49 protein-coding genes (2 of these 49 running past the window's edge) are annotated in these 57,671 nt (G+C 42.2%); 22 read left to right on the forward strand and 27 right to left on the reverse strand.

Features of this window, described 5'->3' with window-relative positions; genetic code table 11:
• The 3 genes from pepT to HMPREF9449_RS02130 all read left to right on the forward strand — a co-directional run.
• Positions 1-29: the 3' portion of a peptidase T gene (gene pepT / locus HMPREF9449_RS02120; RefSeq protein WP_040611167.1), read on the forward strand. Its footprint begins 1,192 nt before the window's first position; the window shows 29 of its 1,221 coding nt (coding positions 1,193-1,221); its start codon lies beyond the left edge, outside the window; it ends in the stop codon at positions 27-29.
• A 26-nt stretch (positions 30-55) separates the two neighbouring features.
• Positions 56-1,138, forward strand: coding sequence for an A/G-specific adenine glycosylase (gene mutY / locus HMPREF9449_RS02125; RefSeq protein ID WP_009135581.1), 1,083 nt, complete (start codon positions 56-58; stop codon positions 1,136-1,138).
• A gap of 186 nt (positions 1,139-1,324) precedes the next feature.
• Positions 1,325-3,487 (forward strand): bifunctional alpha,alpha-trehalose-phosphate synthase (UDP-forming)/trehalose-phosphatase, encoded by a 2,163-nt coding sequence (locus HMPREF9449_RS02130; RefSeq protein WP_009135582.1) that lies wholly within the window; start codon positions 1,325-1,327, stop codon positions 3,485-3,487.
• Positions 3,488-3,509: 22 nt separating this feature from the next.
• Here the strand turns inward: HMPREF9449_RS02130 and HMPREF9449_RS02135 are convergent, their stop codons facing one another.
• The gene (locus tag HMPREF9449_RS02135; protein ID WP_009135583.1) at positions 3,510-5,303 is read right to left on the reverse strand and encodes a glycoside hydrolase family 15 protein; all 1,794 of its coding nucleotides are present in this window, start codon (positions 5,301-5,303) and stop codon (positions 3,510-3,512) included.
• Positions 5,304-5,478: 175 nt separating this feature from the next.
• On the opposite strand from HMPREF9449_RS02135, the gene HMPREF9449_RS02140 reads away from it, so the two are divergent.
• Positions 5,479-7,062, forward strand: a complete 1,584-nt coding sequence (locus HMPREF9449_RS02140) for a sulfatase family protein (protein WP_009135584.1) — start codon at positions 5,479-5,481, stop codon at positions 7,060-7,062.
• A gap of 112 nt (positions 7,063-7,174) precedes the next feature.
• The gene (locus HMPREF9449_RS02145) at positions 7,175-8,716 is read left to right on the forward strand and encodes a sulfatase (RefSeq protein WP_009135585.1); all 1,542 of its coding nucleotides are present in this window, start codon (positions 7,175-7,177) and stop codon (positions 8,714-8,716) included.
• 110 nt (positions 8,717-8,826) lie between these two features.
• On the opposite strand, the gene HMPREF9449_RS02150 is transcribed toward HMPREF9449_RS02145, so the two are convergent.
• The 15 genes from HMPREF9449_RS02150 to HMPREF9449_RS02220 form a co-directional block, all read right to left on the reverse strand.
• Positions 8,827-9,765, reverse strand: coding sequence for an alpha/beta hydrolase (locus tag HMPREF9449_RS02150; protein WP_009135586.1), 939 nt, complete (start codon positions 9,763-9,765; stop codon positions 8,827-8,829).
• A 45-nt stretch (positions 9,766-9,810) separates the two neighbouring features.
• Positions 9,811-10,407, reverse strand: coding sequence for a YIP1 family protein (locus HMPREF9449_RS02155; protein ID WP_009135587.1), 597 nt, complete (start codon positions 10,405-10,407; stop codon positions 9,811-9,813).
• A gap of 10 nt (positions 10,408-10,417) precedes the next feature.
• Positions 10,418-10,681, reverse strand: coding sequence for a DUF2089 family protein (locus HMPREF9449_RS02160; RefSeq protein WP_009135588.1), 264 nt, complete (start codon positions 10,679-10,681; stop codon positions 10,418-10,420).
• 329 nt (positions 10,682-11,010) lie between these two features.
• Complete coding sequence (locus tag HMPREF9449_RS02165) at positions 11,011-11,721, reverse strand: SOS response-associated peptidase (protein ID WP_009135589.1); 711 nt, start codon at positions 11,719-11,721, stop codon at positions 11,011-11,013.
• A gap of 171 nt (positions 11,722-11,892) precedes the next feature.
• Positions 11,893-12,369 (reverse strand): NADH-quinone oxidoreductase subunit NuoE, encoded by a 477-nt coding sequence (gene nuoE / locus HMPREF9449_RS02170; protein WP_009135590.1) that lies wholly within the window; start codon positions 12,367-12,369, stop codon positions 11,893-11,895.
• Positions 12,370-12,431: 62 nt separating this feature from the next.
• The gene (locus tag HMPREF9449_RS02175; RefSeq protein WP_009135591.1) at positions 12,432-14,189 is read right to left on the reverse strand and encodes an NADH-dependent [FeFe] hydrogenase, group A6; all 1,758 of its coding nucleotides are present in this window, start codon (positions 14,187-14,189) and stop codon (positions 12,432-12,434) included.
• A gap of 60 nt (positions 14,190-14,249) precedes the next feature.
• Complete coding sequence (locus HMPREF9449_RS02180; RefSeq protein WP_009135592.1) at positions 14,250-16,040, reverse strand: NADH-quinone oxidoreductase subunit NuoF; 1,791 nt, start codon at positions 16,038-16,040, stop codon at positions 14,250-14,252.
• Between the two features lie 46 nt (positions 16,041-16,086).
• Positions 16,087-16,482, reverse strand: a complete 396-nt coding sequence (locus tag HMPREF9449_RS02185) for a (2Fe-2S) ferredoxin domain-containing protein (protein WP_009135593.1) — start codon at positions 16,480-16,482, stop codon at positions 16,087-16,089.
• 154 nt (positions 16,483-16,636) lie between these two features.
• Entirely contained in the window at positions 16,637-17,182 is a 546-nt protein-coding gene (locus tag HMPREF9449_RS02190) for an ATP-binding protein (protein WP_009135594.1), read from the reverse strand.
• Positions 17,183-17,321: 139 nt separating this feature from the next.
• On the reverse strand, positions 17,322-18,047 hold the full coding sequence (locus HMPREF9449_RS02195; protein ID WP_009135595.1) for a PHP domain-containing protein: 726 nt from the start codon (positions 18,045-18,047) through the stop codon (positions 17,322-17,324).
• A gap of 5 nt (positions 18,048-18,052) precedes the next feature.
• Complete coding sequence (locus tag HMPREF9449_RS02200; protein WP_009135596.1) at positions 18,053-18,394, reverse strand: DRTGG domain-containing protein; 342 nt, start codon at positions 18,392-18,394, stop codon at positions 18,053-18,055.
• A 49-nt stretch (positions 18,395-18,443) separates the two neighbouring features.
• Positions 18,444-19,793 carry a [Fe-Fe] hydrogenase large subunit C-terminal domain-containing protein gene (locus HMPREF9449_RS02205; RefSeq protein ID WP_009135597.1) on the reverse strand — a complete coding sequence of 450 codons (1,350 nt, stop codon included), beginning with the start codon at positions 19,791-19,793 and terminating at the stop codon, positions 18,444-18,446.
• Positions 19,794-19,834: 41 nt separating this feature from the next.
• Complete coding sequence (locus HMPREF9449_RS02210; RefSeq protein WP_009135598.1) at positions 19,835-20,254, reverse strand: ATP-binding protein; 420 nt, start codon at positions 20,252-20,254, stop codon at positions 19,835-19,837.
• 4 nt (positions 20,255-20,258) lie between these two features.
• Entirely contained in the window at positions 20,259-20,603 is a 345-nt protein-coding gene (locus HMPREF9449_RS02215) for a DRTGG domain-containing protein (protein WP_009135599.1), read from the reverse strand.
• 86 nt (positions 20,604-20,689) lie between these two features.
• Positions 20,690-23,650: a hypothetical protein gene (locus tag HMPREF9449_RS02220; protein ID WP_009135600.1), complete on the reverse strand. Its 2,961-nt coding sequence runs from the start codon at positions 23,648-23,650 to the stop codon at positions 20,690-20,692.
• A gap of 241 nt (positions 23,651-23,891) precedes the next feature.
• Between HMPREF9449_RS02220 and ligA the strand changes: the two genes are divergently transcribed.
• Together ligA and HMPREF9449_RS02230 are read left to right on the forward strand one after the other, a co-directional pair.
• The gene (gene ligA, locus HMPREF9449_RS02225; protein ID WP_040611537.1) at positions 23,892-26,399 is read left to right on the forward strand and encodes an NAD-dependent DNA ligase LigA; all 2,508 of its coding nucleotides are present in this window, start codon (positions 23,892-23,894) and stop codon (positions 26,397-26,399) included.
• 105 nt (positions 26,400-26,504) lie between these two features.
• Positions 26,505-28,988: an ATP-dependent Clp protease ATP-binding subunit gene (locus tag HMPREF9449_RS02230; RefSeq protein WP_040611169.1), complete on the forward strand. Its 2,484-nt coding sequence runs from the start codon at positions 26,505-26,507 to the stop codon at positions 28,986-28,988.
• A gap of 58 nt (positions 28,989-29,046) precedes the next feature.
• Here the strand turns inward: HMPREF9449_RS02230 and HMPREF9449_RS02235 are convergent, their stop codons facing one another.
• Together HMPREF9449_RS02235 and HMPREF9449_RS02240 are read right to left on the reverse strand one after the other, a co-directional pair.
• On the reverse strand, positions 29,047-29,520 hold the full coding sequence (locus HMPREF9449_RS02235) for an Lrp/AsnC family transcriptional regulator (RefSeq protein ID WP_009135603.1): 474 nt from the start codon (positions 29,518-29,520) through the stop codon (positions 29,047-29,049).
• Between the two features lie 37 nt (positions 29,521-29,557).
• On the reverse strand, positions 29,558-30,181 hold the full coding sequence (locus HMPREF9449_RS02240) for a hypothetical protein (protein WP_009135604.1): 624 nt from the start codon (positions 30,179-30,181) through the stop codon (positions 29,558-29,560).
• 350 nt (positions 30,182-30,531) lie between these two features.
• On the opposite strand from HMPREF9449_RS02240, the gene HMPREF9449_RS02245 reads away from it, so the two are divergent.
• Positions 30,532-32,112 (forward strand): alkaline phosphatase family protein, encoded by a 1,581-nt coding sequence (locus HMPREF9449_RS02245; protein ID WP_147640008.1) that lies wholly within the window; start codon positions 30,532-30,534, stop codon positions 32,110-32,112.
• A 6-nt stretch (positions 32,113-32,118) separates the two neighbouring features.
• Here HMPREF9449_RS02245 and gldE read toward each other — a convergent pair whose 3' ends face one another.
• Together gldE and HMPREF9449_RS02255 are read right to left on the reverse strand one after the other, a co-directional pair.
• Positions 32,119-33,441: a gliding motility-associated protein GldE gene (gene gldE / locus HMPREF9449_RS02250; RefSeq protein ID WP_009135606.1), complete on the reverse strand. Its 1,323-nt coding sequence runs from the start codon at positions 33,439-33,441 to the stop codon at positions 32,119-32,121.
• Positions 33,442-33,621: 180 nt separating this feature from the next.
• On the reverse strand, positions 33,622-34,056 hold the full coding sequence (locus HMPREF9449_RS02255; protein ID WP_040611170.1) for a single-stranded DNA-binding protein: 435 nt from the start codon (positions 34,054-34,056) through the stop codon (positions 33,622-33,624).
• Positions 34,057-34,279: 223 nt separating this feature from the next.
• Here HMPREF9449_RS02255 and HMPREF9449_RS02265 point away from each other — a divergent pair, with 223 nt between their 5' ends.
• The 6 genes from HMPREF9449_RS02265 to ychF all read left to right on the forward strand — a co-directional run bounded on the left by HMPREF9449_RS02265 (position 34,280) and on the right by ychF (position 41,596).
• On the forward strand, positions 34,280-34,627 hold the full coding sequence (locus tag HMPREF9449_RS02265) for a hypothetical protein (RefSeq protein WP_009135608.1): 348 nt from the start codon (positions 34,280-34,282) through the stop codon (positions 34,625-34,627).
• Positions 34,628-34,870: 243 nt separating this feature from the next.
• Positions 34,871-35,158 carry an HU family DNA-binding protein gene (locus HMPREF9449_RS02270; RefSeq protein ID WP_009135609.1) on the forward strand — a complete coding sequence of 96 codons (288 nt, stop codon included), beginning with the start codon at positions 34,871-34,873 and terminating at the stop codon, positions 35,156-35,158.
• 246 nt (positions 35,159-35,404) lie between these two features.
• Positions 35,405-36,949, forward strand: coding sequence for an Rne/Rng family ribonuclease (locus HMPREF9449_RS02275; RefSeq protein ID WP_009135610.1), 1,545 nt, complete (start codon positions 35,405-35,407; stop codon positions 36,947-36,949).
• Positions 36,950-37,325: 376 nt separating this feature from the next.
• Positions 37,326-39,368, forward strand: coding sequence for a protein-disulfide reductase DsbD family protein (locus tag HMPREF9449_RS02280; RefSeq protein WP_009135611.1), 2,043 nt, complete (start codon positions 37,326-37,328; stop codon positions 39,366-39,368).
• 254 nt (positions 39,369-39,622) lie between these two features.
• A complete protein-coding gene (locus tag HMPREF9449_RS02285) occupies positions 39,623-40,243 on the forward strand; it encodes a DUF5715 family protein (RefSeq protein WP_009135612.1) in 621 nt (206 codons plus the stop codon).
• Between the two features lie 252 nt (positions 40,244-40,495).
• Positions 40,496-41,596, forward strand: a complete 1,101-nt coding sequence (ychF, locus tag HMPREF9449_RS02290) for a redox-regulated ATPase YchF (protein WP_009135613.1) — start codon at positions 40,496-40,498, stop codon at positions 41,594-41,596.
• Positions 41,597-41,738: 142 nt separating this feature from the next.
• On the opposite strand, the gene HMPREF9449_RS02295 is transcribed toward ychF, so the two are convergent.
• Positions 41,739-42,368, reverse strand: a complete 630-nt coding sequence (locus HMPREF9449_RS02295) for a LolA family protein (protein WP_009135614.1) — start codon at positions 42,366-42,368, stop codon at positions 41,739-41,741.
• Positions 42,369-42,545: 177 nt separating this feature from the next.
• Between HMPREF9449_RS02295 and HMPREF9449_RS02300 the strand changes: the two genes are divergently transcribed.
• The 3 genes from HMPREF9449_RS02300 to HMPREF9449_RS02310 all read left to right on the forward strand — a co-directional run bounded on the left by HMPREF9449_RS02300 (position 42,546) and on the right by HMPREF9449_RS02310 (position 45,271).
• Positions 42,546-43,469, forward strand: a complete 924-nt coding sequence (locus HMPREF9449_RS02300) for a DMT family transporter (protein ID WP_009135615.1) — start codon at positions 42,546-42,548, stop codon at positions 43,467-43,469.
• An 82-nt stretch (positions 43,470-43,551) separates the two neighbouring features.
• Positions 43,552-44,340 (forward strand): diadenylate cyclase CdaA, encoded by a 789-nt coding sequence (cdaA, locus tag HMPREF9449_RS02305; RefSeq protein ID WP_009135616.1) that lies wholly within the window; start codon positions 43,552-43,554, stop codon positions 44,338-44,340.
• A 76-nt stretch (positions 44,341-44,416) separates the two neighbouring features.
• Positions 44,417-45,271: a TIGR01777 family oxidoreductase gene (locus tag HMPREF9449_RS02310; RefSeq protein WP_009135617.1), complete on the forward strand. Its 855-nt coding sequence runs from the start codon at positions 44,417-44,419 to the stop codon at positions 45,269-45,271.
• Positions 45,272-45,424: 153 nt separating this feature from the next.
• On the opposite strand, the gene HMPREF9449_RS02315 is transcribed toward HMPREF9449_RS02310, so the two are convergent.
• On the reverse strand, positions 45,425-46,372 hold the full coding sequence (locus tag HMPREF9449_RS02315) for a phosphoribosylaminoimidazolesuccinocarboxamide synthase (RefSeq protein WP_009135618.1): 948 nt from the start codon (positions 46,370-46,372) through the stop codon (positions 45,425-45,427).
• Positions 46,373-46,436: 64 nt separating this feature from the next.
• Positions 46,437-47,417, reverse strand: a complete 981-nt coding sequence (locus tag HMPREF9449_RS02320) for a PhoH family protein (protein ID WP_009135619.1) — start codon at positions 47,415-47,417, stop codon at positions 46,437-46,439.
• A gap of 222 nt (positions 47,418-47,639) precedes the next feature.
• On the opposite strand from HMPREF9449_RS02320, the gene mazG reads away from it, so the two are divergent.
• The 4 genes from mazG (at position 47,640) to HMPREF9449_RS02340 (ending at position 53,265) form a co-directional block, all read left to right on the forward strand.
• Entirely contained in the window at positions 47,640-48,440 is an 801-nt protein-coding gene (gene mazG, locus HMPREF9449_RS02325) for a nucleoside triphosphate pyrophosphohydrolase (protein ID WP_009135620.1), read from the forward strand.
• A gap of 10 nt (positions 48,441-48,450) precedes the next feature.
• A complete protein-coding gene (locus HMPREF9449_RS02330) occupies positions 48,451-48,852 on the forward strand; it encodes a hypothetical protein (protein ID WP_229031441.1) in 402 nt (133 codons plus the stop codon).
• Between the two features lie 166 nt (positions 48,853-49,018).
• Entirely contained in the window at positions 49,019-52,249 is a 3,231-nt protein-coding gene (locus HMPREF9449_RS02335) for an FAD-dependent oxidoreductase (RefSeq protein ID WP_009135622.1), read from the forward strand.
• Positions 52,250-52,425: 176 nt separating this feature from the next.
• Positions 52,426-53,265: a CvfB family protein gene (locus tag HMPREF9449_RS02340; RefSeq protein WP_009135623.1), complete on the forward strand. Its 840-nt coding sequence runs from the start codon at positions 52,426-52,428 to the stop codon at positions 53,263-53,265.
• Between the two features lie 92 nt (positions 53,266-53,357).
• Here HMPREF9449_RS02340 and HMPREF9449_RS02345 read toward each other — a convergent pair whose 3' ends face one another.
• From HMPREF9449_RS02345 to HMPREF9449_RS02360, 4 genes are all read right to left on the reverse strand, one after another.
• Complete coding sequence (locus tag HMPREF9449_RS02345; RefSeq protein WP_009135624.1) at positions 53,358-53,732, reverse strand: DUF3127 domain-containing protein; 375 nt, start codon at positions 53,730-53,732, stop codon at positions 53,358-53,360.
• Between the two features lie 80 nt (positions 53,733-53,812).
• Positions 53,813-54,541 (reverse strand): FKBP-type peptidyl-prolyl cis-trans isomerase, encoded by a 729-nt coding sequence (locus HMPREF9449_RS02350; RefSeq protein WP_009135625.1) that lies wholly within the window; start codon positions 54,539-54,541, stop codon positions 53,813-53,815.
• A gap of 16 nt (positions 54,542-54,557) precedes the next feature.
• Positions 54,558-55,160 (reverse strand): FKBP-type peptidyl-prolyl cis-trans isomerase, encoded by a 603-nt coding sequence (locus HMPREF9449_RS02355; RefSeq protein ID WP_009135626.1) that lies wholly within the window; start codon positions 55,158-55,160, stop codon positions 54,558-54,560.
• Positions 55,161-55,326: 166 nt separating this feature from the next.
• Entirely contained in the window at positions 55,327-55,980 is a 654-nt protein-coding gene (locus HMPREF9449_RS02360; RefSeq protein ID WP_009135627.1) for an ABC transporter ATP-binding protein, read from the reverse strand.
• Between the two features lie 221 nt (positions 55,981-56,201).
• On the opposite strand from HMPREF9449_RS02360, the gene HMPREF9449_RS02365 reads away from it, so the two are divergent.
• Positions 56,202-57,671, forward strand: partial view of a Tex family protein gene (locus HMPREF9449_RS02365; RefSeq protein WP_009135628.1) — the 5' portion only. It continues 672 nt past the right edge of the window; the window shows 1,470 of its 2,142 coding nt (coding positions 1-1,470); its start codon is at positions 56,202-56,204; its stop codon lies beyond the right edge, outside the window.

A 57,671-nucleotide genomic window follows, 5' to 3' on the forward strand; every position in this document is an offset into this window, starting at 1 on the left:
AAATTATAGAACTTTGTGTAAAAATATAGAGCGTAATAAGGGAGAAGGTCGGGGCATGAAACCGGATGGGGAAGGAGAAATCCAGTGGAGAGAAATGTTAGAGGACTGGTATCAAAAACATGGCCGGGAATTACCCTGGAGAGAGACCAAAGATCCTTATTTAATCTGGATTTCTGAAGTTATTTTACAACAGACCCGGGTAGCTCAGGGATTGGATTATTTCCGGCGGTTTGTAGAGCGTTTCCCGGACGTTTTATCACTGGCTGAAGCAAAAGAAGATGAAGTTTTAAAATATTGGCAGGGATTGGGTTATTATAGCCGGGCCCGGAATTTGCATGCAGCAGCCCGGGATATTCGGGATCGTTTCGGGGGAAAATTTCCGGAAACGTATGAAGCCGTCCGGTCCCTGAAAGGAATTGGAGAATATACGGCAGCAGCTATTTGTTCTTTTGCCTGGGATCAGCCTTATGCGGTGGTCGACGGGAATGTCTACCGGGTTTTGTCGCGGGTGTTCGGGATTGATATCCCTATCGACAGCCCGAAAGGAAAAAAGTTTTTTGCCGACTTTGCCGGACAATTATTGGATAAAAATCAACCGGCTTTATACAATCAGGCCATTATGGATTTCGGAGCTGTGCAATGTGTCCCCAAATCTCCGGCTTGTTTATTTTGTCCCTTGCGTGACCGCTGTGTGGCTTTGGCAACCGGACAAATTGACCGCTTACCTGTCAAAGAGGGAAAAACAGTCGTAAAACCCCGTTATTTTAATTATTTTCATATCCGTTACGGAGAAAACTGCCTTTTGGTTCAACGTACAGCAAAGGATATCTGGCAGAATTTGTACGAATTTCCTTTACTGGAGACGGATGAGGACAAAGGATTGGAAGCGCTTGTTTTACTACCGGAATTTAAACATTTGTTTGAAAATGTTGGGGAAATAGAGATTGTTGCCCCGGGAGTATCTTTTAAACATATCCTTTCCCACCGGATTATCTATGCCCGTTTTTATGAGATAAAAGTAGAAAAATTATCAACTGTTTTACAACGATATTTGTTGGTCCCGGAAGTTTCTTTTGAAAAATATGCCGTTTCCCGTTTGATGAGTCTTTATTGGGAACAACGGGAAAATAAAATTTGAATATTCAGAAGAGAGGAAGAGTTGACATTTTATGTCTGATTAACATTTCGCTGATGATAAACCAAAAGTTCTGATGAAAGGGTAATAAAATTCCGGGGACCTTATTCGTTTTTCCCTTTTAAACATTCGAACTTCGTTCCCGTATACAGAGAGGAATAGCGTAAAATAAGATGGAGGAGAAAAGGGATGAGGCTTTTTATAATTTCGAACAGATTACCGCTAAAGGCTCAAAGAGTGGGGAAGGAATTCCGATTTTCACGCAGTGAGGGGGGCTTGGCCACAGGTTTGGATTCTTTGGAGATGTCTGTAGAGAAATATTGGATTGGCTGGCCGGGCCTGTATACAGAAAATGAAGGGGAAAAGGAGAACATACGTCTTTATTTGGAAAAATTTCATTTTTTCCCGGTATTCCTTTCTTCCAGACAGATACACGATTATTATGAAGGATATAGCAATAGCACCGTATGGCCGCTCTGTCATTACTTTTTTTCCTATGTGCAATACGATCGTAGTTTCTGGCAGGCTTACCGGGAAGTAAATCAGTTGTTTTGTGAAGTCGCCGTTTCCCTGATTCGAGCCGACGATATGGTGTGGGTGCAGGACTATCAGTTGATGTTACTACCCGCTATGTTGAGAACGTATTTTCCTGCCGTCAGCATCGGATATTTTCATCATATTCCTTTTCCTTCTTATGAATTGTTCCGGGTTTTGCCTGAAAAAGCGGATGTTTTAAAGGGATTGCTGGGAGCAGATCTGATTGCTTTCCATACTCACGATTATATGCGACATTTCAGTATTGCCGTCCAGCGGGTTTGTCACCTGAATTTCCGTTTTGGAGAAGTACGGTTGCTCAACCGTATCGTGCATGCTGATGCTTTTCCGATGGGGATTAATTATCGATTGTATTACGACAGTATATTGAGACCTGAAGTGGAACGTGCCTTATACCAGCTTAGTCAGAATCTGGGAAGGTATAAATTGATCCTGACTGTGGACCGTTTGGATTATAGCAAAGGAATTTTACACCGGTTAAAGGGGTTCGAACTTTTTTTGGAAAAGCATCCGGAATACTGGGAAAAAGTATCTTTGGTAATGATTATTGTGCCTTCCCGGGATCAGGTTAAGAAATATGCCGATTTGAAGATGAAAATGGAAGAAATGATCGGAACGATTAATGGAGAATATGCTACTCTAAACTGGACTCCGATTCATTATTTTTATCACGGGTTTCCCTTTGAAGAATTGGTGGCTTTGTATCATCTGGCTGATATTGCTTTGGTGACCCCTTTACGGGATGGGATGAATTTGGTTGCCAAAGAATATGTGGCAGCTAAACGGGAACGACCGGGTATATTAATATTAAGTGAAATGGCCGGAGCGGCTATCGAATTGCCGGAAGCACTTCTGATCAATCCGAATGATATCAATGAAATTGAAAGAGCTATTTGTAAGGCACTTCAGATGCCGAAACAGGAACAGCTGAAAAAATTGCGGAGGATGCAGCAGGTTATATCCCGGCAAACTGTGAATAAATGGGCTGCCGATTTTGTTGCCGGGCTGCAGAATATTCGCCGGAGAAACGATGTTTTGGGTCGGAAATTGATTGGGGCTGATTTAAAAGCCTACTTTCGGACTGTTTATGCGAAAGCGTTGCACCGATTGATTATGTTGGATTACGACGGTACGTTGGTGGGTTTTGCAGAGGAACCTCAAGAAGCCCTGCCCCATACAGAAGTCTATGAAGTATTGGAGGCTTTGGTTGGCGACTCCAGGAATAAAGTTGTGATTTGCAGCGGAAGAGATCTGGATACCTTGGAGCGATGGTTCGGGCATTTGTCTTTGGAAATCGCTGCGGAACACGGAGCGTTTTATAAAACACAGGGAAAATGGTTGCAAAATGTACACGGAGAATTGTGGAATGAGGAAATTCTCAATCTGTTGCAACAGATAATTGATAAAACTCCCGGTTCTATGCTGGAAATTAAACGGACTTCAGTCGTATGGCATTACCGGAATGTGAATAATTGGTTGGCGGGTGTACGGGAAAAGCAATTAATCGATTCCTTAAGGAGACCCTGCGAGCAGTTGGGCTTACATATTATGCGCGGAAATAAAATTGTCGAGATTAAATCCCCGGCTTGTACAAAAGGGGCGGTCGTTCGGAAATTATTGGAAAAGGAACACTACGATTTTATGATGGCTATAGGAGATGATACGACGGATGAGGATATGTTTGAGGCTATGCCTGCTGATGCGGTGACGATAAAAATAGGAGAATTGTCGGACAATGCCCGTTATAATCTTGCAGAACAATCGCAGACCTTGCCTTTTCTGAGGGCCTTGCTGTAGAGAGGGGCAAATTGCTGAACCCTTAAGGCATTAAAAATTTGGAAGCAGGTATTTCCTGGGAAAATAAAAGGGCGGAATTGATGAGGGACAGGTGGGAATAGGCTTGGGGAATATTGCCGAGCAATGTTTTGGTGTCGAAATTTAAATCTTCACTGAATAAACCCACAGAATTGGAATAGGTGATTACCCTGTTAAAAATTTTCTGGGCTTCTTCTTTTTCTCCGATGACGTATAAAGCCCGGATCAACCAGAAAGTGCAGATGGTAAAAGCAGAGGAGGGTTTCCCAAAATCATCGTGAGCGGTATAACGATACATTAAGCCTTTATGATAAAGAGCCCTTTGCACAGCTTTTACTGTTTTTTGATAATGAATATCCTGGGCCGAGATAAAACCGTATTTTTCCATAAGTAATAAAGAAGAGTCGAATTCCAGATTATCGTAAGCCTGAGAAAAACTTTGCAATTCTTCTTTCCACCCCTTTTCCATGACATCCTGATGGATTAAGGCAGCTTCTTTTTCCCAACGTTCGGCATATTTTTTCTCGTTGAGGATTTTGGCAATTTCATAAGCCCGGTTCAGGGCTACCCAGCACATCACTTTGGAGAAGACGAAATGTTCTTTTCGGTTGCGGATTTCCCAGATCCCTTCGTCCGGTTTTCGCCAATCCTGCATAACGGTGTAGGCGATAATTTTTACAATCGCCCATACTTCTTCCACTTCATCCTGCGTGCCGGGACAAAAACGATAATACTTATAAATGACATCCATCAGATAACCATAAGAATCGTTTTGTTTTTGATTGTACGCTCCGTTCCCAATACGGACAGGACGGGAATTTTCAAAACCGGTAAGATCAGGCAATATCACTTCAGTCAGTATTTTTTCACCCCGGATGCCATACATAATCTGAAAGTCTCCGTATTCGGACTTGATAATCCGGCGAATGAAGCCGATAAATCGTTTGGCTCCTTCTTTGTGGCCTGTCTCCAATAAGGTTTCAATTGACATGGAAGCATCCCGCAACCAACAGAAACGGTAGTCCCAGTTGCGGACTTCTCCTATCGTTTCCGGAATACTGGTGGTGACGGCTGCCAGGACTGCTCCGGTATATTGAAAAGACAGGAGCTTCAAGGTAAGCATACTGCGTGTGATCAGATCGTTGTAAAGGGTGTAGTTTTTGGAACGGTTGTTCCAGTTCAGCCAATAGACTTTTGTCCTCTCAAATTCCAGGTAAGTGAGTTCAAAATTTACCGGAATGAGTTTTTGGTGGGCAGAAAGTAAGATGTATTCGTTTTGAGTAAGCGTAAATTCTTCTCCTTGCTGTATGGCTGTCAGGGGAAATCGGGAATAAAGATAGATGGCTTTGTTTTCGTCTGTTTTAGCATAAGATTTGATATATTTTCCCGTGTTGTCGTGTATCACCGGATCCCGGGCGTAATTGGGAGCCGGCTGGTAAAGAATACGGAATTTCGGAGCTCCGTGAATATAGCGGATATAACGGTAAATTTCAGGTGCCATGTAATAGTCGTGATCGGACGTTTTATAACGGGGCATAAAATCCAAAACTTCGAAACAATCTCCTTCTCGCTTGTAAAGAGTGGAGAGGATATTGGTATTGTCCAGGTATTGCTGAGAGATGCTGTAATCGTCTGATACAATCAGCTTACAACAACCTCCCTTTTCTTCATCCAGAATCCGGGCGAAAACCGAAGGCGAGTCAAAATCAGGAAAACAACACCAATCGATGCTTCCTTTAGCTGATATCAATGCTGCTGTACGGCAATTCCCGATGATTCCATAGTCTAACGTTTTCATCTCCTTCTATTCATCTGTCCTTGTACTACTGTTTTAGCTGTCTTTTTGTTTCATTTCTGCTTTTTTAGCTTTTAAAAGGGGAGAAATTTCAAATCTTAAGACCGAGATGTAAACTATTTTAAGTAATTTTTTTAATTTTGGAAGCTGTCTTTTGTAAAAATCTAAATGCGAAATCATGGTAACTACTTACTCTTATCTTTTACCTTTAGCGGGCTTGGTTACTTTACAAAGCTGTCATTCCGGTGCCCGGAAAAGTAATAAGGACGCTAAACCTTTGAATATAGTGTATATTATGACCGACGATCATGCACAACAGACAATGAGCTGTTATGATAAGCGGTATATTCATACGCCGAACTTAGACCGGATAGCCGCAGAAGGGGTAAGGTTTACAAATAGTTTTGTCTGTAATTCCCTGTCTGGTCCGAGCCGGGCCGTATTATTGACCGGTAAACACAGTCATAAGAACGGTTATACCGATAATACGGAAGGAGCCTTGTTTAATGGAGAACAACAGACTGTCCAGCAATTGTTACAAGCGGGAGGATATCAGACCGCTATGATTGGAAAATGGCATCTGGGAAGTACTCCGACTCATTTTGACTATTGGACGATTTTGCCGGGACAAGGAGAGTATTATAATCCCGATTTTATCACTCCGGAGGGGAAAATCCGTCGGGAAGGGTATGTGACAGATATTATTACGGATATGGGAATTGATTGGCTGCGGACCAAACGGGATAAGACAAAACCATTTTGTCTGTTTGTACACCATAAAGCGATACACCGGAATTGGATGGCTGATACGTCGGATCTGGCTTTGTTTGAAGACAAGACTTTTGATCTGCCTGCCAATTTCTGGGACGATTATGAGGGCAGAATAGCGGCTGGAAAACAAGAGATGAGTATCGATAAAGATATGACATTGATATACGATCTGAAAATGCTGGACAATCAGGTGGAAGATCATTACCGGACGTTGTATGTACGAAAAAACGATACGCTGGGGACTTACGGACGAATGAATACAGCGCAAAAAGCAGCCTGGAATCGTCATTATCAGCCGATTATTGAGCAATTTAAAAAAGCGAAATTGAAAGGAAAAGAGTTGGCGGCATGGAAATACCAGCGCTATATGCGGGATTATCTGAAGGTCGTGAAATCTTTGGACGATAATGTGGGAAAGTTGCTGGATGAATTGGAAAAAGAAGGATTATTGGAAAATACGCTGGTAGTATATGCTTCGGATCAGGGATTTTATATGGGAGAACACGGTTGGTTTGACAAACGTTTTATGTACGAGGAATCTATGAGAACCCCCTTGATTATGCGGCTTCCGAAAGGATTTAATCGCAGAGGGGATATTCCGCAATTGGTACAAAATATCGATTATGCTCCGACTTTTCTGGATTTGGCGGGTTTGCCTATTCCCGACGATATGCAAGGGGTGTCCTTGTTACCTTTATTAAGAGGAGAAAATCCGGCTGACTGGCGAAAATCTTTGTATTATCATTATTATGAATACCCGGCTGAGCATGCAGTACGCCGGCATTATGGTGTACGTACGGAACGTTATAAGTTGATCCATTTTTATCAGGATATCGATAGTTGGGAACTTTTTGATTTGCAGGAAGATCCAATGGAAATGCACAATTTATACGGGCGGCCGGGTACGGAGGACCTTACCCGGGAATTGAAGACGGAATTGGAACGTCTGCAGCTGCAATACGATGATCCTATCCGGAGTTTGAATAATTAAAGGAGAGGTGTCGAATGGTTCAGAAGGTTTGAAGGATTTAGATGGATAAAGTCGGTATTATTCCGTAGCAAGGGCGGATGCCTTTGTGAATAGGAGTGTAAATATAAAGAATATGGATAAAAGATTGTGGCTATCTTTGGCGGTAGCTTCCTGGACTGGCTTGGAAAGTGTACAGGCGGCTCAACCGGAACAGCGTCCGAATATTATTCTGTTTTTGGTCGACGATATGGGCTGGCAGGATACCTCGGTTCCGTTTTGGAAACAACGCACTTCTTCAAATGAGAAGTTTGAGACACCTAATATGGAACGTTTGGCTGCACAAGGAATGAAGTTTACTCAGGCTTATGCCTGCAGTGTTAGTTCGCCCAGTCGTTGCAGTTTGTTTTCAGGGATGAATGCAGCCCGGCATCGGGTGACGAATTGGACTTATCCGAAAAATAAAACGACCGATCAGAAAAGCGACGTTTTACTGTTGCCCGAATGGAATATGAACGGGATTTGTCAGGTAGCAGGGATCGAGCATACCTGCCAGGTGACTTCTTTGGCGCAGGTTTTGAAAGATAACGGTTATCATACGATTCATTGTGGGAAAGCCCATTTCGGAGCCTTGAATACCCCCGGAGAAAGTCCTTATCACATGGGATTTGAAGTGAATATAGCCGGTCATGCGGGGGGTGCACCTACCTCTTATTTGAGCGAAGAAAATTATGGGAACCGAACGGACGGTAAACCCAATCCCTGGTTTGCCGTACCCGGTCTGGAGCACTATTGGGGAAAGGATGTATTTTTGTCCGAAGCACTGACCCTTGAAGCAAAAAAAGCGTTGGATAAAGCCCGTCAGTATCATCAGCCTTTTTTCTTATATATGGCTCATTATGCCGTACATGTGCCGATTGATAAAGACCGGCGTTTTTATCAGAAATACCTGGATAAAGGCCTCAGTCCCAAAGAAGCAGCTTATGCCTCTTTGGTGGAAGGCATGGATAAAAGTCTGGGGGATTTGATGGATTATCTGGAGAAATATCAACTGGCGGATAATACTATTATTTTGTTTATGTCGGATAACGGAGGATTGTCTGCCGAACCGGCATGGAGGGATGGAGAATTGCATACTCAGAATGCTCCTTTGAATAGTGGGAAAGGATCCGCTTATGAAGGAGGAATCCGGGAGCCCATGATTGTAAAATGGCCCGGAGTGACAGCAGCCGGAACGATTTGTGAGAAACCCTTAATTATTGAAGATTTCTATCCGACGATTCTGGAGATGGCCGGCATAAAACAATATAAAACAGTTCAAAAAATTGATGGCGTAAGCTTTATGCCGTTGCTGAACCATACCGGAGACCCCTCGGAAGGACGTGAGTTTTATTGGAATTTTCCAAATTTATGGGGAAATACGGGACCCGGAATCGGTGCTACAGCTACCATACGCAAAGGAGATTGGAAGCTGATTTATTATTATGAGAGCGGGAGGAAAGAATTGTTCAATATCCGGGAGGATATAGGGGAATCCCGCAATTGTGAGGAGCAGTATCCTAAATTAGTGAAAAAGCTATCGAAGCGGCTGGGAAATTATTTGCGAAAAGTGAAAGCTCAGCGCCCTGCTTATAAAGCAACGGCTAGCCCCGTACCTTGGCCGGATGAAGTGCGATGAGGAGAAAAGAATGCGATTGAAATTTCGGATGATTAAGGGGGAAAGAATTTGAAGAAAACCGGAAGTTGAGTAAGAGAAAGCATTTTCCCGGTACAACTTCCGGTTTTATTTTACTTTTTAATAAAACGAATGATCATTTCTCCAAGTTGTGTGTTCAAAGGAAGAGCTGGATTATTATAAACTTGGTCTATTTGAGCGAATTTATCCAGAGTGTTGCAGTCTTTCATAACGTGACTCATACCCTGGATAATGTGTTTCTCTGCTCGGGGATAAGCTTTTGCCAGAGCTTCGGCATCCTCTACAGAACATTGAATGTCGTGATCTCCCTGCAAAATCAAAACCGGAATGTGTAAACGGCTGATTTCTTCACAGGGATTGTATTTAAAACAGGAAATCAGATACGGTTGTACGGACGGACGGAAAAGCGAATATAACAGGGGAGAGGGATTGGCTACGGTATCACCCTTTTCTAATTTGTCGATAATCGGCATACAAAGATCGATGACGGGTTGGGGCTGAGAGGCTAATTGCCTTCGGAGCAGATCCGACATCCTTTCTCCGCTTCCAGCTATGGAGATAAATTGAGAGATTGTAGGATTATCGATAGCAGCTAACATACCTATCAGAGAACCTTCGCTATGCCCGGCCAGGATAATTTTGGTAAATCCCTTATCCTTTTTTAAAAAATCACTCCAGGCTTTGACATCTTTTACATAGTCTTCTAAACGGAGGACTGATTCTTCTTTACCGGCAGCTGCGCTGGCAGAGATTCCGCGTTTGTCGTACCGTAAAGAGGCGATTCCGTTTTTTGCCAGTAATTCGGCCAGCATCTTTAATGAATTATTGGTCATCAGAGGATTATTCCCGTTCCGGTCGGTTGGGCCAGAACCGGCAATGAGAAGGACAACCGGAAGATTGTTATTTCGCTCGGGAGTGAGCAGGGTACCGTAGATGTCTCCGGTCGGCGTTTGTAGCACAACTGCTTCTTCCTGTGCCATTAGATTAGAAAGCCCCAGATACAGTAAGAGAGAAAAAAGAATGATTTTCATAAGTTCCGGATTTAAAAGTGAAGATGGAAATTGTTTTAAGAATGTTTATGTATATAACAAATGAATGAGGTATACGGCGACAATATCTCCCAGAATGACCGATAGGGTATAAGCGATACCGAGACGTGTACTTTTAAGGTTACAGGAAATTTTCAGCGCTTTGAACATCCAGATTAAAGTCCAGATCAGAAATAAAAGAGAGATGAGAAGGAGAAGTAGACCGCTGATGGTTGCTGACTGAGAAAACCATTCCGGGGTAAGGTCGGAAGGTTGAATGTGTATTATATGCTGTACGGCAGGAAAAAATCCGAAAATACCGATACCCAGGAGCGGAAGCTGAGCAAAGGCTGTCGTCCCCCAGACATCAATTATTCTTATTTTTGAACGGGAAAGCAGTCGTCCCCAAAGGTAAAAAAGGAAAGCTGGTATAAGCCAGATAATCAGATGCTCTGCAAAAATGACCCCGAAAGCATCTGTGGGAGCCGGACCGATGTGAAGTAAACCTTGAAAATGCAGATCTGTCAGCCAGCAGAAAAGAGAATTCAGACAAATTCCTGCCAATCCAATTCCAAGAGCTGCAGCTCCTGCAATCCGTAAAAAAGGATTTTGTAATTTTTTCCAAAAAGTAAGTTGTTTTTCCATAAGAGAGAATTTAGGCTAGTTTTTCAATCAAGTCGTCTAGTAAATTGCGTACTGTAGGATAACTTAGGTTTAGGGTCTTAGCCATTTCTTTAAGACTTCCGCCTGCCTTTATGAAATCAATCACGAAATTTTGTTCTTTCTCTGATAAACGGCTTAAGGGGGGAAGCAGGAAAGAGCCGCATACTTCTGTATCACATTGTTCACAATAGAGCTTACTTACTTTTAAAGGGGCATTACATCCCGGACACTGTACAGGCAATTTAGGCATATTCATCGTATCTTTTTTATTATATGTACAAATATAGATAAATAATTTATAATATTCAACTTTAATTGAATATTATTTATTTGTAATTGAATAATATTTATTTTTTACTTATTTAAATGAAGATAATGCACCTATAATTTCTCCTCTTACACATTAGGGACGTGCCCTAATGTGTAATTTATAGGAAAGCTAAGAAAAGTTTTTCTATTTTCTTTATCCTCTTAGGGGAAAATCGAGGTGTATAAATTCTTTTCGATTCACCGAGGTTGGCGATGGTCTTCTTCGGTAAGATAATTTCTAAAAATTACACGTTAGGGCACGTCCCTAATGTGTAATTAGGAGGAGGGGGAAAGGGGTTTGATGGCTGTGGGGTCGTAGGGAGATTTTTGGAGAAAATGATTGTCGATAACATAAGCTTCCATGCGATCGGAATCAAAAGGTTGCAAAAATTCTTCGATGGCAGGGCGGTTGAGTTCGGGGTAAAGCCATTTTTCTTCTTCTTCCTTATAGAGGAGGACAGGCATACGGAAATTAGTATTGTGGATACAACGCATCAATTCATTGGCTGCTGTGGTGATGATGGAAAATGTGTAAAGGGTTTGGCGGGTTTGCGGATGTTGCCATTCGGAATAAATACCGGCCATAGAGAATATTTCCTCGTCTTTTACGTAAATAAAATATGGAATTTTTTTCCCTTTTTCATGCCTCCAGTCAAACCAGCCAGTAGAGGGAATCAAGCAGCGTTTGCTTGTGACGGAGCTACGGAAAGAAGGTTTGTCGAAAATACTTTCTGCCCGGGCATTATAAGTTTTGGTGCGAATAGAGGCGGCATCTTCTTCTGTTTTTGCCCAGAAAGGGATGAGTCCCCACCGATACAATTGGATTTCGGACGAAGCTGTAATCACCGGATAGAGGGGGTTATTAAAAGCGGAAATGTGGTATAAGTTCTCAGCACATTCTGTTTCTGATTCGGAAAAATTGAGCTTGCGTTGATAACGGTTTGCCAATTGTTTCGCTTTTTTAGTCATCGAATTGTGAAAACACATGGGCATAAAATTTAGTGATCATGGGGCATCTTAAATCCTTCTTTATTATTACGATCGTTGCCGGAAAAGAGTTATTTCGGTTCAATAAATTTTTGATCACTGTGTTTTTGGCCTGTTTGAATGCATTAAATTATAAAAAGAAAGCTGCCGTTTCCGGCAACTTTCTTATGATTAATCCAGTTCTTTCAGAATTTTTTCGACATCCCCGGGAACGATGCGGCCGTACACTTTTTCTCCGATCAGGACTACGGGGGCTAACCCGCAGGCTCCCACACAACGTAGGCTGGAGAGGGAATACTTCCCGTCGGAGGTAGTTTCTCCGACATTGATTCCCAGAACCCGTTTAAATTCGTCCAATACTTTTTCGGCACCTCTGACATAACAAGCCGTACCCATGCATACGGAGATGGGATGTTCTCCTTTGGGAGTCATAGTAAAGAAGGAGTAAAAGGTAACGACTCCGTATACTTTGGAAACCGGAATACCCAGTTGGCGAGCGATGATTTCCTGTACTTCCCGCGGCAGATAGCCGAAAGTATCCTGTGCCTTATGAAGTATATTGATCAATTCTCCGGGCTGATTTCCGTATGCTTCGCATAATTTTATCAGCTCATTGACTTTGTTTTCAGATAATTTGATTTCTGACATAGTATAATGTATTTAACAAAGAGCAGGTTCCGGCTTTAACCGGACCCTTTTCTTCTTTCTTTTTAATTACTTTTATTGAAATAATGGGTATGGAGCAGATGATGGGCTTTTTCACTCATCGGTTTACCCAGATATTCTTCGTAAAGTTTTAGTATATATGGATTTTCATGGGATTTCCGCAGTGGTTTATTCCGATCTTCTTCGTACAATGCATGCGTACGGGCTTTCAATAACTCGGAATTCCCATGATGGAGTGGCTGACCGCCACCACCGATGCATCCGCCGGGGCAAGCCATAATTTCAATGGCATGGAATTCGGATTTTCCCTCTTTAATTTCATTCAGTAGTTTTCGGGCATTTCCTAAACCGTGAGCGATGCCTACGTGCAATTCCACTCCGTTTAAGCGTACAGTGGCCTTTTTAATGTTATCCAATCCCCGTACGGCTTCAAAATCTACTTTTTCCAGTTTTTGTCCGGTATACAGTTCGTATGCTGTTCTCAAGGCAGCTTCCATAACGCCCCCTGAAGCTCCGAAGATGACGCCTGCACCGGTAGATTCACCTAAAGGTTGGTCGAAATCCTCTTCCGGCAGACTGTTAAAATCGATATTGGCCCGTTTAATCAAGGAAGCCAGTTCCCGGGTAGAAATGGAGTAATTCACATCCGGGTCGTCGTTTACCTTGAATTCATCCCGTCCGCATTCGTACTTTTTAGCCAGACAAGGCATGATGGAAACGACGATAAGGTCTTCCCGGGGGATACCCATTTTTTCTGCCCAGTATGTTTTGGCAATAGAGCCGAACATTTGTTGAGGGGAACGGGCTGTGGAAGGGATATCCAGCATATCCGGGAATTGGTGTTCAAAGAAATTTACCCAAGCCGGGCAGCAGGATGTCAGTATCGGCAGCCGTACATTCTTATCTCCATTCAGGTATGCTGTGAGGCGGTTCAGTAATTCCGTTCCTTCTTCCATGATCGTCAGGTCGGCTGCGAAATCGGTATCGAATACTTTGGCAAAACCTAATTGGCGAAGGGCTGCGGCCATTTTTCCGGTAACGGAAGTACCGGCAGGAAGGCCGAATTCTTCTCCTAAAGCGGCCCGGACGGCAGGGGCGGTTTGTACGATAACGGTTTTCCGTGGGTTGTTCAAGTCGTTGATCAGCCGGTTGGTATGGTCCATTTCCGTCAAAGCTCCTACGGGACAAACGGCAACACACTGACCGCAGAAAGTACATTCTGAGGTGGTGAGTGGTTGTTCGAAGGCCGGAGAAATGATAGCGGAAAATCCTCGGTTTATCGCTCCGAGTGCTCCGACCGTTTGTACTTCGTTGCACATCATCTCACACCGACGGCAGAAGATACATTTATTCATATCCCGGATCAGAGAGGGAGAGGTTTCTATTTTGTAAGTACTTTGTTCGCCGGCAAATGGAATCTCTCTGATTTTCAATTTTACAGCCAGGCTTTGCAAATCACAATTTCCGGATTTCGGACAGATCAGGCAGTCGTTCGGATGGTCGGACAAGATCAGTTCCAATACAGTTTTTCGTGCATTTAGTACCCGCAGTGTACTGGTATGTACCTTCATCCCATTTTCGCAGCGGGTGGCACAGGCCGGGGCCAGATTTCTCCGGCCTTCAATTTCGACTACACACATACGGCAGGATGCCGGAAGATTCGTAATACACATATCCTTCAGGTTCATGTAGCACAGTGAAGGAATATTTATGCCCACGCCTCTTGCAGCCTCGAGTACAGTGGTGCCCCGGGGTACTTCTACGGTGTGGTGATCTATTTGTAATGTTATATTTGGTTCCATAATTTTTTATCTCCTAGTCAATGAGTATATCCCTCTAAATCGGTTAGCTTCACCCTACTTTTATACAATGCTTATTGCTTTGAATTTACATTTTTCCATACAGGTACCGCATTTGATACATTTCGAGGAATCGATGAAATGGGTTTCTTTGCGTTCTCCGATAATGGCATCTACCGGACAATTCCGTGAGCATAGCGTACAGCCGACGCATAATTGCGGATCGATGCGGAAAGAAAGTAAAGCTTTACATCTGCCTGCCGGACATTTATGGTCTTGGATATGGGCGACATATTCATCGTAAAAATTTTCAAGCGTGGAAAGTACCGGGTTAGGAGAAGTCTGTCCCAGTCCGCAGAGAGCGGTGTCTTTAATGACTTTACTCAGATTGCGAAGCATTTCCAGATCTTCCAGGGTGCCTTTACCTTCCGTAATCCGGGTCAGTATTTCCAGCAAGCGTTTGTTGCCGATCCGGCAGGGAGAACATTTTCCGCAGGATTCTTCTACGATAAATTCCATATAGAATTTGGCTACGGCCACCATACAATCGTCTTCATCCATTACAATCATACCTCCGGAGCCCATCATAGAGCCAGCGGCGATCAGGTTGTCGAAATCGATGGGAGTATCGAGGTGTTTTTCTGTCAGGCAGCCCCCGGAAGGTCCTCCGGTTTGGACGGCTTTAAACTTCTTTTCGTTTTTAATGCCGCCGCCGATTTCATAAATCACTTCCCGGAGGGTGGTGCCCATAGGTACTTCGATCAAACCGACGTTATTAATTTTACCGGCCAGAGCAAATACTTTGGTCCCTTTGGATTTTTCTGTTCCGATTTTATTAAACCAGTTAGCGCCCCGGGTAAGAATTACCGGTACATTAGCTAGTGTTTCCACATTATTGACATTGGTCGGTTTGTGCAGATAGCCGGATTCGGCCGGGAAGGGAGGTTTCATGGTGGGTTCGCCTCTTTGGCCTTCCATCGAATGAATGAGAGCTGTTTCTTCTCCGCACACGAAAGCACCTGCTCCGTAGCGGATTTCTATGGTAAAATTAAAACCGGTATTCAGGATATTTTCTCCCAACAGTCCGTATTCTTCAGCTTGCCGGATCGCGATCCGAAGCCGCTCGATAGCCAGGGGATATTCTGCCCGGATATATACCAGTCCTTTGCTGGCACCGATACTATAACCGCAAATGGCCATGGCTTCAATGACGGAATGGGGATCACCTTCCATTATGGAACGGTCCATAAAAGCACCCGGGTCTCCTTCATCTGCATTACATACGACATACTTTTGGTCGGCTTGGTATTTCCGGGCAAATTCCCATTTCAGGCCGGTAGGAAAACCGCCCCCCCCTCTTCCTCTCAGGCCGGAAAGTTTTATTTCCTGTATTACTTCTTCCGGGCTCATCTCAGAGAGACATTTAGCTAGGGCTGCATAGCCATCCCGTCCGATATATTCTTCAATATTTTCAGGATTGATAAATCCGCAATTCCGTAAAGCGATACGTAATTGTTTTTTATAAAATCCCATGTGTTTGGAATCGCTGACAGCTGCTTTTTTCTCGGGATCTTTATACAGTAATCTTTCTACCTTGCGTCCTTTTATAATATGTTCATTGATAATTTCTTCTGCATCTTCGGGTTTTACCTGTACGTAAAAAGTATTGTCCGGCATAATCTTTACAATCGGCCCTTTCTCGCAAAAGCCGAAGCAGCCGGTTGCAATGACCTGCACTTCATCTTCCAGATTACGTTCTTTGAGGCATTCCTCCATTCTATTGATGATGCTCTTGCTCGAAGAAGCGCGGCAACCCGTACCCCCGCACACAAGAATATGCATTTTATAATTCATAAGTAACGGTATTATTAGTTCTCAATTTCAATACGTGTTCAATATTTTAGTCTCCTATGGTTTCATAATTAACGGGGATGATGCCTTCCACCAATTCGTCGTGCTTCAAATATTTTTGAATAATTTCTTCTGCTTTTTCACAATTTACATGCCCGAACACCAGGGGATCTTTTCCCGGCTTGGTAATTTCCACTGTAGGTTCTGCGAAGCAATATCCCATGCAGCCGGTTTGAGTAACCACTGCTGAAATTCCGTTTTCTTCCAGATGATTCAAAAAATAATTCATGGTTTCTTTGCTGCCGGCTGCGATACCACAAGTAGCCATAGCTACCTTTATTTGAATCATACTTTCAGGGTGTTCGCTTTTTTCTCGTAAATCTATTTTAGCTTGTACATTGTCCCTGATTTTTTTCAGGTCAGCTAACGTTTTTATTTTTTCCATAATTTGTCATTTAAGCCTCCAGGGCAATATAAGAAGTGGTTTTGTTGATAAATTCTATTTTAGAATACATATTTCTTTCCTCGGATTTTCGGACGTTTTTTATTTGCTTCTTTTTTATTCCGAAAACGTTTTCAGCTTTCTGTGGAAAAACAATTTATATTTCCTTTATTTCTTTTTCATTTTCCCGTATCATTTCTTCTATACCCCGTATGATTTCGGGGGTATTGATCGGCAGTCCCTCCAATATCGCTTTTACTTCTTCCGTATCGAAATGAAATTCTCCTTTAGGGGAGGAATGGCTGTATCGGAATACAGTTTCCGGGTTGGCCATTACGAGTAATCCGATCGTCCCGGCGACATCTCCCAAAGGGGGACGGTCCAAATGAGTATATCCGAAAATAGCTTCAATCACTGTCCCTTCTCCTTTTTCAGAAGTAATATTCACTTTTCCTCCTGTACGCTCTGCATTCTGTTGCAGGAGAGGAATACCTAATCCGACTTTGCGGACGGTTCTACTTGTGAAAAACGGATCCCTCACTCGTTTTAGGGTTTCTTCGTCCATACCGCAACCATTGTCCCGAATGGTGATAGACAAACGATCCTCTGTGAGATTTTCATCTATAACGATTTCAATCTCACTTGCCTTTGCCCGTACGGAGTTCTGGGCGATGTCCATGATATGTGAAGCCAGATCTTTCACCCGTACCCACTTTCGATTTCACTTATTTAGCACTATTTTGCATTAAAAATGTTAGAAAACGCTTCAAATTTAATTTAAATTTGAATAATTACAACGTTTGCATCTCAAAGAATCTAAAAAAAATGAATTTTCATTATTTTTAGATTCTATCTCTTTTGAGATGTTGTATAGCATGTCGGACAGCTGAAAAAGAGGCTACGTCCAGATCGAGTAGAGTAAAACTTTTTCCGATGTCTGGTATATAATGGGCATCCGAGGATTGGGTGAAGGCATAAGAGGTCAGTTCCGGGTGAGTCTGGAAAAAAGTTACCGGGTCGTAGTGCGGGCTGAGTTCCAGAGCTTCGCAGGAAAGATCCGGGGGGACAAATCCCAATTGGGAAAGAATACTGAACCGACTTTTATCAATATGGGCGGGAATAAAAATACCTTCCAGAGAATGTACATATTTTTCCACTTCCTCCAGGCTTTGGTCCAAGGCAGAAATCAACAGTTTTTTTTCTTCATAGAGGATTCGGTCCTGAGTATCCACCACCACTTGATAGCCAAATTTTTCGGGATTATTTGGAAAATCGGGTAAATGTTTGTCTAGGTATTTTTGAAAAACATCCAGACGGGCATCGTCGGCGAAAAAAGCGAGGCAATGGGCTTCTTCCTGGGTAGTGACTTCGGCTCCTGTCAATACAAAGATACCGAAAGCTTTAGCTGCATCCCGGATGATTTTGGATTGGCGGGTAGAATTGTGGTCGGTGATACCGATAATATCCAGCTTTTGTTTACGGGCGGCTTCCAGAATGGATAGGGGACTCATTTCCAGATCTCCGCAGGGAGACAATACGGTGTGGATATGTAAATCTGCCCGTAGCATAGATCTTATTTTTCTTCCCGTAAAAGTTCAAATATTTCCCCTGTAATTTCGAATGTCTGCAGAGGCGTACTTAAAATGGGAATGCCTTCGGTTTCACTTTCTGCGGCTGTATCTTCCTCTGGCTTATAACCTTTTACTAATACGATAGCCGATAATTCTTTCAGGGAAGCGATAGCCATAATATTTTTGTGGGTTTGGAGAGTTATCCAAATGTTCCCTTCCTGGGCATTTCCCATAACATCACTCAGCAGGTCGGAAGTATATCCTCCTTTAATTTCCCGGTTTAAACCAGCGGTGCCGCTACATACTTTCAGATTGAGTTTTTCGAGAATGTCCCTTACTTTCATACAGTGGTTGATTTAGGTTTTAATATATTTTTATTAGCTATATACTATGCTATTTATTGAATTTTTCTGCACCCCATATTTTTGCAGAGAGTTCCATTGATTCTTCGGGAGTGATCAATCCTTCTTTCGTCAGAATTTTCTGCATGAACACACATTGATTCAGTTTTGCTTTTCCTTGTACGACATCTTGGGCTAGAGTACGGCAGGAAGGAGTACCGCAGGCTCCGCAATCGATTTGTGGCAGCACTTTCATGATACGGTTGATTTTCTCCATTTTTTCCATAGCTATCAGCATATTCTCATCCAGTTTTTCGATAGACCGGGGGAGTATTTTGCCCGTTAGACGGATTTGTTCGTTTAGAAAATCCCGGTATTGCGGCATTTTATTGACAGTATGGTAATGATTTTTGACGTAATTTTCCATTCTTTTTTGCAGGCGTTCTATCGTCAGGAAACGATTGTTAATCGTCAAAGCGCCTCCAGCACAGGAGTGGTCGCAAGCCCTCAGTTCCAGAAAATCGATATCTGTGATTTCATCGTTTTCCAGTTTTTCCAGAATTTCTATGACATTGTGAATCTCATCTATGGCCAGGCAACGTCCTGCATAATGGGAAGCTTCTCCGTCGGTAAGAGTCCACCGGATGGATTCGGGGGTCAGATGATACTGTTCCGGCACTTTGTCAATGGGTTTGTCTTTATTTTTATTGATCGCTAACAAAATTTTATTGTATATAAAATCCATGTTAATAACCCCGTCGACCGAAGATTTTTCTTCTCCTACCGGACATTTAATGGCAGCTATTTTGGCGGCGCATTGGGTGACGAAAAAAACGCCGATTTCTTCTGCCGGGATACCTTTATCTATAAACTTTTTCCGTACATATATAGCCGCAATATCCATGACTTGCTTCAAGCGGATGATGTGGTCGATCAAAGAGGGGAAACGGACTTGTATCAGGCGGATAACTGCCGGACAGGAATTGGAAATAAAAGGACGGAGATGAGAATTTTTCTCCATGTATTTTCGGGTTTCCTCTGAAAGTATTTCGGTTGCCTTATCCACTTCCATGACGTAGTGGAATCCCATATTGTGTAGTTCAGAAAAAATCTGTTCTTCTGAAATATCTTCCGGAAATTGACCGATCAGTACCGTGGGAAGCAGGATAATGCGGTAGGAAAACTTAAATATCTGGCTAAAATCGTCCTGCTCCACGATAATTGCTTGTTGGGGACAGGTTTTCAGGCACATTCCGCAATCCGTACAAGCGGCCTCGTTCAGCGAAGCTTTGCCGTTTTTGATGCGGATAGCGGAGGTTGGGCACAGGTGCATACAATGCGTGCATCCTGTACAGACAGAATCCATAATTTTTAAGGCATGATAAAAAGCTTCTCCCTTCATTTCGTTCTCTATCTTTTCCCGTTTTGCCGGTTGTATCCTTTTTATTGTGGTTTCAGATAAGTCAGCATCGTTACTTTTGTACCGATGTTGATTTCCGATTCGATTTGGAGTTTATCACAGTTTTTTTGCATATTAGGCAATCCCATGCCTGCTCCGAATCCCATTTCCCGTACTTCCGGAGAAGCTGTGGAATATCCTTCCTGCATGGCCAGATTGATATCCGGAATTCCCGGTCCTTTATCTGCTACTGTCACTTCAATGGCATCCGGCCGGATATGTACGTAAATATTCCCTTCCCAGGCATGTGCCACTACATTTACTTCTGCTTCGTAAAGGGCGACAACAATGCGTTTAATCAGGTTACTGTCGACGTTCAGCTGTTTGAGTATTTTTTTGATTTCACTGGAGGCAGTACCCGCCCGTGAAAAATTACCCCCTTCTATATTGAAATTGAATTCCATCATATTAAAATACTGGTTCTAATCCGGCTTTATACAATTCTCCGCAGACCTTGAACATACTTTGTTTACATTGCATGACAGCAATCCCGTTTTCTTCCGCCAGCGCCAGCATTTCAGGAGTAACTTTCTTATTCCTCACAAAGAGGATATAACTTACATCAGACATTTCAGCTGTGCGGAGAACCTGAAGATTGGCCATACCGGTGATGAGAATCATGTCTTCTGTATTCAGACGCAGGACGTCGCTCATCAGGTCGGCAGCAAAAGCCTTCTTAATCTCTTTGTTCAGGTATTGTTCCCCGTATACCAACGAAGCTTCCAATAGGCAAATAATTTCTTTTAAGAGCATTTTCCGAATTTTAATCGTTACGAATATAATAAATGCAATCGTTTTAAAAAAGTGTAAGGGTGAAAAGTTTAAACTGCCTTTGTATTTTAAATCGTAAATCCGATGTTGAATAAGAGATTGGCAAAGAGTGAATGATGTTGGGTTTCGTAACCGAACCGGCCTCCCAGGGTAATGGGAAAAGGCAAGCGGAAGAGATGAAGTCCGGCATTGAGTTCGATTCCGTAGGAATAATAATTCCGCGTTCCTCTCTGTGTTTTATCATGTCCCATATCGAAAAATATTCCGCCGTCGATACGCTTTACATAGAGAACGGAAGTAATGTGCTGATCCGGGAAAAGAAGCGGTAGTTTATAATTGGTACGCAGGGTCGTCAGTTCGTAGCCGTACATATCGATACCCCGTGGGCGTAATATTTTTTTGTCGTAATAGCCGGCTTTCGGTCGGTTTTGATATCCGCTGTAGATACTGATGGAATGATTGGTAGCGAAGCCGGGGAAATAAAACTGTCCGGATATCCACCATTCGTGTCCCAGATCCATTTTTTTCCAGGGAGTATGTGCGTAACCGCCTTGGAGGATTTGTCCCCAGCGCGGATCGATCTCTTGTACCGTCATATAGGTTTGATTGCCCAGCAACAGGCCGTATTCCATCATTTGGTAATAATTGGGAGAAGAGGAAATCCGGTAAAGGTCCGGTGAGACGGGAGCATAATAGAGGGTGTCGTTTCTTTGGGTATAAAAAAAGCGGGCTTTGGAGGTGATGTTGGAGATCGCCTCTATTTTATAGCGTACATAAGGAGTGATGTAACGGCTATAATTCTTCCTGGAGATGTTGAAGGGTAGTTGCATCGTCAATTCTCCTTTCGTACGGCGAAATCGGTTACGAGTCCCCACGGTATCCAGTCTTCCTGTTTTCAGATTGTGTGCTGTTAATCTGGAAGCGCTTTTATCCTGACCGGATTTCAAATCGATGCTGAAAATAGGCCATATCCCTTTGTATGCAGCGTTGATCATCCAGGCGCCCTTAGGATAGTCTGCATTAATAATATAACCGGCCGCTAAAGAAAGCGTGCTCAGGTTATTTTGTGAATAAACGACGATACCTCCGTCTATTTTACCTTCGTATTGATCAATATAAACAGGTCCCCAGCTGTGAAAATTCAGAAGATGAGTAAATTTCCGGTATCTGCGGGAGTCAAATATGGAATCATACTGAAATTGCAATTGCCAGTTTTCTCTTTTTTTTAACGAATCGGCGAGTCGGAAATACGTTTTTTCCAAGGGCAGGTTTGAAAAACGATCGGTTTTTATCCGGCCAGGTTTATAACCATCTGCGGTATAAAATGAAAAATATAACATATTTTCTGTGGGCTGCAGATGAGGGAAGCGGACTCCATAACGTGCATTGAGAATATTCCGTACAGAATCTTCTCCTTGTTTTTTCAAATAGAATGCGTTGTTTCCATTGAAAGAAGCCCTGAATAATAAAGTGCTGTCGTATTGGACCGGGTTATCCATTTCATACCACATCCGGGGCAAAATCATTTCTCTTTTTCCGGTTTGCGGATCGATGGATTCCAGATGAATTCCGTTTGTATTTTGGACAACTGTAGTGATTTTTCCTTTTGCATACGAAGGATGGATAAAGAGTTCGTCCCGATCGGCTTCGATGCGTTGCAGTTCGGTTTTCATACCGGTATCGAGGATAACGAGGGCGGCTTGATTTTTTTCATTTACTTCCACCACTCCCCAATTTTTTCCCACGGCAAAAGGAGAGAATCGGTTGTGTTGTCCTCTGTGGTAGCGATACTTTCCTTTTCGGAGGTCATAGCTGGTGAGGCGTTGTTTCCCTCCATGTTCCCAGCGGAAATTAGGTTTATATTCCACCCATACCAGTTGATTGTCGTGGTAAATAAACTTCGGATCGTCCAAGACTCCGCTTCGGGTCAGAACTTTTTCTTTTTTCCCGTCCAGTAAAACGAATGCTCCGGTTTCCTGAAGCCCTTTCTTGTAAGCAATTACTTTCCCATCCGGCAGAGGAGTGGGGTAAAAATAATTCGTATAACTTTTATTATAAGTAGGGAGAGTATCGAAATTATTGTGAATATCTTTTACTTCCCGGGACCAGATTTGTTTCAGTTCGGAAAAATTATCGTGATAAAGGGTGCGTTTGGCATCTGCGTAAGTATTTGCTTTTTTCACACTGTCGGCGTTAATAAAAAGGGAGCGGAAGGTAGAATCGTTCCAGACGCTGTCGCGTTTTGCCCGCAGGGTCCGTTTCAGACTGGTTGCAAAGGGAGCGAAGCTGAGGGGTTTGCGTCCGATCCGGTTTAAAGCATCCGTCCAGATTGCGTTTCCATAATTGACCCTTGCGTTGGCAACCATAAAATAACCCATCGTATAACGATTGGGTACAAAATCCTTGTCCGAGCCGATGGCTGCTTTAAAATAAGAATAGATTCCTTTATCGAGTACCTGGGCTTTCATTTCGTTGATGAATTCTGGGGATCTGCCCCGGCCCAAATGACCTATGGCTGTTTCGAAAGTAACGGCATCTCCTTCCATAAACCACATTGGCAGATAGAGACCGGTGATAGCGATGGTGATTTGTTCTCCGAAGAGGTAATATAAAATCTTTGTCAGGCCTTGGTTGACTTTGTCAATTTGTACGACATGCCGGAATTCGTGGACACACAGATGCTCCAGCCAGGTGTCGGAGGGATCCTGAGAAGGCATAGTATACAGATCGGCTTTCCGGGGAGCCCAGGCTACGCTTCCGTTGGCTACGCCTCCGTTGGCATGAATGATCAGGGAAATTTTTATCGGTTTATGCGCCAGTGAATTGGTATGTTGGTATAAGGCTGTGAAAATATTGGCAATTTTCTGTGCATTTTCTTCGAAATAGTCCGGATAGATAAGCTGAAAATCCCGGGTATTTATTTGCTTCCAGCGTAGACCGGCGGGATCCTGACCTAAATCCACAAATTGGGCCTTCCCCAAAAGAGGAAGAAAAAACAAAAAGAATACGAATAAGCTTTTTCTTTTCATACGTTTATCATTTTCTTTTCAGTGTAACTGTAGAATCTTCTCGTTTCCCCGGGCTTATTGCTTGACAGGAAGAGTATATTTTGTTTTCCAAAGATTTAAACGACTAAAATATAGTTTAGATTTTAAATTTTATCAAAAAATACGAATAAATTTCTACAGAGAGATGTATCGTTCTTTCGGAAATAGAAACATTAGATTCGAAAAACTTTCCCTAACTTTGCGTGAAAGTAAAGATCAACTTATGGAAAATGTAGCAGAAAAAATAGTATCGTTAAGAAAGTTGCTTGAATATCATAATGACAAATATTATATCGATAATGCTCCGGAGATTTCAGATCAGGAATTTGATCGGTTGATGCATGAATTGGAAGAACTGGAAGCGGCCCATCCGGAGTGGTATGATCCGAATTCTCCCACCCAACGGGTAGGACAGGATATAAACCGGGAATTCACCCAGGTGATACATAAATATCCGATGTTGTCTTTGGGAAACACATACAGCGAAGAGGAGTTGAGGGAATTTGATGCCCGGGTGAGAAAGACGGCCGGAGAAGTGCAATATGTATGTGAGTTGAAATACGACGGTTCCTCCATCAGTCTGACTTATGAAAACGGAGAATTGATCCGGGCCGTGACCCGGGGAGATGGGATAAGGGGAGACGATGTAACGGCTAACGTGAGGACAATTCGGACTATTCCCTTGAGGTTACATGGAGATTATCCTCCTGAGTTTGAAATAAGGGGTGAAATTCTGATGCCTTTTACGGTATTTAATCGATTGAACCAAGAAAAGGCCGAAGCCGGGGAAGCCTTGTTTGCCAATCCCCGGAATGCTGCGGCCGGTACCCTTAAACTACAGAATTCGGCTTTGGTGGCCCGCAGGGGATTGGATTGTTTCCTGTATTATCTTCCGGGGGAGGTTACGCCTGCGGATACGCATTACGGAAACCTGTTAAAGGCTAAGGAATGGGGATTCCGTATGCCTCCTTATGTGGAGTTGTGTGATAATATGGAGGAGGTTTGGAATTTTGTAAAAAAATGGGATAAAGAACGGGTTAATTTACCGGTTCCCATCGATGGGATTGTCGTAAAAGTGAATGAGCTGGAAAAACAGAAATTGTTGGGATATACGGCTAAATCTCCGCGTTGGGCAATTGCCTATAAATTTAAGGCAGAGCAGGAGGAAACTCCGCTGATCAGTGTTTCTTATCAGGTAGGACGGACGGGAAGTATCACTCCGGTAGCCAATCTGGAGCCGGTTCATCTGGCCGGGACAGTTGTAAAGCGGGCTTCTTTGCATAATGCAGATATTATTGCAGAGTTGGATTTACATGAACAGGATACGGTATATGTTGAAAAAGGAGGAGAGATCATTCCGAAGATTGTAGGAGTAGACCGGAATCGGCGGAAACCGGGTAGTAAGCCTGTGGAATTTATTACCCACTGTCCTGAATGTGGAACGGAGTTGGTGAGGATAGAAGGGGAAGCCAATCATTATTGTCCGAACGAAGCGCATTGTCCTCCTCAAATTGCCGGAAAAATAGAACATTTTGTCAGTCGGAAGGCTATGGACATCGAAGGAATGGGAGGAGAAACTATCGATTTATTGCTGACCCGGAAATATATCCGGAATGTGGCAGATATCTATGAGTTGCCTGCCCGGCGGGAGGAGTTAATCGGACTAGAGAAGATTATTTATCCCCGGAGTTTTGAAGTGAGTAGTATTCCTTTGGCGAAAATTATATATGGATTTGAAATCGGGTTGAAAAACATTTCTGCCCGGCATGCTTTGCTTTTAGCGGAACATTTTCCTTCTTTAAAGGCTTTGTCAGAAAGCAGTAAAGCTGAATTGGCCGCTTTGCCCTGGGCTACTGCCGAGGAGAGGGAAAAGTCGGTCAACCGGATTCAGGATTATTTCCGGATGCCTTTCAATGAAACGCTCCAGCGTCTGAAAGAAGCTGGGGAGGTGGCGGACATCCCGTTGGATTACGTGATATATGCGTTGAATATTTCGGGTATCGGATTTCACCAAGCGGAGTTGTTGACTTCAGCTTTCGATTATATTTATGAGTTGGCTGTTGCAAATCCCGGAGAGATCGCTGCCATAGAAGGTATTACGGAAGAAGAGGCCGTTCGCATCCGGCAGTTCTTCGCCGGGAATGAGAAATTGGTGAGGAAGTTGAATACCTTAAATGTTTATCGTATTCAGGAGAAAACGGCGGATAATCTGATTGCAGGTATCGAAAGATCCAAATCGGCCGGTTTTCCGGCTTTTCTGTATGGCTTGGGAATACGCTATATCGGAGAGACGGCTTCCCGGAATTTGGCGAAGAGCTTCAGAAACATTCACAACCTGATGGGGGCGACCTACGAGCAGTTGATTGAAGTAGCAGATATCGGGGAACAAATGGCGACGAGTCTGTTAAAATATTTCAGTAAAGAAGAAAACCGGGAGTTAGTAGAGAGGATGCTGGCTTATGGAGTGAAGGGAGAGATGGGGGAAGAAGAAGGGGAAAGTGATATCTTTCAGGGGATGACTTTCGTAATAACGGGGACTTTAAGTCGTCCGCGGGAGTACTTCAAAGATTTGATTTTGAAGGCTGGCGGTAAGGTAAGTGATTCTGTTTCTGCTAAAACAGCTTTTCTTTTAGCCGGTGAAAATGCCGGTAGTAAACGGAAAAAGGCAGAGAAATTAGGCCTTCCCATTATAAATGAGGAGGAATTTCGGGAGATGATTAACGATAAGTAATAATAATTTTTATTTTTCAATATCATTTCTCATTGGAATATATTACCTTTAACATGTCGAATACGGCTTATGAATTTTAGTGTAAGTCGTTTATTATCATGTGAAATGGGGAAAAGTGATACGAAAAGATTAAAACAGATTATGACTTCTGCCGGAGAAGAAGCCCGGCGGTTGGGGAATTCGAAAATTTACCCGGAGCATTTATTTTTAGGTTTGCTTCGGTTAAATCAGGGAAGAGCGATCGATGTGCTTGTGGCATTAGGATTAGATTTTTATGAAGTAAAAGAAAGAATAGAAAAAAAGTTAGAGAAAAAAAGGGATAAAATGGACGACTCGGAGCTCGATTTTACGTTAGCTTCCAACAGTATTTTGAAAAAGGTAATGGAGGAAGCTTTGAAGTTGGGAGACGAGCAAATAGAATCGGAGCACGTGATGTTAGCCATATTGCGTGTGGAATCTGGATTTGTTTCCAAGCTTTTTAAGACCATGGGAATAGATTATGATGTATTTAAAGAGCAGTTGTTAAAGGAACGGGCCCGGATGCAATCGGATTACAAGGAAGATTCAGATGAAGACGAGGATATGGGGGAAAACGATCCGCTTTATAATCCTTATCGTCAGCAGGGAACGAGCAGATCGGATACGCCCGTATTGGATAATTTCGGGATCGATATCACCCGGGCTGCGGAAGAGGGAACGTTGGATCCGATTGTCGGTCGTGAACGGGAAATTGAACGTTTGGCTCAGATATTGAGTCGGCGCAAGAAGAATAATCCGGTGTTGATCGGAGAACCGGGAGTCGGGAAATCTGCTATAGCGGAAGGATTGGCTATCCGAATTATGCAGAAGAAAGTGTCGAGGGTTTTGTTTGATAAGCGGGTAGTTGCTTTGGATATCGCTTCTATTGTAGCCGGTACAAAATACAGGGGGCAATTCGAGGAACGTATGAAAGCCATTCTCAACGAGCTGGCTAAAAATAAAAATATCATTCTGTTTATCGACGAGATACATACTATTGTAGGGGCAGGTGGGTCCGGAGGAAGTCTGGATGCGGCCAATATGTTGAAGCCAGCTTTATCGAGAGGTGAGATTCAGTGTATCGGGGCAACGACTTTGGATGAATACCGTCAAAACATAGAGAAAGATGGGGCTTTGGAACGTCGTTTCCAAAAAGTATTGGTAGAGGCTACGACCCTGGAAGAAACGATCGAAATTCTGAATAACATCAAGTCCCGTTATGAGGATCATCACAATGTGAGGTATACTCCTGCAGCCATAAAGGCTTGTGTGAAGTTGACTACGCGTTATATTTCCGACCGCTCTCTGCCGGATAAAGCGATCGATGCTTTGGACGAGGCCGGTTCCAGGGTACATATTACCAATATCAACGTACCTCCTGTGATTGAAGAGCTGGAAAAGGCAATAGAGGAGATTAAGGAAAAGAAAAAGGAAGCGGTAAAACAACAGAATTTTGAGGTGGCGGCTGCTTTCCGGGACAAGGAGCGGCAGATGTCTGTTTCTTTGGAACAAGAGAAGGAGCGTTGGCAAAAAGAGCTGAGTGAAAACCGGATCACGGTGGATGAGGAGCAGGTAGCTGAGGTAGTGGCTATGATGACGGGAGTACCCGTAAAGCGAATTGCGAAGACGGAAGGAATGAAGTTGTTGCAGATGCACGACGAGTTGGCCGGCAGTGTGATCGGACAAAATGAAGCGATTGAAAAGATCGTGAAAGCCATTCACCGGAACCGGGCCGGCTTGAAAGACCCTAACCGTCCGATCGGTTCCTTTATTTTCCTGGGTCCTACGGGTGTCGGAAAAACACAATTGGCCAAAGTGCTGGCAAAATACCTGTTCGATACGGACGACGCTTTGATCCGGATCGATATGAGTGAGTATATGGAGAAATTTGCTGTATCGCGTTTGGTCGGAGCCCCTCCCGGATATGTCGGATATGAGGAAGGAGGACAATTGACGGAAAAAGTGAGGAGGAAACCTTATTCTGTGATTTTATTGGATGAGATCGAAAAAGCACATCCCGATGTGTTCAATATATTGTTACAGTTACTCGATGACGGACAATTGACGGACAGTTTGGGGAGAAGAGTCGACTTTAAAAATACGATCGTAATTATGACCTCCAATATCGGAAGCCGGCAATTGAAAGATTTCGGTCGGGGAATCGGTTTTGGGCGGGAGGACCGGAGTACCGACAGCGACTATGCGAAAGGCGTGGTACAGAAGGCCTTGAAAACTGCTTTCGCTCCGGAATTCCTGAATCGTATCGACGACGTAATTATTTTCAATGCTTTGACCAAAGAGAATATACACCAAATTATTGATATTGAGCTGAAAGGCTTGATGAAACGAGTGAAAGATTTGGGCTATTCCGTAAAAGTTTCCGATGCAGCCAAGGAATTTCTGACGGAAAAAGGATATGATCCTCAATATGGAGCACGCCCCTTAAAGCGAGCCATACAAAAATACCTGGAAGATGAATTGGCAGAGGTGATTATCAAAGGAAATGTACCGGAGGGCGAAGTGCTTGAAGTCGATTGCGATAAAGAGCACGATAAAGTAGTTGTACGCTAAAAATTAGTTTCCTATACTGTTTATAAAAAACGACTGCCCCTTACGAGCAGTCGCTTTTTTATTTCGTTTCGTCCTGAATCAGATCGATTTGCTTTTCGATAATTTGATCCAGCGAAATAAAAGATTCTGTTTTGGCTATTCCGGGGATATTTTGTAAGGTATTAATCAATACATCCATAAGATGTTGATGATTATTACACCTGAGTTTCAACAGAAAGGCGTAATGTCCGGTGATAAAATGACATTCGATAATTTCCGGGATTTTTTCCAATTCTTTGACAACCGATTTATATTGATGTGCATTATCGAGGGTTACACCGATAAAAGCACATATTTTTAATCCCAGGGCTCTGGGTTTTACGATAAAACGGGAGCCCTCGATAATCCCGGCATCTTCCATTTTCTTTACCCGTTGATGGATGGCTGCTCCCGAAATCCCGCATTCCCGCGCAATTTCTAAAAACGGTACTCTGGCATTTTTGACAAGATAAGAAAGAATCTTTTTGTCAATGTCGTCAATTTGATATTTCATGAATTTATAATTTAAGCGAATAATTTTCTATATTTATTTACCGGAAATTCAGGACGCTGTAAAGTTGTTTGCGTTGTTTATAATATCTTTTCCCTTCGTCGTTTGTAATCGATTTGATGACATTGTCGATCAGATTATTGAAAATCGTCGTAAAAGTAAAACCTTCCGGTGGGTAAATTTCCGGGTTATGAATATCGTTGAGTTTGGCAATAAACATCCGGGCAATCATCTCACTGGATACGTCATTTTTATACATTCCTTGTTCCATCCCTTTTTCAATGTTGATTTTTATTTTTTCATATATAAAATCCGCCCGTTGGTTCATATGGGTTTTATAGAGATCCGGGAAGGTCTTTGCCAAGGCCATGGTAACGGAAGGAGTGACGTTGAAAAAGCGATTGTTGATTTCGTTGCTTACAATAAGCATAATATCAATGGCATTCCAGCCGTCAAAATTGTATTCATTGAATATTTTTTCAAAACATTTCCTTTCATGGCATAGAATAGCATCTACCATATCTTCCCGGCTGCTGAAATTTTCTTTCAGTTCGGCTATGGTCAACCCTACTTTTTTCAGATGCTCTTCGTTAAAATCATTTATTCCGTAGCGGTAGATATAATTTCTCAGCTTTTCTGCCAATTGAAGCTTTCTGTCTTCCATGTTTTTTACCCAATTTAGTTTAATGGTGTAAATATAGTAAACAAATGTCAATCCGGGTGCGTTCTGGTTATAAATTATAATATTTATTGCTTCTATTCTTTAAAAAAATCATTTTTAGACCCTGAAATAGAGAGAAATTTTAATCTGCAGAAAAGACAAACGGATAAAAAAGGGAAGGAGTAGAGGAGTAATAATACTTCATAACGTCCATTCTCTGATCGTTTCGTTTTTTATAAACCGGGAAAAATTTGTCTCCTGTAAGGGGAATAAACGGTATAACTTTCTCTTTTTTACAAGCTATTAATAGTTTTGTTTTTTTACCTTTGTCGGAAATACGAGAAGTGCAGATTATGAAAAAGTGGATAGTACTATTTTTACTCTTGGAGGGTGTTGTCGGTTATGCTGTGGAGTATAAGACCCGTTTGGTGGTGGGAATTACGATCGATCAGTTTTACCCGGAATGGTTGACCATGTATCGGAATGATTTAAGAGAAGGGGGATTGAGGCGTCTTATGCAGCAGGGAAAAAAAGTGATGGCCGATTACGATTATCTTTACACCCAGACAGGAGTAGACCAGGCAAGTATTTATACCGGAGTGTTACCGGTAGAACACGGTATCATCTCTCATGATTGGTATGATCGTTTGCGGAAGAGGAGGGAAAATAATGTTAAGACAAGAGATTTCTCCGAGATCGGAGGAAGTTTTGCTGCTGGGTATGCTCCCGTTCAGCTTCAGGCGATGACTTTAGGATGCGCTATGAAGAAAGAAAATATTTTTTCCAAAGTGTATAGTATCGCTATGAATCCGGAAGATGCTGTGTTGAGCGGAGGAACATGTGCTGATATGGCTTTTTGGTTCAATGAGAATAGTGGGACGTGGGTATCTTCTGACTTTTATGCCGATTCGCTTCCTGCCTGGTTGAAAAATTATAATACCGTTGTAGAGAGCGATTTCTTTATCCGGAGAGGATGGATGCCTTTGGCAGAAGAAGAAAACAGTACGACATCCTTGAAATTTAAAAATAAACTGGGGGGAAGAAATAGCTTTTTCTATGATATTATGCAGGCCAAACGGAAGTTCGATACCTATCGGGTGTTAAAAGCGACTCCTTATGCCAATACGTTGGTGGAGCAACTGGCTGAAAAATTGATTGCAGAGACAAGTTTGGGGAGAGATAACGATGCGGATTTATTGGCCTTGACTTTTTCTGCTTTGGATTACATGAACCGGGATTTCGGGGTATATGCCCGGGAATTTCGGGATATGGTGCTTCGTTTGGACCGGGATCTGGAGAAATTATTCGACTTATTGGATACGAAAGTCGGAAAAGAAAATTATACTGTATTTCTCACTTTCTCGGAAGCCCGGGAGTTGTTACCGGAGGAGTTGAGTGAAATGCGGATACAGGGAGGATATTTCAGTATTTTTAAATCTGTGGCTTTATTAAAGTCTTATATGAGTCTTGTGTATGGAGAGGGCGACTGGATTGCCGATTATGATGCGGGACAGATTTATTTGGACCGGGAATTGGTGGAAAGGAATCATATTTCATTGAAAGAGATGCAGGATAAAGTGGCCGATTTTATGATTGAATTCGAAGGGGTCTCTAAAGTGTTGACGGCTTATTCTTTAACCCGGAATGCTTTTTCTCACGGTTCGGAAATGCTGATGCAGAATGCCTATTCCCAAAAGCGGAGCGGAGATGTGCTGTTTTGTTTGCAGCCGGCTTGGGTCCCCGATCTGAAAGACAGAGAGGATAATTATTTCCGCTATAGCAAACGGAATAAAGTGCCGCTGTATTTTTATGGGGCAGGCATAAATGCACCCTTGTCAGGAGAGTGTCGTATCGCAGATATTTTACCTACTTTGTGTCAGATTATGGGTATTACGCCTCCTTATACGGCTAAGGGAAAAGCACTCTTTCAGTAAAGAGTGCTATGCCGGTTTTTCCGGTAGAGAAGGAGTACTGTTTTCGTATTTGATTTTCTTAATCCGTCGGTTGTCGACATCCAGAATGGTAAACTTGTGTTCTTTGTAGGTAATGATGTCGTTCTTCTTGGGAAGTTCTCCTTTGATTTCCAAAATAAGGCCTGCTAAGGTATCGGCTTCACCTTCGATATCTTCAAAGCTGTTATCCTCTAAGCCCGTTATCTTTTCGAAATCGTTCAATAGCGTATGTCCTTCAAAAATAAAGGCATTGTTTTTGATTTTGATATACATCCTTTCTTTTTCGTCTGTTTCGTCGTTGATTTCTCCGACGATTTCCTCCAAAATATCCTCCATGGTGACAATGCCCGAAGTACCGCCGTATTCGTCGACGACGATAGCCAAATGAACTTTTTTGGATTGGAATTCTTCCAGTAAGTCGTTGATCTTTTTGGTTTCCGGTACAAAGTAGGCCGGACGGATAAGGCTTTGCCATTTAAATTCCTCCGTTTCACCCAAATAAGGCAGTAAATCTTTAATATAGAGAATTCCTACGATATTATCCAGATTTTCGTCATAAACGGGCATACGGGAATAGCCGTGTTCAACAATCATTTCTTTAATGTGGTTGAAACGGTCTTCCTGATCGATTGCAATGACGTTAATACGGGGTTGAATGATGTCGATCGCATAAATATTGCTAAAACGGACGATGCCTTCCAGAATATCCTTTTCTTCATTGATTTCCGAGTCCTTTGTCAGCTCCAGCGCCTTGGAAAGCTGATCGATAGAAATACTGTCTTTTTTGGCAATTCTTTTGCTGATGATAGAAGTGGAACCGATTAACAATGCCGATATAGGCCGGAACAAAAATCCTAAAAAAGTCAGAGGAGCCGCCATATGAATAGCCATGGACATAGCCGAACGATTGGCATACAATTTGGGAATGATTTCTCCGAAAAGAAGGATAACAAACGTCACGACAACGACTTGTATAAAAAAGCCCAGCAATGGATTGAAAGAGAAATCAAACAGGGAATCCACCAGATAGGAAGAGAGGATAACGATACCTACGTTTACAAAATTGTTTGAGATCAGTATTGTAGCCAGTAGTTTTTCCGGCTTTTTGTATAGATTACAAACTTTTTCATATCCTTTTTGCCGGAGTTCCTCCAATTGTCCGGGGGTAAGAGAAAAATAAGCTACTTCCGAGCCGGATATTGCTGCCGAGGAGAAAAGCAGCAGTAAGAGAATAATAATGTAAATTAAATCGATAAAATTAAACGGGCCGATCGTGTTGTCCGCGACGGCACAGATAAGTTCAGTTTCCAAAATTTATATTATTAGTTAAACATCAAGCATCTGCAAAATTTGTATCGACAAATTTTAAATTTTTAGAGGAGGTTCAAAAGGACTTTTGAGCAGATTCGCGACTTTTCACATCTGATCTGCGATATCTCCCCCAAGGGAAAACTTTCCCTTGAAGGAGTACCTCTATAAATTTAGTTCGTTTTAGAACGGCAGATCGTCACTGTCGTCGGGCGCTGCAGCATTCATGGGTGCAGAGGGAGCTGTACTGGCGCCGGGAGCCCGGTTGGGCATATCGGCACCTTCCTGACGGCCGAAAGACAACATCTGCATATTGTCGGCGTAAATTTCAGTAGTATATCTTTTTACTCCATTTTGATCATCCCAGGAACGAGTACGGATTCGGCCTTCAATATACAGGCGCATTCCTTTTTTGACATATTTTTCTACGATTTCGGCCAAGCCTCGCCACAACACAATATTGTGCCATTCCGTCTGGTCTACTTTTTCCCCATTCTTATTTTTGTAGCTTTCTGTGGTTGCCAGCCGTAAATTCGCAACAGCCACACCACCGTCCAGATACCGAACCTCAGGATCGGCTCCGACATTTCCTATTAAAATTACTTTATTCACCATAATCAGCCGGTTTAAATTTTACACAAGTTACGAAAAAAACAGCTATTTTATAAGCGATTTCAATCAAAAAATTATTGAAAGGCGAATTTAATAATAAATTATGGGATTCGGAAAGTTCGGGAAAAATTTTTATACGAAACAGAAAAATAGATGAATTGTAAAATAGAATACATACATAAAGCTCCAATGAAAAGTAAACATTTATAAAAAGAAAGGAAAACGATAAATGGAAAAATTTCCACCGATAGATACCACTTACTTTTATACTTATGAGTGTGTAGAGCCTTATAACAAATTTTTTTATCGGACGATAGAGGAGATTAAAATGACTTCAACATCCATTTATTGTTTGTTGCGTTATGGTTTGAAGAGTGACCCGGATGTCGTAAAGGATGAGTACACTTTTGTCACGATTAATCGGAAGAGCGGGACTGTAGAAGAATTCAGCATTCCGTGTGAATCGGGAATGACCCCTATTGGGTATGGGCTTAAGGATGATATGCAGGAGAAAATCCAACCCTTCCTCTTTTTTAAGAAAAAAGCTCATTACGGTGTAAGGGTATTTGGTTTATAGGGGGGATGAAATTTAAATGTTTGGACATGTAAGCGAACGGGTCTGTTTTGTTATGCTGCTTGAAGAATCTCTGTTTCATTTTGTGCTATTTGGGAGGTTTATTCATTCTAACTTAGGGGGAATCTGCATTTTTTAATGAAAAAATTCAAAGGTTTGTTTCTTTGTTTGAGGAAAAGGCTTATATTTGCAGACTGAAAACAAATGAAAAGAAATAAATTATTGAATATTAAATATTTATAGAAAATGACTAAAGCGGATATTGTTAACGAAATTTCGAAAACAACCGGGATTGAGAAAGTAGCGGTGCAGGCTACAGTAGAGGCTTTCATGGAGTCAATAAAGAATTCCGTAGTTGGTGGTAAAAATGTGTATTTGAGAGGATTCGGTAGTTTTGTCGTAAAGAAAAGAGCAGAGAAAACAGCCCGGAATATTTCAAAGAACGTAACCATTAAAATTCCAGAACACTTCATTCCTTCATTTAAACCTTCTAAGAGTTTTGTGACAGAAGTTAAGGGTAAAGTAAAAAAATAAGAAAGGAGTAGATTATGCCAAGCGGTAAAAAAAGGAAAAGACATAAGATGGCTACTCACAAACGCAAAAAAAGATTGAGAAAGAATCGTCATAAGAAGAGATAGTCAGCGTTTGTGAGGTGCGAAGATAAACCTAAAGAACCGGAGTTCTTTAGGTTTATTTAATTATAAAAATGAAACCGGAAAAATAGTTCCGGCGTTTCCGTAAGACTTCTAACCGACATGGACTTATAAGGAGTGTTTATCGATGAACAGTGAGTTAGTTATTGATGTCAGGGCAGATGAAATTATCATCGCTTTGTTGAGAGAGAAAAAACTGGTTGAACTGACGAAGGAGAAAACGAGTGTTCAGTTTGCAGTGGGAGATATTTACCTCGGGAAGGTTAAGAAAATTATGCCCGGGTTAAATGCAGCTTTTGTAAATGTCGGGTATGAGAAAGATGCTTTCCTGCATTATTTGGATTTAAGTCCGCAGTTCCATTCGCTGGATAGCTATATTAAACAGTGCATCGCCCGGAAAGGTTTGCCTGTTGCTAAACTGAAGCTGGAACCGGAGATTAGTAAAGTCGGAAAAATTTCCGATATTTTGACAGTCGGTCAATGGGTGGCCGTGCAGGTGGCAAAAGAACCCATTTCTACAAAAGGACCGCGGCTTACTTCGGAATTGAGTATTGCCGGACGGAACTTAGTACTCATGCCTTTTTCCGAAAAGGTATCCGTTTCTCAAAAGATCAAGTCGCCTGAGGAACGGAAAAGGTTAAAACGACTTATCGAAAGTATCAGGCCTAAAAACTATGGGGTGATTGTCCGGACGGTGGCCGAAGGGAAAAAAGTGGCACAGTTTGATAGTGAACTCAAGGAATTGGTGGAAAGGTTTGAAACGGCTTTTAAACATATACGGGATATAGAACCCCCGAAATTGATTTTAGGCGAGATTGATCGTACCAGTGCTTTTCTGCGGGATATATTGAATCCTTCTTTTGAGAATATTTATGTAAATGATATTACCTTGAGTAAAGAAATCAGACATTTTCTGAGTACGATTGCCCCGGAAAAAGAGGATATCGTCAAATATGTCTCTCCGGAAATCCCTATTCTCGATCATTTCGGCGTGGATAAGCAAATCAAATCTTCTTTGGGAAAGACCGTTTCGTTTAAAAACGGGGCTTATCTGATTATTGAGCATACGGAAGCTTTCCATGTGATCGACGTGAATAGCGGAAACCGGGCCAAACTGGGAGATGACCAGGAATCAAACGCCCTGGAGGTAAATCTGGCTGCCGCCGAAGAAGTGGCCCGTCAACTGCAGTTGAGGGATATGGGGGGAATTATTGTCATTGATTTTATCGATATGCAGCAGGCGGAAAACCGGCAGAAATTGTTCGATAAGATGAAGGCCTGTATGGAAATCGACCGTGCCAAACATACGATCCTGCCCTTGAGTAAGTTCGGTTTGATGCAGATTACCCGCCAGCGGGTCAGACCGGAAATGACGGTAGATACCATGGAAGTATGCCCCGTATGCCACGGTACCGGAAAAGCTGAAGCGGCGATATTGATAATCGACAAAATAGAAGACCAGCTGGAATATATTGCACGCGAGAAAAAATGTAAAAATATCGTATTAAAAGTACATCCTTTTGTAGGCGCCTATTTGAAGAAAGGATTTTTTTCTTTGCGCTTGAAATGGGCTTTCCGTTACCGGATTTCGTTGAAGGTAATAGACGTTCCTTCTTATTATATTTATGAATACCACTTTTATAATCAGTATAAGCGGGAAATTACAGATTGAAAAGGTTGGAAAAGTTTGAATGTAAAAAGTCCGGATGTATAAACGGCTGAGAGTACATTAGACTAGATGGGGACTTCCGCATGAAACTACTCAGCGGGATTTTGCTTTCCTGACCTATTTTTCTTCCGGCAGAACCGGAGGTCATTTCCCGGGGGATTCCCGGGCAGGTATTTATCCTTCGTCAACTACTGCCTTACTGAAAGGGGGGGTAATGTTTTCTGTTGTGGAAGTGAAATCTTATTTCCTGCGAATCGTTTTCATTAATTAAATGTTAAATAGGGAATAGACTTTCGTGTAGGGGAAAAATTAGTTCTATTTTTGTTTTCGTATAGAAAACGATTGTCAGAAAATTATACATTTAATTATATATTCATTTATGAAAAAAGGATTATTTACTTTTTTGCTGACTTGTATTTTAGCTGTGATGTCCTTGAGTGCTCAGGTAGAGAATCCGGCCAAATGGACTTTTTCCCGGACGGATTTAGGGAAAGGGGAATACGAGCTGACGATGAAAGCAATTTTAGAACCGGGATGGAAAGTGTATTCCATGTTTACGCCGGAAGGAGGACCTTTGGCCACTACTTTGACGTTGAATGAGGAAGGAAAAGGGGTTGAATTTATCGGGAAAGCTGTCGAAAATGAACCCCAGAAACATTTTGACGAATTGTTCGGAGTAGATGTATGGTATTTTGAAAGCGAATATATCATTCGGCAGAAGGTGAAAGTAACAGACCCTGCCTTAGCTGTTGTAAAAGGAACCCTGGAATACCAGGTATGCCAGAACGGGCAGTGTATCTTGTTTGATACGGATTTTGATATACCCCTTGGCGGACAACAACAGAATGTCAATGAGAAAACGGCGACAGAGCAAATTCAAACAATGCCTGGGGAGAGCAGTAAGGATGAATCTCTGTGGACATTTTTCTGGTTGGCATTTATAGCTGGTTTAGCTGCTGTCGTTATGCCTTGTGTATTTCCCATGATTCCGATGACGGTTTCTTTCTTTATGCATGGGGATGCAAATAAAGCGAAAGCGAAAGTGAAAGCTTTGTTTTTCTCTTTTTCGATCATTGCTATTTATACGATATTGGGAGTGGTCGTTTCGATATTCTTAGGACCTGATTTTATTAATTGGCTGAGTACAAACTGGGTGCCTAATCTGTTCTTTTTTATTGTTTTTATGATTTTCGCTGCTTCCTTTTTCGGAGCATTCGAGATTGTGCTTCCTTCCTGGCTTGTCAACAAGTCCGATAAGCAAGCGGATAAAGGAGGATATATAGGAGCATTTTTTATGGCTTTTACTTTGGTATTGGTTTCTTTTTCCTGTACGGCTCCCATTGTCGGAACGGTTTTGGTAGAAGCAGCCCGGGGATCCGTATTACGGCCTATTATCGGAATGCTTGGATTTTCCTTCGCTGTAGCTTTGCCGTTTGGATTCTTTGCTTTTTTCCCTTCTAAATTGAGTAATTTACCCAAATCGGGAGGATGGCTGAATGCTGTGAAAGTGGTATTGGGATTTATTGAAGTGGCCTTGGGGCTGAAATTTTTGATGGTGGCTGATCAGACTTATCATTGGGGATTACTGGACCGGGAAGTATATATTGCTATTTGGGTGGCTGTATTTACTTTGCAGGGATTGTATTTGATGGGTAAGCTGAAATTTAAAAATGATAGCGATCTGTCGTATATCGGGGTTCCCCGTCTCGCTTTTATTATTGTTACCTTCGCTTTTGTCGTTTATCTTATTCCCGGGATGTTCGGTGCTCCGTTAAAAGCATTGGCTGGTTATCTGCCTCCTCAGGAGACGATAGATTTCGATGTCAACCGGATTGTCAGGGACAATACAAAAGAAATTATAAAAAGCGGGTTGTCTGCCGGAGATCGGAACAGAACCGTGCAGTCGGAGGCCTGCGAAGAACCCAAATATGCTGATTTTTTGCATTTGCCGCACGGATTGGAAGGGTATTATGATTTCCAGCAAGCACTGAAGTGTGCACGGGCTCAGAATAAACCTTTGTTTATTGATTTTACCGGCCACGGTTGCGTGAATTGCCGGGAAATGGAACAGTCTGTCTGGTCGGATCCCCGCATTCTGGATATGTTGAAGCACGATTATGTAGTGGTAGCTTTGTATGTGGATGATAAAAAGACTTTACCGGAAAACGAATGGTACATTTCGGATTACGATGGAAAACAAAAGAAAACATTAGGAAAGAAAAATGCAGATTTTCAAATAAAATATTTTCATTCCAATGCCCAGCCGAATTACATCTTGTTGGATAGCCGGGCAGAAGGAGAAGATTTGGAAAAATATATGCTGATGCCTGCCAGAGGATATGATCTGAACCGGGATGCTTTCTATAACTATCTGAAAGAAGGATTGAAAAAGTTCAAAAGTTTAAATGGTCCGAAAGTTTGACTATTCAGCTATTGAAATGATTTGAAAGGGGAAGGAGAGAGGAGAATAGAATGTTATGCCTGATGAATATTCAGGAGGCGGTATGCTGGGAAATGAACTTCCGGTTTTTGGTAAAAAATGATCAGAAACCGGAAGTTCTGTTTATTTGTGGTGCATTACCCCTGCTGTAAAGGAGAGAAGGGCAAAGTCAATTTAACTATTTCTTTTAAAAAAGTTTTCAATTTTGGTTATCTTTGTTCCCCAAAATGAGTGGGATGCAATATTTAAAATTATTTCTGGTTTTTATTCTTCTGTTTTCGGCGGGATGTGAAGGGCGTCAAAAAGCGGGGCGTTTTGTCTATTTCCGCAATTATTCCCGTACGTTTAATGACCTCAACGACCGGCATCTCAAAGCTGCCCGCCAATGGGGAATCGAACCGGTAAGTGCAGCAGAAGTGTTGAAACGTCGACCCGGGAAAGTGGAGGAGATTAAATCTTGCCGTTTGTATGCTGTCGATCCCCTGACTCATTCCCAGCCTTATCTGGTACCGCGGGCTGCAACTCTTTTACGGACCATTGCTGCTAATTTTAAGGATTCTCTTTCCAGTAAAGGACTGCCTTCGTATTCCATTATTGTCACCAGCGTATTGCGTACAAACGAGTCTCTAAAAAAATTGCGGCGGCGCAATTTGAATGCCAGCGCTAATTCAGCTCATTTGTTCGGTACGACTTTCGATATTGCTTATGCCCGTTTTAAAAAGTCTGCTTTTCGGGAAACCGAAACCGATAAATTGAAGTCCGTATTGGCCGAAGTTTTACGGGACTTGCGGAATGAAAAGCGTTGTTATGTCCGCTATGAATATAAGCAAGGATGTTTCCATATCACGGTACGGTAAGAATTTGCTCCAGGAATACCCCCTTTCTCGTCTCCGGTGTTTATCCGGACTTATTTTCGTATTTATACTGTTGAATACCAGTGCCGCGGAATAAAAGGTATAAGGGGGCGGATAAAAGAAGTTAAAAGTTGGCAACCGGCTGAGGAGAAAACAAAAAAGGATTTCGAAAGGGGTTTGGGTTTTTGCTTTTATAGTATTACCTTTGTGGGCTGATAATTTTAAGCTTCTGGCTTTTAACTTTAACTAAAATTCATGGGATTACAATGTGGAATTGTCGGGCTTCCGAATGTCGGGAAGTCGACCTTATTTAATTGTTTGAGCAATGCAAAAGCGCAATCGGCGAATTTTCCTTTTTGCACGATAGAACCAAATGTAGGAGTAATTACGGTGCCGGACGAACGGCTGAACCGTTTGGTCGAAATCGACAAACCTGCGAGTGTCGTGCCTGCAGTGGTTGAAATTGTCGATATTGCCGGTTTAGTGAAAGGAGCTAGTAAAGGAGAAGGCTTGGGCAATAAATTTTTGTCCAATATACGGGAAACAGATGCAATTATCCATGTGTTGCGCTGTTTTGATGACGATAATATTGTGCACGTAGATGGGCGTGTCGATCCGGTACGGGATAAAGAGATCATCGATACCGAATTGCAGTTGAAGGATTTGGAAACGGTGGAAAACCGTCTTCAGAAAGAAGAGAAACGAGCAATGACGGGAGGGGATGCAACGGCTAAACGATTGGTAGAAGTACTTCATCTCTACAAGGCTGCTTTGGAAAAAGGATTTTCAGCCCGGACGGTGGAACTGAACGAATTGCAGCAGGAGGTAGCCCGGGATTTACAATTGCTGACCAATAAGCCTGTATTGTATGTATGTAATGTAGATGAGGCTTCGGTGGTGAATGGGAATAAGTATGTGGAGGCTGTACGGGAAGCGGTAAAGAACGAAAAAGCCGAAGTGCTGGTTATCGGTGCGGGAATCGAATCAGATATTGCAGAGCTGGATACTTATGAGGAAAAACAAATGTTTCTGGAAGATCTGGGGCTGAAAGAAGCGGGCGTGAATAAATTAATCCGCACCGCTTACCGTTTGCTGAATTTGCAGACTTTTTTCACTGCCGGGGCTAAGGAAGTGCGGGCCTGGACTTTCCGTAAAGGGATGAAAGCCCCTCAGACTGCCGGGATTATCCATACCGACTTTGAAAAGGGGTTTATCCGGGCAGAGGTTATTAAATACGAGGATTATGTCACTTTGGGATCCGAGGCAAAATGCAAAGAAGCCGGAAAAATGTCGGTGGAAGGAAAAGATTATGTTGTACTGGACGGAGATATTATGCATTTCCGGTTTAACGTTTAAAGGGTATAGATAGTTTGAATGGAGGAGGAGGAAGGGGATAAGGATCCCTGTTTGGTTGGGTTTGAACCGAACCAGCATTTGCCTGTCGAAAACGGACAGGCTTGCTGATCGGATGTAAGCTTTTGGCAGAAAGTACGGTTCCTTACCGCATATCGATTACTTCTACCTCTGGGTGGGCGGCAGTGTCGAATTTGAAAAAGGAATCGGCAGGAACAGGGGTAGGTTGTTTGATATTCTTTATTTTGATAATTAAATTGTTGCCGTCTTTTCCGAAAGATTTCACTTCTTCGATAGACGAATCGGCAGTTTTCACCTGTATACCGATTTTGGTGAAATTTTTATCTTCATCAAGCGGATAAAGCTCTATATAGGCAATTCCCTTTTCTTGGGAAACTAGTTTTTGTGTAAATCCGGTGTTGTGAATATCGAATATTTTTGTCGGGCTTAACATCTCTTCTTCCTCATCCGAAGGATTTTTAAGATTCACTTCCTTTACTTCAGGCATATAGGTATAGATGTTTTTTCCATCGTAATAATTCTCCACGTCCATGACATGGAGTTTGTATAGATTACCTTTCATCCAGGCTTTCCCTTCGTGCACTTCCTGAATATCTTCGGCTTTATTTTCCATCGTTAAGGTAAAATCAATTTCAACAGCCGGTAATGCTTTGATTTTAGCAGTCGACTTGTCCAATAAGGTTTTCGCTTCATTTTGAGCATAAGTTGTCAGATATACTGCTATCAAGATAAAAATTGTAATCCAATATCGCATAACTTTTCATTTAGTTAACAGTCGCAAAGGTAATGATTTTAAAAACCTCTTTTTATTTTTTTTCGTTGAAAAAAACAAATGGAACCTAAAAACTTTTCCGGAAAAGAAAATATATTTTAGAAGGCAGGGCATTTACCGGGATGAATTCTTTAATTTTGCGGGGTTAAAAATCGGGGCATGGAGAAAATAAAAGGAATAATTTATGCTTGTATTTCGGCCGGGACGTTCGGAATGATTCCCTTATTTGCCAACACAGCTATGCGGGAGGGGGTAAATAACGATACGATATTGGTATACCGTTATGTAATTGCGGCTCTTGTTTACGGAGTTTACCTGGCCTTCCGGAATATTTCACTGAAAATAAACCGCGAGACTTTGATTGAATTATTGTGGGCAGGTGTCGGCGGGTATGGGATAACAGCTTACTTTTTGTTCCTGTCCTATCGCTATATGCCTACGGGTATTGCTACCTCCATTCATTATCTTTATCCGGTAGTTGTCGCTGTCTTTATGTCTTTGTTTTACAAACAGCATTTGTCTATACGAGTGAAAGGAGCCATTGTTCTGGCTATTTTAGGGGTATATTTTATGTCCTGGAGCGATGGCGAAATAAAATGGGCCGGTTTGATATTCGCTTTACTGACGACTTTTACTTACGGTACTTATATTGTGGCCCTTAACCGGCCTCATTTGAAAGCTTTGAATGCGGATGCACTGACTTTTTATGTGTTGGCTTTTACAGCTTTGTTTTATTTATTGACAGCTGGCTTGAGGAGAAATTTGGTATTGAATTTTACGCCTCATTTTTTATTCGATATGTCGATGCTGGGCATTTTGAGTACGGTTATCTCTGCCCGGCTTTTGGTGGCGGCTGTGGAGCGTATCGGATCGGTAGCGACTTCTGTACTGGGCACCCTGGAACCGATTACAGCTATCATTATCGGTGTTTTTGCTTTTCAAGAGGAATTAGGAATTAAAAATTTTGTCGGTTTATTGTTGGTGTTAATAGCTGTATTGATTGTTATTTTGAGTATGAACGAGCGGCATAAAAAGAAACAACGGCAGATATTCAACAGACAATTTGATGCAAGAAGAAAATAATCCCTTCTTTACATTCCGCGGTTCTTATTGGTAGATTGGTATATTTTATTTAGTTTTGTATATTATTTAAAGAAACCTGTAAATGATACCTCTGTTTATCAAGTTCGGTATATTCGATGTCCTGGATATCTTAATCGTAGCTTTTATCTTTTATCAGATTTATCGCTTGGTAAAAGGTACAGCTGCAATTAATATTTTTGCAGGTATATTTATTTTTTATCTGGCTTGGCTGTTGGTGAGGGCTTTTAATATGGAGTTGATTTCTTCCATTCTGGGTCAGTTTATCGGGATGGGAGTTATTGCTTTATTGATTGTATTCCAGCAGGAAGTGAGGCGTTTTTTGCTGTTGATTGGAAGTAAATATAATTTGCAGAATATCTTTAATCTGGAAAGTTTGTTCGCTAAACCTGCCATTAAGGAGGATGTTTCGGAGGCCATTGTCCAATCGTGTGAATATTTTTCCATGACAAAGACCGGAGCTTTAATTGTATTTGCCCAAAATACCGAATTGTTTAATTATGCTCAGACGGGAGTGATTTTAAGGGCTAAAGTAACGGCTGATCTGATAGAGAATATATTTTTCAAAAATACCCCTTTACACGATGGGGCTGTCATCATTGCTGAAAATAAGATATTGGCTGCCCGTTGTATCTTGCCGGTATCGGATAAGACGGATCTGCCCGGTAGTATGGGTTTGCGGCACCGGGCCGCCTTGGGATTGAGTGCTGTCAGTGACGCTCTTATCGTAGTTGTCAGCGAGGAAACCGGAAATATTACTTTTGTAAAAGATGGGAGTTATAAGGTCAGAGTCAGTCCGGAAGAGTTACGTACGTTTCTGCACAAAGATTTTACAGGATTTATTGTGAATTAATCGCTTCTACATTTTTTCTTATTCCGAAACTTTTCTTTTCTATCGTCGTTAATAAGCTTTACAAACTTTAAAGCTTATGAATGTATTGGTTACCGGCTTGGGAGGATTTATCGGCCAGCATGTGAAGAGCGTGTTCGAAGGAGAAGGGCATCGGATTTATACGGTGCCAAGGGAGGTTTTATTGCCCGGAGGAAAGACATTACAGGAAGCTACGGAAGGAGCCGATGTGATTGTGAATCTGGCTGGTGAAAATTTGATGGGACGCTGGACCAATGAGAAAATGATTGAAATCGTGGAATCCCGCCGGGTAATTACCCGGAATCTGGTAAAAGCCGTCAATGCCTCGGAGAAGAAGCCTTTTTTGTGGATTAATGCTTCGGCTGTGGGAATTTATAAACCCGACGTATTTTGTGACGAAGAATCGGTTGATTTGGGGGATAATTTTCTGGCTGCTGTGGTAAAAGCTTGGGAAAAAGAATTGAATACTTTGTATCAGATCCGTCAAGTCGTCCTAAGATTCGGAATTGTAATCGGCAGAGACGGAGGTGTTGTGCGCAAGTTAATGCCTTTGGTGAAATCGCGTATCGCTGTCGTCTTGGGGAACGGACGGCAGGAATTTCCCCTTATACACGTAGAAGACGTCGCAAGATTTATGCTTTATAGTCTGAGACACGGAGAAATAAGGGGAATCTACAATATGGTCATTCCGAATGCGGTGAATTACCGACAGTTTGTGCACACCCTTTCGATAAGCCGCCCTCCTTTTGTCACTTTTTCTGTTCCGCGTTGGTTGCTGTGGATGGTGATGGGAGAAGCCGAGGGGGTATTAACTAGTTCTGCCCATGTACTGCCCATGCGGATGATGAGATCAGGTTATGAGTTAAAGTACAGAACTTTGAATGAAATGGTAGAAGGGGGAAAAGTCCATTGAGAGCTTACTCCTTGACTTTGACAAGTTGTTCGTTTATACAAAATTTGGGTAGAGGCAAAAAGAAAATCGTAATAAAGGTCTTTTATCACGATTTCTATTAGTATGAATTTTGTAAGAATCTCAAAATCCGGTTTCTTTCTTTAGTTGGAATAACTACAGTAACGTCTTCAAGCAAGCGTTTACGTTATTTTCGATCCGTTTTAATACGTCCGTACTTTCGTCTTTTACGAATTTTTGTCCGGTAATATTTTCGTACAACTCGATATAGCGTTCTGTAATACCGTTGATGATGGCTGGTGTCATTTCCGGAATTTGTTGTCCGGATTGTCCCTGGAAACCGTTTTCCATCAACCATTCCCGTACGAATTCTTTCGAAAGTTGTTTTTGTTTTTCTCCTTTTTGGAAACGTTCCTCGTAACCTTGGGCATAGAAATAACGGGAGGAATCCGGGGTATGTATTTCGTCGATCAGGTAGATTTTCCCGTCTTTTTTTCCGAATTCGTATTTCGTATCCACTAGGATAAGACCTTTTTCAGCTGCCATTTCGCTGCCTCTTTGGAATAAGGCGAACGTATATTTTTCCAGTAATTCGTAATCTTCGCGGCTCACTAATCCTTGGGCGATGATCTCTTCTTTGGAAATATTTTCGTCATGTCCTTCGTCTGCTTTTGTCGTAGGAGTAATGATCGGACTAGGGAACTTTTGGTTTTCTTTCATCCCTTCTGCCAACGGATTACCGCAAAGCATCCGTTCGCCGGCTTGATAAGCCCGCCAGGAGCTGCCTGTAAGATAGCCCCGAATGACCATTTCTACTTTAAAAGGCTGGCACATATGGCCGACAGTAACCATAGGATCGGGCGTAGCGATTTTCCAATTGGGAACGATGTCAGCAGTGGCATCCAGAAATTTCGAAGCAATTTGATTTAAGACTTGTCCTTTATAGGGAATTCCCTTCGGAAGAACCACATCGAACGCTGAAATCCGGTCGGATACCAGCATTACCAAGTATTCGTCGTTGATGTTGTACACGTCGCGTACTTTCCCTTTGTAGACACTTTTCTGCTTTGGAAAATGGAAATCGGTTTTTACAATAGCTTCCATGCTTATTTTGCAATTAATGTTCATTTATATGAGTGAGGCAAAAGTAATAAAAAACTTCTGTTGTTTATCGGTCCTCTTGTTTTTCGTGGTGATTTTCCCCTTTTTTTTCCTCTTTTTCTTCATAAGCCTTGACGATGTCTTTTACGAGGCGGTGACGGATGATATCCCCGGAATCGAATTCAACAAAAGCAATACCTTTGATGCTGTGAAGGATTTTGAAAGCGTGTATTAAGCCCGATTCGGTTCGTTTGGGTAAATCAATCTGGCTCATGTCCCCGGTAACCACAAATTTAGCACTTACGCCCATCCGGGTGAGAAACATTTTCAACTGGTTGCGGGTGGTGTTTTGGGCTTCGTCCAATATGACGAATGCATCGTTCAGCGTTCTGCCGCGCATATAAGCCAGGGGTGCGATCTGTATGACATCGGTTTCGAGATAATCTTCCAGTTTTTTAGGTGGAATCATATCCGACAGCGCATCGTATAAGGGCTGTAGGTAAGGATCTACTTTCTCTTTCATATCCCCCGGAAGAAAGCCCAAACTTTCGCCGGCTTCTACGGCGGGGCGACTGAGGATAATTCGGCGGACTTCCCGGTTGCGGAGAGCTTTTACTGCGAGTGCAATGGCGGTGTACGTTTTGCCGGAGCCTGCCGGACCAGTTGCAAAAAGCAGGTCGTTGGTACGGGCCAATTCGACCAATTTACGTTGGTTGGGTGTACGGGCCCGTATGGCTTTCCCGGAATTTCCGAAAAGAATCACAGATTCCATATCTTCCGGATTTTCGATAGCATTGTCTTCTATTAGAATCCGTTTTAAATTGGCTACAGTGAGCATATTATAACGGTGGTAATGTTCCAGTAAGGCTGTAATTTTAGAGTAGAGGATTTCAATATCATTTTCTTCTCCTTGTATAATAATTTCATCTCCCCGGGCCGTGATCTTTAGTTTAGGAAAATAGTCTTTTAGCAGATTGAATTTAGTGTTATTAACGCCATAGAAATCAATGGGATCTATATTTCCGATACTTATTCTTTTCTCTATCATGAAACTTCAAATAAAACCTTTATTTTTGCAGGTGCAAATTAATAAAAAACGATTAAGGTTAGTTCATTGGGGGATTAAAGTTTTTAATCCTTTTTGCTTAAACGTCAATTTTTGGAGAATGTTGAGAGAAAGGGAATTTTATGTGTGTTATAGGGCTGAAAATAATCAGAACATGTAGCATGACGTTTTGTTTCCGTTGTTCATTGAAAAAGTTAGAAATATATGAATCATTTAAAGGAGAAAAAAGAAGCTTTTGCCGAACTTTTGGAAGTTATAGAAACCTTGAGGAAACAATGTCCCTGGGATAAGAAACAGACATTCGAATCTTTGAGAAGCCTCACCATTGAAGAAGTGTATGAATTGGGAGATGCTATTCTGGAGAAAGATTTGCCAGAAGTGAAGAAAGAGCTGGGAGATTTAATGATGCATATGGTATTTTATGCCAGCCTGGCAGAAGAACAGGGAGATTTCGATATGGCGGACGTCTTGAGGGGTATTTGTGAGAAATTGCGCTACCGCCATCCGCATATTTATGGAGATGTACGGGTGAAGGATGAAAAAGATGTTTTGCAGAATTGGGAACAACTGAAGTTAAAAGAGAAAGGTCGGAAACACAAGGTATTGGAAGGTGTGCCGGTTTCTTTGCCGGCTTTGGTGAAAGCCTATCGTATTCAGGATAAAGTGAGGGGAGCCGGGTTTGACTGGAAAAAGAAGGAGGATGTATGGGAGAAGGTGAAAGAGGAATTGGGGGAATTTGAAGCAGAACTGCGAAAAGGTGATACCGAAAAAATGGAAACGGAATTGGGCGATTTTTTGTTTGCCGTGATCAATGCGGCCCGCTTGTATGGTATCAATCCGGAAAATGCCTTAGAGAAGACAAATCATAAATTTATCAATCGTTTTGCTTATGTGGAGGAAAAAGCCGGTATTGCAGGGAAAAAGTTAAATGAGATGGAATTGGAGGAAATGGAAGCTTATTGGGAGGAAGCAAAGCGTTTAGAGGAAAAGGAGCAGGAATTGTAATTGCAATATAATGGGATTTAGAATGAAGCTTACGGGAAAGTGGAAATATCGGGAAAATTATGGATATGGAGTGGCAGAAGGAGAAGTTGTATTGCAACAAGAGAAGAATAAACTTTCCGGCAGAATTATTTTTACAGATAAAACCGAAGGAGACGGTACTTCTATGATTCAGGAATTTTTAAGCGGAGAAATAGAGGGACTTAAAGTCCGTATACAAGCCCGTGAATTCGATGTGATCTACTCTGAACATAAGATTGAATATAAATTGGATAACTGGTTTGGCATATTGGTAGACAAGGTAACTATCAAAGGAATAAGTATGGATGAACAAGGGATAGAAGGTTATTTCGTGTTTGAGAAATGTGAAGAGGAGCCTTCGGAAATAACAGAAATTGCAAAGAAGGTTTCCTGACTTTCGGGTTTTATTTTTCAAGGGTGGACTATAGGGAAAAAGCTTGTAACAGAAATTTTCGGGTCGGATGTTTTAAATCGGATAGAAAAGTTGACGAAAGTCAGCTTTTTTTTTATTTTTTTAGATTAGGTTTACCCTGCTAAATAATCAAAATCATTGAGAAACCATGTCTAAAATTGAAAATCACCCTATATTGGATGTCCCGGTCAGGGATAAAGTCGTTTTTTTATATAACGGGAAAAAAATTGAAGCGGAGAGTGGGTATACCATTGCTGCAGCTTTGCATCGGGCAGGTTATCCTGTACACAGCCACAGTTTGGACGGACGGGAACGGTCGCTGGAATGTGGCATCGGAAAATGCGGTGCCTGTGAGATGTTGGTAGACGGGAAAATCCGGCGTATATGTATCACCAAAGTGGATGGCATAAAAGAAGTGGAGGAGATTTCAGAGAAGTGTATGCCGAAGGAAAAATCCACTGTCGTTCCGGAAAAGAAACAGATCTTGCGGACGAGGGTGGTGATCATCGGAGCGGGTCCGGCAGGTTTAGCCGTTCGGGAAGAATTCAATAAGCATGGCGTAGATAATATTGTGATCGACAGCAACGATAAAATTGGCGGTCAATTTACGATGCAAACCCATCAATTCTTTTTCTTTGAGAAAGAGAAGCGGTTTGGAGGAATGCGGGGATTTGACATTGCTAAAACATTGGCCGGAGAAAATGCAGACGGGATTTATCTGAATTGCGTGGTATGGGATTTACTGGAAGGGAAGAGGGTTGCCGTAAAGAATATTTCTACAGAAGAGGTATTCTTTGTCGATGCCGATTATCTGGTAGTGGCTACCGGGGCTGTACCTTTTATGCCGGCTTTTGAAAATGACGATTTGCCGGGAGTTTATACAGCGGCCGTGGTACAGAAAATGATGAATAATGAGATGACATTGCTGGGGAAAAATGTGCTGACTGTGGGGGCTGGGAATATAGGTTACCTGACTTCTTACCAGCTGATGCAGGCAGGCGCCAAGGTGAAAGCTATCATTGAAGCAATGCCCCGGGAAGGCGGTTTCCCGGTGCAAGCAAACCGGGTGCGTCGTTTGGCTATTCCGGTGATGACGTCTTATATTTTGCTGAAAGCTATTCCCAATAAAACCTGCGATGGCATTGTAGGAGCCGTGATTGCCCGTTGTGAGAATTTTAAACCGGTGCCGGGGACTGAAAAAATTATTGAAGGGATAGATGTCATTAATATATGTACGGGACTTATACCGGATAACCAATTGCTTACGAAAGGAAAAGAAGTATTTGGAGGAAAATGTTTTGCAGCGGGGGATGCTATCCGTATCGGGGAAGGGACGAGCGCCGTGTTGAAAGGAAGGCATACCGCTATGCAAATTATGATGGAACTGGGAGTAAATATAAATTATGATGATTATCTTTTATTGTCCAAAGAATATATCGATTCTCAACAACATCCGGAGAAAATTTTAGATGAGCCGAATTTGCCCGATCCGGAACGGATGTTGGCCCGGGGCTTTGTACAAGCCGACTGTTTATATGGATTTGCTTGTAATCCCTGTTCTTTTGCCTGTCCTCACGGAGCAATCACAAAGTCTTCTACCTCTGCCGTACCGACGGTGCATTATGATAAATGTATCGGTTGTATGGAATGTGTTTACCAATGCCCGGGTCTGGCTATTTTTGGTTATCACATCAAAAAAGATATGCTGTTTTTGCCTATAGAATATGAAGCGCAGGAAGGACAGGAAGTATACTTGGTCAATAACAACGGAGAGAAACTGGGAGAGGGCGTATTGGAAAAAATATTACGGAAGCCGAATAAAACCAATGTAGCCCGTGTAAGAGCTTTGACGATACACGGGGAAGAGCTGACCTTGGTAAGAGGATTTATCGTAAAATCTAATTATCCGGAACCTTTGGATCTAAAACCGTTGCTCCGGGACGAAAAGGGAGAGACGTATATTTGTCATTGCGATGATGTGAAATTGGAGGAAGTATTGCAGGTGATAGGAGATCGTTCCTTTATTTCTATAGATGAAATTAAGCATACGACGCATTTGGGCATGGGACCTTGCCGGGGGAAACGCTGTATTCCCCGTTTGCGTCAGGCATTGAGGAGTAGGGGAATTGAGCTGACGGGAGATGCGACTCCCCGGGCTCCCCTTTCCAATCAGCTCAGTCTGGGAGAATTGCATCCGGCTAAGAAAGGTGATGTCTATAGGGTTGCCAACCGGGATGGGTTTAAGAAAATTGAAGTAGGAGCCCTTATTGCCGGTGGAGGTATGGCCGGGAGTTCATTGTTCCGTTACATGGCAGAGGCCGGTATGAATCCTGTTCTGGTAAATGCGGATAGAGGTTCTTCCTGGCGCAATATCGGCGGGGGACGTACGGCTTTTTCCTTACCCGAATTAGCGGAGATAGCGGCCCGTAATCATTCGATATTTAAAGAGTTACAATATTTGTCCAATATCGATTACCGACCCATCAAATATGTGAATTTCGCTCACGATGAAGAAACTTATAAAGCCTTGGAGGCAAGTAAGGCTTGGTCGAAAGCGGAGATGGTTGCTCCCAAGCAGTTCCGGGAAGAAATTTCTCCTTATTTTAATTCGAAATCTAAAAAATATCTGGCTGCTTTGATTTCTGATGAATGCTGGCAGGCTACTCCGGGAAAAGTCGTGGACCTGATCCGGAACATCGGAATTGCCGCCGGTGGGACCGTTATGGAGGATTGCCGGGTGATTGAGGCTGTAAGAGATGGAAAATATACCAGTGTATTGGTATCGACCCACGATAAGCAGTATATAGAATACCGGACAGAACATTTTGTGAATGCCTTGGGAAGCGGGGCCGGGAAACTTTGCGATAGTATGGGAATAGACGCAGGTCTTTATCCTGTAAGGCATCAGGCTTTTATCACCCGCCGTTTGCCTATGCTCGGGAAAAACGGGGCCAATCTGGATATGTTGATTGACCGTCAGGACTACAAAGGTTTTTCTGCTGTCTATGGACAACAGATTGCTTATACCGGGCAGATTATCGGCTGCGCTTCTCCGAAACTGGACGCCATGCGTATCGATAAGAACCTCAAGTTGAATACCAAGGCTTTTCTGGAAATTGTCAGCGAAATGTTTGTGGAATGGATACCGGATTTGGCCGGAGTGGGGATACAAGCTGTCTGGGCCGGTTATTATACGGAACCGCGTTACATAGTCGATCCGGAATTAGGATTATTTGTCGGAATGCGCGGACACGGGTTTATGCTTTCACAGTATATTGCCAAAATGTACGTCGATAAACTGATGGGACGTCCTGTACCGGAATATTTTGATAAGTTGAAATTGAACGGACCGGGATTATCGGAGAAAGCTTTTAAATAATTTGTCGGTTTGCAGAATTTGAGGTGACAGGAGAAGGGTTCTCTTGTCACCTTTTTATTTCCTTTGGCTTCCGATGATTTTCCCTCTTATTTTTTCTGATCTTTACTATTTTACATTCGGACATTTAAATTTGTCTTTACTCTCTGTTTGCACTATCTTTGACCCAAAATAGAATTATGATAGAAATAGGAAAATACAATACTTTGACTGTTGTGAAGGCCGTAGATTTCGGTGTGTATCTGGATGGGGAAGAGAGAGGAGAAATCCTTTTACCGAAAGAGTATGTACCTGAAAATTGTTTTCCGGAGGATGAATTGAAGGTGTTTATTTATTTCGATTCGGAGGATCGGATCATTGCTACGACTGAGACCCCCTTGGTTACGGTTGGAGAGTTTGCCTATATGAAAGTCGTGGCTAGTAGTAGTGTCGGGGCTTTTTTGGACTGGGGGTTGCGTAAAGATTTATTAGTGCCTTTCCGGGAACAAAGGACAAAGATGATGGAAGGAAATTCTTATCTGGTGTATGCTTATGTGGATGAAGAGACAGATCGGATTGTGGCTACTTCCAAAATAGAGAAATATCTGGATAAAACGCCCGTTACTTATGAGATCGGCGAAGAAGTGGATTTATTGATAGCCCGCCCTTCAGATCTGGGGTTCAGTGTGATTATTAATCAGGCTCATTGGGGATTGATATACCGGAATGAAATCTTTCAACCCATACGGATCGGACAGAAATTGAAGGGTTATATTAAGGAAGTCCGGCCGGATGGAAAGATCGATGTGCGCTTGCAGCCTGACGGGTATGTGGGAATAGACGCTCTTGGCCGGAAGATAATAGAGAAAATGGAAGACAACGGAGGGATTTTGGACGTATCCGATAAAACAGCTCCCGAAATTATTTATAAGTTGTTCGGATGCAGTAAAAAGAATTATAAAAAAGCGATCGGAGCTCTTTACCGTCAAGGTATTATTGATATCGGAGAAGAGGAAATCCGTTTGAAAGCAGAGGAATAAGATGAATGCGGTTGTTTAAATATTAAATGTTCAAAGGACTAATGGCATTTTTTCACAAAGACATTAATCCTTTTAAACATTTGAACCGTCTGTCAGAAAGGGAGGTCGTCAGCTTCCGGCATAGGGGGAATGTCTTCTACACGGTATTCCGGAATAGGCATATTTTCCGGAGTTTGAGGTTGGATTTTTTCGATCCGCCAACCTTCCAGATTCGTAAAATAGGAAATTTGACCTTTATTTTCCCATTTCCGTCCCCTTACGTTAAAATATACTTTTATACTTTCGTTCAGTTCTATGTTTTCTAAAAGATCGCAACGGTCTTGGATCAATTGGATTTTTACAAAATCGTTCCATTGGGGATTTTTTTCGTTTTCTACCTCAATAACGAATTCTCTTTTCTGAAATCTTTCGCTGATGTGCTGGGTTTCTTCTTTAAAAATGAGTTTCCCGCTAATTTCGTAATTCATAAAATTGTAAATGATGCATGTTTAATAAAACAGAGCCTGGAGTGATCGCCCCAAGCTCTGTATATCCGTTTAGTTGTCAATTATTTTTTGTTCTGGTTAGGAGTTCCTTCTGGTACTTCCGGAGTAACAATATCCAATAATTCAACTTCAAAAGTCAATGCCTGATTCGGGCCGATACCCCGGTTTCCTCTAGAACCATAGGCTTCATCGGCAGGTAAATAGATAATCCATTTGGAACCTACAGGCATATTTTGTAACGCTTTTGACCAGCCCGGGATGACGTGGTTTAATGCAAATTCTGCCGGTTCTTTTCTTTCCAATGAAGAATCAAAAACAGTTCCATCGGGTAAGGTACCTTTGTAATGTACTTTTACCATATCCGTAGCAGTCGGTTTCGGTCCGTTTCCTTCTTTTTCCACTTTGTAAAGAATACCATTACCTAAAGTGTCAACACCGGATTCTTTTGCTTTTTTAGCCAGATATTCTTCACTTTCTTTCTTATTATCTTCTGCTAGTTTCATTTGTAAGCTCTGGAAATAATTGTTCAGGAACATTTGCATTTCCATATTGCTGGCTTTTATCTCTTTTTTCTCGATACCGGTATTCATACCTGCTACGAAAGACTGCATATTGAAGTCCTTCATCTTGAATTGGCTTACACCTGAACCTTGAAGGTATCCTAAATAATAAGAAGCCGTATCACTGGCCGTTTTTAAAACAGGAGTAGTGGTGTTGAGAGATCCGCTGTTACAACCGGTCATCATCAAGGCACCGGCACAAAGGAACAAGAATAAATTTTTTGTTTTCATTGTTTAGAATTTATAATTATACGATATCCAATAGTTCTACATCAAAAATAAGCGTTTCATTCGGTCCGATACTCTGGCCTGCACCATGGCTGCCATAAGCTAATTCCGAAGGAATATACAGTTGCCATTTCGAACCGGTATTCATCAGCTGTAAGGCTTCTACCCATCCCGCAATTACCCCGCTTACCGGGAATTCTGCCGGTTCCCCTCTCCGAATGGAAGAATCGAAAATAGCACCGTTGATTAAACGGCCTTCATAATGGCATTTTACGGTATCCGAAGCTTTGGGTTTCGGTCCGTTCCCGTTTTTCAATATCTTATACTGGAGTCCACTGGGAAGAGTAATTACTCCTTCTTGTTTTTTGTTCTCTTCTAAAAACTTATTTCCAGCTTCCTTAGCAGCATTTCCTTGCTCTTTCTGGAGGCCTTCGAAAAAATTCTGTAAAATTTTATTGGCTTCGTCCGGATTTATTTCTGGCATACGCCCTTCGAAAACAGTCGCCAAACCATCGTTGAAGGCTTCTGCATTCAGTGTTTTTACTCCTGATGAAATCAGATTGCTGGCAATACTTAAGCCCAAGCTGTAACTTACTTTATCAAAATCGTTTGAATACTTCATTAAATTGTATTTTAAAAGTTTACATCCCGCCTTTCAATCTGACTTTATGGATGTTTATATGTGTATTTCTTAAATTAAATCATGCAAAGATAAGAGGAAAACTAAAATTTAAAAGCTAAAATTTAATAAAATTATAGTTATTGCCGGGTTTTATGTATTCTTTTTCCTAGGCTATAATTTTTCCGTCTTTTAAATGTATTTGCCGGTCAGACATTTCTGCCAGTCCCGTATCATGCGTGACAATGACAAAGGTCTGCCCCAGTTCCTCCCTCAAGGTGAAAAAGAGCCGGTGCAATTCGTTTTTGGTAAGGGTATCCAAATTTCCGGAAGGCTCGTCGGCTAAAATTATTTTCGGATCGTTGACAAGGGCTCTGGCGACGGATACCCTTTGCTGTTCACCTCCCGACAATTCGTTCGGTTTGTGACTGATCCGTTCTTTTAACCCCATTAATTCCAGCAAAGTGATGGCTTTCTTTTCCGCTTCTTTTCCACTTTTCCCTTTGATCCAAGCCGGCATACAAACATTTTCAAGAGCGGTAAATTCAGGTAATAAATGGTGAAATTGAAAGACAAAGCCGATGTTGTTGTTGCGGAAAGCTGCCAGTTTGTTAGGTGAGAAAGTAGCTATGTTGGTGTTCTCAAACCACAATTCACCGCTATCGGGAGAGTCGAGCGTACCGATAATGTGCAAAAGAGTACTCTTTCCCGCCCCACTGGCTCCGACAATAGTGACAATTTCTTTTTCCCCTATGGTTAAATCCACCCCTTTGAGTACTTGCAAAGGACCGTAACTTTTCTTTATTTTTTTTACTTGAATCATGTAAATTTCACTTGCCTTTTTAAATATCGGACTGTAAAGATAGTCATTAAATGCCAGAACTTGTATATTTGTTTTCGATTTTGAAAGGATATTTGTTTTGGGAAGGAAATCCCGGCATTTGAACGGAGAAAATGAAACAAGGGGCTGCGGTTTTGTTTTGACAAATGAACGGATAGCTTTTAAAGGAAGACTTATTTTATAACAAGGGAAAAATAATGGGCATGGCAGAGTATTGTAAAAAATCGGTAGATTTTATTGCCGGGCGGGTGAACGGGGACATCCGTTTTATTCGGAATTTGCTTCAGTTGTTGGAAGATGGAGCTACCGTTCCGTTTATTGCACGTTACCGGAAGGAAATGACCGGAAATATGGACGAGGTCCGGATTGCAGAAATTAAAACCTTATATACCCAGTTTCAGGAATTGGAAAAACGAAAAACTTCTGTATTGGAGAGTATTCGGGAACAGGGAAAACTCACGGCTGAATTGGAGAGACAGATTCTGGAATGTGAAGAATCACGTCTACTGGAAGATCTTTATCTTCCTTTTAAACCGAAAAAACAAACCCGGGCAGCTAAAGCCCGGTTAAAAGGTTTGGAGCCGTTGGCTGTCATTTTGATGCGGCAGGAGGCAGGGGATGTTGGGGATAAGGCCGCCCGTTTTGTCAAAGGGGAAGTGGAGAGCGAAGAGGAAGCTTTACAAGGAGCCCGGGATATTATAGCCGAGTGGATCAATGAAAATGAAGTGGCCCGCAACCGGATCCGCCGGTTGATCGAAAGAGAAGCATTCGTGCGCGCTAAGGGAATAAAGGGGAAAGAAAAAGAAGGAGAGAAATATACCGATTATTTTGATTATCGGGAATCCCTGAAACAATGTCCTTCTCATCGGATGTTGGCTATCCGCCGCGGGGAAGCAGAAGGATTTTTAAAGGTAAATCTGGAGATAGAAGAGGAAAAAGCTTTGGAGGGGATAGAAAAAATAGTTGTAAAAGGGAATAATGAATGCACTTCTCAGGTTCGTATGGCGGTAAAGGATGCTTATAAACGGTTGTTATTTCCTTCGATTGAAGCTGAATATATGTCTCTTGCCAAACAAAAAGCGGACACAGAAGCGATCCGGGTATTTGCGGAAAATCTACGCCAGTTATTACTGGCCTCTCCGCTTGGCAATAAGCGGGTGTTGGCGATAGATCCGGGGTTTAGAACCGGTTGTAAGGTGGTTTGCCTGGATGAAACTGGCAAGCTGGTTCACAACGAAAATATTTATCCTCATCCACCCCAGAACGAATACAAACAAGCCGCGGCTAAAGTGGCGAATATGGTGGCTACTTACGAGATTGAAGCAATTGCGATTGGGAATGGGACGGCCGGACGAGAGACGGAACGGTTTATACAGAATTTACGTTACGACCGGAAAGTACAGATATTTGTGGTGAGTGAAAGCGGGGCTTCTGTCTATTCTGCTTCTAAAATTGCCCGGGAAGAATTTCCGAACTATGACGTTACCGTACGTGGAGCTGTCTCTATTGGAAGGCGTCTCATGGATCCTTTGGCAGAGCTGGTAAAAATTGATCCTAAGTCGATCGGAGTGGGGCAATATCAGCACGATGTGGATCAGGGGAAATTGAAAGAAGCTTTGGATCAAGTGGTCGAATCTTGTGTAAATAAGGTAGGGGTTAATGTGAATACGGCG

This window comes from Odoribacter laneus YIT 12061 (assembly GCF_000243215.1).
Taxonomy (GTDB): domain Bacteria; phylum Bacteroidota; class Bacteroidia; order Bacteroidales; family Marinifilaceae; genus Culturomica; species Culturomica lanea.

Excerpts from the sequence above, each read along its gene's own strand:
- HMPREF9449_RS02310 (WP_009135617.1), top strand. The coding sequence starts at position 44,417 with ATGAATGTATTGGTTACCGGCTTGGGAGGATTTATCGGCCAGCATGTG.
- HMPREF9449_RS02140 (WP_009135584.1), top strand. The coding sequence starts at position 5,479 with ATGGTAACTACTTACTCTTATCTTTTACCTTTAGCGGGCTTGGTTACT.
- ychF (WP_009135613.1), top strand. The coding sequence starts at position 40,496 with ATGGGATTACAATGTGGAATTGTCGGGCTTCCGAATGTCGGGAAGTCG.
- HMPREF9449_RS02270 (WP_009135609.1), top strand. The coding sequence starts at position 34,871 with ATGACTAAAGCGGATATTGTTAACGAAATTTCGAAAACAACCGGGATT.
- HMPREF9449_RS02230 (WP_040611169.1), top strand. The coding sequence starts at position 26,505 with ATGGGGAAAAGTGATACGAAAAGATTAAAACAGATTATGACTTCTGCC.
- HMPREF9449_RS02180 (WP_009135592.1), bottom strand. The coding sequence starts at position 16,040 with ATGAATTATAAAATGCATATTCTTGTGTGCGGGGGTACGGGTTGCCGC.
- HMPREF9449_RS02285 (WP_009135612.1), top strand. The coding sequence starts at position 39,623 with ATGCAATATTTAAAATTATTTCTGGTTTTTATTCTTCTGTTTTCGGCG.
- HMPREF9449_RS02240 (WP_009135604.1), bottom strand. The coding sequence starts at position 30,181 with ATGGAAGACAGAAAGCTTCAATTGGCAGAAAAGCTGAGAAATTATATC.
- HMPREF9449_RS02335 (WP_009135622.1), top strand. The coding sequence starts at position 49,019 with ATGTCTAAAATTGAAAATCACCCTATATTGGATGTCCCGGTCAGGGAT.
- HMPREF9449_RS02175 (WP_009135591.1), bottom strand. The coding sequence starts at position 14,189 with ATGGAACCAAATATAACATTACAAATAGATCACCACACCGTAGAAGTA.
- HMPREF9449_RS02360 (WP_009135627.1), bottom strand. The coding sequence starts at position 55,980 with ATGATTCAAGTAAAAAAAATAAAGAAAAGTTACGGTCCTTTGCAAGTA.
- HMPREF9449_RS02130 (WP_009135582.1), top strand. The coding sequence starts at position 1,325 with ATGAGGCTTTTTATAATTTCGAACAGATTACCGCTAAAGGCTCAAAGA.
- HMPREF9449_RS02235 (WP_009135603.1), bottom strand. The coding sequence starts at position 29,520 with ATGAAATATCAAATTGACGACATTGACAAAAAGATTCTTTCTTATCTT.
- HMPREF9449_RS02275 (WP_009135610.1), top strand. The coding sequence starts at position 35,405 with ATGAACAGTGAGTTAGTTATTGATGTCAGGGCAGATGAAATTATCATC.
- HMPREF9449_RS02245 (WP_147640008.1), top strand. The coding sequence starts at position 30,532 with ATGAAAAAGTGGATAGTACTATTTTTACTCTTGGAGGGTGTTGTCGGT.
- HMPREF9449_RS02345 (WP_009135624.1), bottom strand. The coding sequence starts at position 53,732 with ATGAATTACGAAATTAGCGGGAAACTCATTTTTAAAGAAGAAACCCAG.
- HMPREF9449_RS02350 (WP_009135625.1), bottom strand. The coding sequence starts at position 54,541 with ATGAAAACAAAAAATTTATTCTTGTTCCTTTGTGCCGGTGCCTTGATG.
- HMPREF9449_RS02155 (WP_009135587.1), bottom strand. The coding sequence starts at position 10,407 with ATGGAAAAACAACTTACTTTTTGGAAAAAATTACAAAATCCTTTTTTA.
- mutY (WP_009135581.1), top strand. The coding sequence starts at position 56 with ATGAAACCGGATGGGGAAGGAGAAATCCAGTGGAGAGAAATGTTAGAG.
- cdaA (WP_009135616.1), top strand. The coding sequence starts at position 43,552 with ATGATACCTCTGTTTATCAAGTTCGGTATATTCGATGTCCTGGATATC.
- ligA (WP_040611537.1), top strand. The coding sequence starts at position 23,892 with ATGGAAAATGTAGCAGAAAAAATAGTATCGTTAAGAAAGTTGCTTGAA.
- HMPREF9449_RS02210 (WP_009135598.1), bottom strand. The coding sequence starts at position 20,254 with ATGGAATTCAATTTCAATATAGAAGGGGGTAATTTTTCACGGGCGGGT.
- HMPREF9449_RS02300 (WP_009135615.1), top strand. The coding sequence starts at position 42,546 with ATGGAGAAAATAAAAGGAATAATTTATGCTTGTATTTCGGCCGGGACG.
- HMPREF9449_RS02295 (WP_009135614.1), bottom strand. The coding sequence starts at position 42,368 with ATGCGATATTGGATTACAATTTTTATCTTGATAGCAGTATATCTGACA.
- HMPREF9449_RS02355 (WP_009135626.1), bottom strand. The coding sequence starts at position 55,160 with ATGAAGTATTCAAACGATTTTGATAAAGTAAGTTACAGCTTGGGCTTA.
- HMPREF9449_RS02145 (WP_009135585.1), top strand. The coding sequence starts at position 7,175 with ATGGATAAAAGATTGTGGCTATCTTTGGCGGTAGCTTCCTGGACTGGC.
- HMPREF9449_RS02320 (WP_009135619.1), bottom strand. The coding sequence starts at position 47,417 with ATGATAGAGAAAAGAATAAGTATCGGAAATATAGATCCCATTGATTTC.
- HMPREF9449_RS02220 (WP_009135600.1), bottom strand. The coding sequence starts at position 23,650 with ATGAAAAGAAAAAGCTTATTCGTATTCTTTTTGTTTTTTCTTCCTCTT.
- HMPREF9449_RS02215 (WP_009135599.1), bottom strand. The coding sequence starts at position 20,603 with ATGCTCTTAAAAGAAATTATTTGCCTATTGGAAGCTTCGTTGGTATAC.
- HMPREF9449_RS02185 (WP_009135593.1), bottom strand. The coding sequence starts at position 16,482 with ATGGAAAAAATAAAAACGTTAGCTGACCTGAAAAAAATCAGGGACAAT.
- HMPREF9449_RS02205 (WP_009135597.1), bottom strand. The coding sequence starts at position 19,793 with ATGAAGGGAGAAGCTTTTTATCATGCCTTAAAAATTATGGATTCTGTC.
- HMPREF9449_RS02195 (WP_009135595.1), bottom strand. The coding sequence starts at position 18,047 with ATGCTACGGGCAGATTTACATATCCACACCGTATTGTCTCCCTGCGGA.
- HMPREF9449_RS02160 (WP_009135588.1), bottom strand. The coding sequence starts at position 10,681 with ATGAATATGCCTAAATTGCCTGTACAGTGTCCGGGATGTAATGCCCCT.
- HMPREF9449_RS02280 (WP_009135611.1), top strand. The coding sequence starts at position 37,326 with ATGAAAAAAGGATTATTTACTTTTTTGCTGACTTGTATTTTAGCTGTG.
- nuoE (WP_009135590.1), bottom strand. The coding sequence starts at position 12,369 with ATGTCAGAAATCAAATTATCTGAAAACAAAGTCAATGAGCTGATAAAA.
- HMPREF9449_RS02165 (WP_009135589.1), bottom strand. The coding sequence starts at position 11,721 with ATGTGTTTTCACAATTCGATGACTAAAAAAGCGAAACAATTGGCAAAC.
- HMPREF9449_RS02340 (WP_009135623.1), top strand. The coding sequence starts at position 52,426 with ATGATAGAAATAGGAAAATACAATACTTTGACTGTTGTGAAGGCCGTA.
- HMPREF9449_RS02265 (WP_009135608.1), top strand. The coding sequence starts at position 34,280 with ATGGAAAAATTTCCACCGATAGATACCACTTACTTTTATACTTATGAG.
- HMPREF9449_RS02330 (WP_229031441.1), top strand. The coding sequence starts at position 48,451 with ATGGGATTTAGAATGAAGCTTACGGGAAAGTGGAAATATCGGGAAAAT.
- HMPREF9449_RS02200 (WP_009135596.1), bottom strand. The coding sequence starts at position 18,394 with ATGAAAGTAAGGGACATTCTCGAAAAACTCAATCTGAAAGTATGTAGC.
- HMPREF9449_RS02315 (WP_009135618.1), bottom strand. The coding sequence starts at position 46,372 with ATGGAAGCTATTGTAAAAACCGATTTCCATTTTCCAAAGCAGAAAAGT.
- HMPREF9449_RS02135 (WP_009135583.1), bottom strand. The coding sequence starts at position 5,303 with ATGAAAACGTTAGACTATGGAATCATCGGGAATTGCCGTACAGCAGCA.
- mazG (WP_009135620.1), top strand. The coding sequence starts at position 47,640 with ATGAATCATTTAAAGGAGAAAAAAGAAGCTTTTGCCGAACTTTTGGAA.
- HMPREF9449_RS02150 (WP_009135586.1), bottom strand. The coding sequence starts at position 9,765 with ATGAAAATCATTCTTTTTTCTCTCTTACTGTATCTGGGGCTTTCTAAT.